The 57391-nt window shown below is 56.9% G+C and carries 55 protein-coding genes, 1 tRNA gene and 1 riboswitch (1 of these 57 cut by a window edge); of the genes, 35 read left to right on the top strand and 21 right to left on the bottom strand.

Translation table 11 applies throughout. The annotated features are described in order from the left end of the window. Positions 1–13 carry the 5' portion of a tetratricopeptide repeat protein gene (locus ACZCED_RS00280; protein ID WP_462971279.1) on the bottom strand. It extends 611 nt beyond the left edge of the window, so the window shows 13 of its 624 coding nt (coding positions 1–13); the start codon lies at positions 11–13; its stop codon lies beyond the left edge, outside the window. Positions 14–399: 386 nt separating this feature from the next. Here ACZCED_RS00280 and dapA point away from each other — a divergent pair, with 386 nt between their 5' ends. Further along, complete coding sequence (gene dapA / locus ACZCED_RS00275; RefSeq protein WP_464859959.1) at positions 400–1434, top strand: 4-hydroxy-tetrahydrodipicolinate synthase; 1035 nt, start codon at positions 400–402, stop codon at positions 1432–1434. Positions 1435–1544: 110 nt separating this feature from the next. On the opposite strand, the gene ACZCED_RS00270 is transcribed toward dapA, so the two are convergent. The 8 genes from ACZCED_RS00270 to ACZCED_RS00235 form a co-directional block, all read right to left on the bottom strand. Continuing rightward, positions 1545–2348, bottom strand: coding sequence for a YkgJ family cysteine cluster protein (locus ACZCED_RS00270; protein WP_464859958.1), 804 nt, complete (start codon positions 2346–2348; stop codon positions 1545–1547). Positions 2349–2588: 240 nt separating this feature from the next. Next, entirely contained in the window at positions 2589–4322 is a 1734-nt protein-coding gene (locus ACZCED_RS00265) for an ABC transporter substrate-binding protein (protein WP_462971282.1), read from the bottom strand. A gap of 143 nt (positions 4323–4465) precedes the next feature. Next, the gene (locus ACZCED_RS00260; RefSeq protein WP_462971283.1) at positions 4466–4744 is read right to left on the bottom strand and encodes a DUF2160 domain-containing protein; all 279 of its coding nucleotides are present in this window, start codon (positions 4742–4744) and stop codon (positions 4466–4468) included. 12 nt (positions 4745–4756) lie between these two features. Continuing rightward, complete coding sequence (locus ACZCED_RS00255) at positions 4757–5560, bottom strand: carbohydrate ABC transporter permease (protein ID WP_462971284.1); 804 nt, start codon at positions 5558–5560, stop codon at positions 4757–4759. After that, complete coding sequence (locus tag ACZCED_RS00250; protein ID WP_462971285.1) at positions 5557–6441, bottom strand: carbohydrate ABC transporter permease; 885 nt, start codon at positions 6439–6441, stop codon at positions 5557–5559. Before ACZCED_RS00250 ends, ACZCED_RS00255 begins: the two co-directional genes overlap by 4 nt. A gap of 12 nt (positions 6442–6453) precedes the next feature. After that, on the bottom strand, positions 6454–7539 hold the full coding sequence (locus ACZCED_RS00245; protein WP_464859957.1) for an ABC transporter ATP-binding protein: 1086 nt from the start codon (positions 7537–7539) through the stop codon (positions 6454–6456). Positions 7540–7558: 19 nt separating this feature from the next. Continuing rightward, positions 7559–8653 carry an ABC transporter ATP-binding protein gene (locus ACZCED_RS00240; RefSeq protein ID WP_464859956.1) on the bottom strand — a complete coding sequence of 365 codons (1095 nt, stop codon included), beginning with the start codon at positions 8651–8653 and terminating at the stop codon, positions 7559–7561. 227 nt (positions 8654–8880) lie between these two features. Continuing rightward, the gene (locus ACZCED_RS00235; protein WP_464859955.1) at positions 8881–9699 is read right to left on the bottom strand and encodes a DeoR/GlpR family transcriptional regulator; all 819 of its coding nucleotides are present in this window, start codon (positions 9697–9699) and stop codon (positions 8881–8883) included. 242 nt (positions 9700–9941) lie between these two features. Here ACZCED_RS00235 and glpA point away from each other — a divergent pair, with 242 nt between their 5' ends. The 6 genes from glpA to ACZCED_RS00205 all read left to right on the top strand — a co-directional run bounded on the left by glpA (position 9942) and on the right by ACZCED_RS00205 (position 18768). Continuing rightward, positions 9942–11501, top strand: coding sequence for an anaerobic glycerol-3-phosphate dehydrogenase subunit GlpA (glpA, locus tag ACZCED_RS00230; RefSeq protein WP_464859954.1), 1560 nt, complete (start codon positions 9942–9944; stop codon positions 11499–11501). A gap of 47 nt (positions 11502–11548) precedes the next feature. Continuing rightward, on the top strand, positions 11549–12847 hold the full coding sequence (gene glpB, locus ACZCED_RS00225) for a glycerol-3-phosphate dehydrogenase subunit GlpB (RefSeq protein ID WP_462971289.1): 1299 nt from the start codon (positions 11549–11551) through the stop codon (positions 12845–12847). 125 nt (positions 12848–12972) lie between these two features. Further along, positions 12973–14655, top strand: coding sequence for a 4Fe-4S dicluster domain-containing protein (locus ACZCED_RS00220; protein WP_462971290.1), 1683 nt, complete (start codon positions 12973–12975; stop codon positions 14653–14655). Further along, the gene (locus ACZCED_RS00215; protein ID WP_462971291.1) at positions 14652–15524 is read left to right on the top strand and encodes a CoB--CoM heterodisulfide reductase iron-sulfur subunit B family protein; all 873 of its coding nucleotides are present in this window, start codon (positions 14652–14654) and stop codon (positions 15522–15524) included. Before ACZCED_RS00220 ends, ACZCED_RS00215 begins: the two co-directional genes overlap by 4 nt. Before the next feature lie 146 nt (positions 15525–15670). Then, positions 15671–17182: a glycerol kinase GlpK gene (gene glpK / locus ACZCED_RS00210; protein ID WP_462971292.1), complete on the top strand. Its 1512-nt coding sequence runs from the start codon at positions 15671–15673 to the stop codon at positions 17180–17182. 287 nt (positions 17183–17469) lie between these two features. Next, positions 17470–18768, top strand: a complete 1299-nt coding sequence (locus tag ACZCED_RS00205; RefSeq protein WP_464859953.1) for a TMEM143 family protein — start codon at positions 17470–17472, stop codon at positions 18766–18768. Between the two features lie 71 nt (positions 18769–18839). Here the strand turns inward: ACZCED_RS00205 and ubiE are convergent, their stop codons facing one another. Then, entirely contained in the window at positions 18840–19547 is a 708-nt protein-coding gene (gene ubiE, locus ACZCED_RS00200; protein WP_462971294.1) for a bifunctional demethylmenaquinone methyltransferase/2-methoxy-6-polyprenyl-1,4-benzoquinol methylase UbiE, read from the bottom strand. A gap of 107 nt (positions 19548–19654) precedes the next feature. Here ubiE and dnaJ point away from each other — a divergent pair, with 107 nt between their 5' ends. After that, complete coding sequence (gene dnaJ / locus ACZCED_RS00195) at positions 19655–20770, top strand: molecular chaperone DnaJ (protein ID WP_462971295.1); 1116 nt, start codon at positions 19655–19657, stop codon at positions 20768–20770. 44 nt (positions 20771–20814) lie between these two features. Beyond that, complete coding sequence (queD, locus tag ACZCED_RS00190) at positions 20815–21186, top strand: 6-carboxytetrahydropterin synthase QueD (RefSeq protein WP_462971296.1); 372 nt, start codon at positions 20815–20817, stop codon at positions 21184–21186. Positions 21187–21425: 239 nt separating this feature from the next. Here the strand turns inward: queD and pyrE are convergent, their stop codons facing one another. After that, on the bottom strand, positions 21426–21989 hold the full coding sequence (gene pyrE, locus ACZCED_RS00185; protein ID WP_462971297.1) for an orotate phosphoribosyltransferase: 564 nt from the start codon (positions 21987–21989) through the stop codon (positions 21426–21428). Between the two features lie 218 nt (positions 21990–22207). On the opposite strand from pyrE, the gene ACZCED_RS00180 reads away from it, so the two are divergent. From ACZCED_RS00180 to ACZCED_RS00150, 7 genes are all read left to right on the top strand, one after another. Continuing rightward, positions 22208–23569, top strand: a complete 1362-nt coding sequence (locus ACZCED_RS00180; protein ID WP_462971298.1) for a TolC family protein — start codon at positions 22208–22210, stop codon at positions 23567–23569. Next, complete coding sequence (gene ftsE, locus ACZCED_RS00175) at positions 23566–24255, top strand: cell division ATP-binding protein FtsE (protein WP_462971299.1); 690 nt, start codon at positions 23566–23568, stop codon at positions 24253–24255. Before ACZCED_RS00180 ends, ftsE begins: the two co-directional genes overlap by 4 nt. Positions 24256–24292: 37 nt before the next feature. Further along, positions 24293–25171 carry a permease-like cell division protein FtsX gene (gene ftsX / locus ACZCED_RS00170; RefSeq protein ID WP_462971300.1) on the top strand — a complete coding sequence of 293 codons (879 nt, stop codon included), beginning with the start codon at positions 24293–24295 and terminating at the stop codon, positions 25169–25171. Positions 25172–25266: 95 nt separating this feature from the next. Further along, a complete protein-coding gene (locus ACZCED_RS00165; RefSeq protein ID WP_462971333.1) occupies positions 25267–26619 on the top strand; it encodes a peptidoglycan DD-metalloendopeptidase family protein in 1353 nt (450 codons plus the stop codon). A gap of 11 nt (positions 26620–26630) precedes the next feature. Continuing rightward, positions 26631–28004, top strand: coding sequence for a S41 family peptidase (locus tag ACZCED_RS00160; protein ID WP_462971301.1), 1374 nt, complete (start codon positions 26631–26633; stop codon positions 28002–28004). Beyond that, positions 27997–28980 carry a divergent polysaccharide deacetylase family protein gene (locus ACZCED_RS00155; protein WP_464859952.1) on the top strand — a complete coding sequence of 328 codons (984 nt, stop codon included), beginning with the start codon at positions 27997–27999 and terminating at the stop codon, positions 28978–28980. The genes ACZCED_RS00160 and ACZCED_RS00155 overlap by 8 nt, the downstream gene beginning before the upstream one ends. A 49-nt stretch (positions 28981–29029) precedes the next feature. After that, on the top strand, positions 29030–29767 hold the full coding sequence (locus ACZCED_RS00150) for an EI24 domain-containing protein (protein WP_462971303.1): 738 nt from the start codon (positions 29030–29032) through the stop codon (positions 29765–29767). A gap of 108 nt (positions 29768–29875) precedes the next feature. Here the strand turns inward: ACZCED_RS00150 and ACZCED_RS00145 are convergent, their stop codons facing one another. The 4 genes from ACZCED_RS00145 to ACZCED_RS00130 all read right to left on the bottom strand — a co-directional run bounded on the left by ACZCED_RS00145 (position 29876) and on the right by ACZCED_RS00130 (position 34697). Continuing rightward, positions 29876–30217 (bottom strand): hypothetical protein, encoded by a 342-nt coding sequence (locus ACZCED_RS00145; protein WP_462971304.1) that lies wholly within the window; start codon positions 30215–30217, stop codon positions 29876–29878. A gap of 739 nt (positions 30218–30956) precedes the next feature. Continuing rightward, a complete protein-coding gene (prmA, locus tag ACZCED_RS00140; RefSeq protein WP_462971305.1) occupies positions 30957–31880 on the bottom strand; it encodes a 50S ribosomal protein L11 methyltransferase in 924 nt (307 codons plus the stop codon). A gap of 88 nt (positions 31881–31968) precedes the next feature. After that, complete coding sequence (locus ACZCED_RS00135; protein ID WP_462971306.1) at positions 31969–33378, bottom strand: radical SAM protein; 1410 nt, start codon at positions 33376–33378, stop codon at positions 31969–31971. Beyond that, positions 33375–34697, bottom strand: coding sequence for a TIGR04283 family arsenosugar biosynthesis glycosyltransferase (locus ACZCED_RS00130; protein WP_462971307.1), 1323 nt, complete (start codon positions 34695–34697; stop codon positions 33375–33377). The genes ACZCED_RS00135 and ACZCED_RS00130 overlap by 4 nt, the downstream gene beginning before the upstream one ends. Before the next feature lie 451 nt (positions 34698–35148). Between ACZCED_RS00130 and ACZCED_RS00125 the strand changes: the two genes are divergently transcribed. The 7 genes from ACZCED_RS00125 (at position 35149) to ACZCED_RS00095 (ending at position 40754) form a co-directional block, all read left to right on the top strand. After that, a complete protein-coding gene (locus ACZCED_RS00125) occupies positions 35149–36309 on the top strand; it encodes an LbtU family siderophore porin (protein ID WP_464859951.1) in 1161 nt (386 codons plus the stop codon). A gap of 100 nt (positions 36310–36409) precedes the next feature. Beyond that, positions 36410–37186, top strand: a complete 777-nt coding sequence (locus tag ACZCED_RS00120) for a DUF4198 domain-containing protein (protein ID WP_464859950.1) — start codon at positions 36410–36412, stop codon at positions 37184–37186. A gap of 6 nt (positions 37187–37192) precedes the next feature. After that, positions 37193–37822 carry a cobalt transporter CbiM gene (gene cbiM / locus ACZCED_RS00115; protein ID WP_464859949.1) on the top strand — a complete coding sequence of 210 codons (630 nt, stop codon included), beginning with the start codon at positions 37193–37195 and terminating at the stop codon, positions 37820–37822. Between the two features lie 16 nt (positions 37823–37838). Beyond that, positions 37839–38456 carry a hypothetical protein gene (locus ACZCED_RS00110; protein ID WP_464859948.1) on the top strand — a complete coding sequence of 206 codons (618 nt, stop codon included), beginning with the start codon at positions 37839–37841 and terminating at the stop codon, positions 38454–38456. Further along, entirely contained in the window at positions 38453–39205 is a 753-nt protein-coding gene (gene cbiQ / locus ACZCED_RS00105) for a cobalt ECF transporter T component CbiQ (RefSeq protein ID WP_462971312.1), read from the top strand. The genes ACZCED_RS00110 and cbiQ overlap by 4 nt, the downstream gene beginning before the upstream one ends. Positions 39206–39290: 85 nt before the next feature. Beyond that, positions 39291–40013: an energy-coupling factor ABC transporter ATP-binding protein gene (locus ACZCED_RS00100; protein ID WP_462971313.1), complete on the top strand. Its 723-nt coding sequence runs from the start codon at positions 39291–39293 to the stop codon at positions 40011–40013. Between the two features lie 138 nt (positions 40014–40151). Beyond that, on the top strand, positions 40152–40754 hold the full coding sequence (locus ACZCED_RS00095) for a PilZ domain-containing protein (RefSeq protein ID WP_464859947.1): 603 nt from the start codon (positions 40152–40154) through the stop codon (positions 40752–40754). Positions 40755–40882: 128 nt separating this feature from the next. On the opposite strand, the gene ACZCED_RS00090 is transcribed toward ACZCED_RS00095, so the two are convergent. The 3 genes from ACZCED_RS00090 to ACZCED_RS00080 all read right to left on the bottom strand — a co-directional run bounded on the left by ACZCED_RS00090 (position 40883) and on the right by ACZCED_RS00080 (position 44072). Further along, positions 40883–42181, bottom strand: a complete 1299-nt coding sequence (locus ACZCED_RS00090) for an O-acetylhomoserine aminocarboxypropyltransferase/cysteine synthase family protein (RefSeq protein WP_464859946.1) — start codon at positions 42179–42181, stop codon at positions 40883–40885. A gap of 104 nt (positions 42182–42285) precedes the next feature. Continuing rightward, positions 42286–42380, bottom strand: a riboswitch (SAM riboswitch). Positions 42381–42428: 48 nt separating this feature from the next. Beyond that, the gene (locus tag ACZCED_RS00085; protein WP_464859945.1) at positions 42429–43223 is read right to left on the bottom strand and encodes an HDOD domain-containing protein; all 795 of its coding nucleotides are present in this window, start codon (positions 43221–43223) and stop codon (positions 42429–42431) included. 168 nt (positions 43224–43391) lie between these two features. Further along, on the bottom strand, positions 43392–44072 hold the full coding sequence (locus ACZCED_RS00080; RefSeq protein ID WP_462971317.1) for a stage II sporulation protein M: 681 nt from the start codon (positions 44070–44072) through the stop codon (positions 43392–43394). Between the two features lie 122 nt (positions 44073–44194). Here ACZCED_RS00080 and uvsE point away from each other — a divergent pair, with 122 nt between their 5' ends. After that, a complete protein-coding gene (gene uvsE, locus ACZCED_RS00075; RefSeq protein ID WP_462971318.1) occupies positions 44195–45094 on the top strand; it encodes a UV DNA damage repair endonuclease UvsE in 900 nt (299 codons plus the stop codon). A gap of 76 nt (positions 45095–45170) precedes the next feature. Here uvsE and ACZCED_RS00070 read toward each other — a convergent pair whose 3' ends face one another. The 3 genes from ACZCED_RS00070 to ACZCED_RS00060 all read right to left on the bottom strand — a co-directional run bounded on the left by ACZCED_RS00070 (position 45171) and on the right by ACZCED_RS00060 (position 47455). Continuing rightward, positions 45171–45866: a GntR family transcriptional regulator gene (locus ACZCED_RS00070; RefSeq protein WP_464859944.1), complete on the bottom strand. Its 696-nt coding sequence runs from the start codon at positions 45864–45866 to the stop codon at positions 45171–45173. Between the two features lie 205 nt (positions 45867–46071). Continuing rightward, positions 46072–46815 carry a DUF6125 family protein gene (locus tag ACZCED_RS00065; RefSeq protein WP_464859943.1) on the bottom strand — a complete coding sequence of 248 codons (744 nt, stop codon included), beginning with the start codon at positions 46813–46815 and terminating at the stop codon, positions 46072–46074. A gap of 166 nt (positions 46816–46981) precedes the next feature. After that, entirely contained in the window at positions 46982–47455 is a 474-nt protein-coding gene (locus ACZCED_RS00060; protein WP_464859942.1) for a GIY-YIG nuclease family protein, read from the bottom strand. A gap of 228 nt (positions 47456–47683) precedes the next feature. On the opposite strand from ACZCED_RS00060, the gene ACZCED_RS00055 reads away from it, so the two are divergent. From ACZCED_RS00055 to ACZCED_RS00005, 11 genes are all read left to right on the top strand, one after another. Continuing rightward, on the top strand, positions 47684–48487 hold the full coding sequence (locus ACZCED_RS00055; RefSeq protein WP_462971322.1) for an MlaE family ABC transporter permease: 804 nt from the start codon (positions 47684–47686) through the stop codon (positions 48485–48487). A gap of 7 nt (positions 48488–48494) precedes the next feature. After that, positions 48495–49265 carry an ABC transporter ATP-binding protein gene (locus ACZCED_RS00050; RefSeq protein WP_462971323.1) on the top strand — a complete coding sequence of 257 codons (771 nt, stop codon included), beginning with the start codon at positions 48495–48497 and terminating at the stop codon, positions 49263–49265. Between the two features lie 42 nt (positions 49266–49307). Beyond that, on the top strand, positions 49308–49760 hold the full coding sequence (gene mlaD, locus ACZCED_RS00045) for an outer membrane lipid asymmetry maintenance protein MlaD (RefSeq protein ID WP_462971324.1): 453 nt from the start codon (positions 49308–49310) through the stop codon (positions 49758–49760). Between the two features lie 102 nt (positions 49761–49862). Then, on the top strand, positions 49863–50492 hold the full coding sequence (locus ACZCED_RS00040; RefSeq protein ID WP_464859941.1) for an MlaC/ttg2D family ABC transporter substrate-binding protein: 630 nt from the start codon (positions 49863–49865) through the stop codon (positions 50490–50492). A 79-nt stretch (positions 50493–50571) separates the two neighbouring features. Next, positions 50572–51378, top strand: coding sequence for an MlaA family lipoprotein (locus ACZCED_RS00035; RefSeq protein ID WP_462971326.1), 807 nt, complete (start codon positions 50572–50574; stop codon positions 51376–51378). 36 nt (positions 51379–51414) lie between these two features. Beyond that, on the top strand, positions 51415–52251 hold the full coding sequence (locus ACZCED_RS00030; RefSeq protein ID WP_462971327.1) for an MBL fold metallo-hydrolase: 837 nt from the start codon (positions 51415–51417) through the stop codon (positions 52249–52251). A 13-nt stretch (positions 52252–52264) separates the two neighbouring features. Beyond that, on the top strand, positions 52265–54067 hold the full coding sequence (locus tag ACZCED_RS00025) for an ExeA family protein (RefSeq protein ID WP_464859940.1): 1803 nt from the start codon (positions 52265–52267) through the stop codon (positions 54065–54067). A gap of 24 nt (positions 54068–54091) precedes the next feature. After that, positions 54092–54853: a general secretion pathway protein GspB gene (locus tag ACZCED_RS00020; protein WP_464859939.1), complete on the top strand. Its 762-nt coding sequence runs from the start codon at positions 54092–54094 to the stop codon at positions 54851–54853. Positions 54854–55568: 715 nt separating this feature from the next. After that, a complete protein-coding gene (locus ACZCED_RS00015) occupies positions 55569–56813 on the top strand; it encodes a peptidoglycan DD-metalloendopeptidase family protein (RefSeq protein ID WP_462971330.1) in 1245 nt (414 codons plus the stop codon). A 70-nt stretch (positions 56814–56883) separates the two neighbouring features. Further along, positions 56884–56959, top strand: a tRNA-Ala gene (locus ACZCED_RS00010). 195 nt (positions 56960–57154) lie between these two features. Beyond that, positions 57155–57274, top strand: coding sequence for a DUF6538 domain-containing protein (locus tag ACZCED_RS00005; RefSeq protein ID WP_464860029.1), 120 nt, complete (start codon positions 57155–57157; stop codon positions 57272–57274). Positions 57275–57391 lie beyond the last annotated feature (117 nt).

The raw sequence follows: 57391 nt of genomic DNA, 5'->3' as shown, positions 1-57391 counted from the left end.
CTGCTTTTTCCATGGTTACATCCTTTTCCGGTGGCGTCACCGATTGTAATTTCTTTTGAAATCAAATTGGGTAACGTGACTGCCCGTCCGTGTCAAGGAAAATAATCGCGGCCACTCTGCTTTTCCCTTGACATAAAATCCCAACTTCCTTAGTGTTTTCGATAATGTTGCATGTGCCGCCCAACCGGCACCATCGGCTGCTGCTTTCAGCCGGTTCTCGAATCTACAGGAAACCATTGCCATGACACCGGAGATCTTCGGGGATTTTGCCAGAACACGCGGAGCGGCAGCGCACGCGGTCGATGTCAAACCCCCGTGTCGTAAGCGCCGCTTCCGGTCGTAACGGGCATCTCGCACGCTTCTTTTTTCCAACACAACATGACATTTTCAGGAGGTAGCATGAATTCAGGATGTTATACCGCCATGGTGACGCCTTTCGACGGCGCGGCAGTCGATGAAACGGGGCTTACCCGCCTCGCCGATTTTCAGATTCAAAACGGGATCACCGGCCTTCTGGCCGTGGGGACCACCGGTGAAAGCCCCACCCTGGCCTGGCAGGAGCATCATCAGGTAGTGCAGATCATTGCGCGACATGCCAAAGGCAAATGCCTCTGCATCGCCGGGGCGGGCAGCAACAATACCAAAGAGGCGCTGTCCGCCACGCGGCATGCTGCCGAAGCGGGAGTCGATGCGGTGCTTTTGGTGGACCCTTACTATAACGGCCCCAGTTCGCAGGAAATCAGAAAAGAATATTTGTCGCCGGTGGCTGCGGCTTTTCCCGATTTATCCATTATTCCCTATGTTATCCCGGGGCGCACCGGCGCCCAGATGCTTCCCGAAGACCTGGCCCTGCTGTTCAAGGACCATCCCAACGTGAACACGGTGAAGGAGGCCACGGGGGATACAGACAACATGCGTCGGACCCGCCGATGCTGCGGGCCCGATTTCACCATTTTATCCGGTGACGACGGGATGACCGTTGAAATGATGACCGACCCGGCTATTGCCGCGGCAGGTGTGATTTCGGTGGTGTCCAATATTGTCCCTAAAGCCATGAGCGATCTGGTGCGACTGCTGGCACAAAAAGAGCTCGACCAGGCAAATGCGCTGGCCGACGCCCTTGCGCCGCTGTTCGGGCTGGTGACGGTGAAAACCGTGGAAAAGTCTGCATACGGCGACGTGGTGTGCCGGGCGCGCAATCCGCTGGCCCTGAAAACGCTGATGCAGCTGCTGGGCGTGCCTTCGGGTCCCTGTCGCCCGCCGCTCGGTAGAATGAGCCGGGCCGGCCTGGAGACGGTAGTCAATATCGCCAAGACCGTCCAATCGAAAAATCCGGAGCTATTTGTGCCGCTGGCAGAATGCTTCGATGTGGATATCGATGCGCGCCTCAACGATGAAAGCGTGTTGGAGGGGTTGTACTACCCGACGTATTGATACCTTTGCCGACGTTATCGATTGGCTGTCCACAAATCAAAACAAACCGCCCCTCCCGGTATATCCGGGAGGGGCGGTATCGTTTTCACGATTGTATGGTGTCCGTTTTATCAGACCGGTTTTTGTTTATCCGCAAAGTTGGCCGCTTGCTGCTCAGGGTCGGTCACTTTGAAGAGCACCCCCTTTAGCCATTCCAGCCCGAACTTGAGCAGTTCGATTTCATCTTTTTTTATTTTTTCCACGGTGGCTTCGTCTACGTCGACGCGCTTCAAAAAGGAGCTCTCGAAGACAAACTCCTTGAATTTATCGATATCGTAACTTACCATGAAAAACATCTGTTTGGCTTTATCCGTCAGTTTGATGTTCGGTGGAAAAGAGCGCTTGCGCACCACCAAGTCCGTCCACTCACGGTTGATTTCGTCGCGCAGGTCCACGCCCTGGTCTTCCCGCCACTCGGCTACCGTCCAGTCGCCGTCCTCCTCGAAGCCCTTGCAGTGCGGCTCGTTGATGAAAAAGAAAAAACCCTCGTCATCGGCGCCCTCCTTGTGCTGAAGGGTTGCCGTGCCCAGTGGATAATAGCGGCAGGAAGTGGGGCGATCTTTATATATGATGCACCCCTCCTTGTCCTTGACAAAGGGACAGGATTCCCGTTCGTCGTCGAGCAGCTTGAGGGTGACCATGGGCAGATCGGTCTTTTCCAGCAGGTGCGGTTCGGTGTAGATGGCCAGAAACTCCCGGGAGGAAAGCCCCAAGCGGTTTTTCATCTGGAGAATGTCGTAGGGCGTGAGGATGATGTTGATGCCCCGGCAGCACATGGTAAAGCACGACACCCCCGGGTGGCATTTAAATTTGAACTGGCTGCGGTATCCCAGACGAATCGGCGATATACAAGCGGTTTTATCTGCATCGTTCATGAGTTGTCCTTTCCTGATCGTTCATTGGTTGGGCCGTATTTAACCAAGGCGGTGTTCAAAGTCAAACGCTAATCCCGGCACCAAAATGGATCTGATCGGATCGTCGCAGCCCGATTGCCCAACTGCGGCACGGCGGACGGTCCAATCGATGATGGAATCGGACAGGAGGGTTTAAAATAAATGGGGCCGGCTCATAAAAAGAGCCGGCCCCGGTTGTGTCGTCTCAGGTTTGGCGTCGGGTTATTTCACCTTTCCTGCGCGCCAGGCCTCGATGAGTTTGTCATAATCCACCGTTTCCCCTTTTGGTTTTTCGTTGGCCAGCTTGGCCTTGGGGGATCCGGGCTGGCTCAGCCAGTAGGCTTCATCCTTCTCCGGATTCAGTTGGGGGCCGCACTCACCCTGGGTCTTGGAGCGGGCGATGCGTTCCAGAACCCTGTCCATCTCTTTGGCCAGATTGTCCATGGCCGTGTCCACGGTCACTTCACCGGAAACCGCTTCACCGATATTCTGCCACCACAGCTGGGCCAGTTTCGGATAATCGGGTACGTTGACGCCGGTCGGCGTCCAGGCCACGCGGGCCGGACTGCGGTAGAATTCCACCAGACCACCCAGTTTGGGTGCCCGTTCGGTGAAGGATTCATGATTGATGTCGCTGTCCCGGATGGGGGTCAATCCCACGTGGGCTTTTTTGAGAGAGGTGGTCTTGGCCACGCAGAACTGGGCAAACAGCCAGGCGGCCTTGCGGCGTTCGAGCGGCGTGCTTTTCATGAATGTCCAGGATCCGCAGTCCTGATAGCCCAGCTTCATGCCCTCTTCCCAATAAGGGCCATGGGGCGAGGGAGCCATGCGCCATTTGGGGGTACCATCCTCATTCACCGTGGGCCCCGGGGCGACCATGCTGGGTACGAAGGCTGTGTACCAGAAAATCTGCTGGGCCACGCTGCCGTTCGCCAGAAAGGGCAGATAGGTGTAAAAATCCATGCCCAGGCTGCCCGGAGGCGCGTATTTTCTCAGCCAATCCATGTATTTTTGAAGGGCGTACTTGGCCGCCGGACCATTGGCGGCTCCACCGCGGGCAACGGTTGCACCGACTGGCCGGCATCCTTCCATGCGGATGCCCCATTCATCCACCGGCTTGCCATTGGGAATCCCCTTGTCACCGGCACCGGCCATGGAGAGCCACGCATCAGTAAAGCGCCAGCCCAGATCAGGCGCCTTTTTACCATAGTCGTTATGTCCGAAGACAGCCTTGCCGTCGATTTCACGGACATGCTCGGTGAAAAACTCGGCAATATCCTCGTAGGCCGACCAGTTGACCGGAACACCGAGTTCATAGCCGTAGATCTCCTTGAACTGCTTCTGGAAGTCCGGGCGTTTGAACCAGTCGTAGCGGAACCAATACAAGTTGGCAAACTGTTGATCAGGCAACTGGTAGAGCTTTCCGTCCGGACCCGTGGTGAAAGACTTGCCCATGAAGTCATCGACATCCAGGGTCGGCAGGGTCACGTCTTTGCCTTCACCGGCCATGAAGTCTGACAGGGGTACCACATAGCCATAACGGGCGTGGGTGCCGATCAGGTCTGAATCGTTGATCCAGGCGTCGTAAATATTCTGGCCCGACGCCCACTGGGTCTGCAGCTTTTCAATGACGTCGCCCTCTTGAATCAGGTCGAACGAGACTTTGATGCCGGTGATCTCCTCGAAGGCCTTGGCCAGCGTTTTGGCCTCATACTCATGCGTGGGAATGGTTTCGGAGACGACCTTGATGTTCATGCCGACAAACGGTTGGGCCGCCTTGATGAACCACTCCATTTCCTTGAGCTGTTCCTTTTTGGACAGGGTCGAGGGTTGGAACTCCTCGTCAACCCACTTCTTTGCGGCTGCCATGTCCGCCATGGCCGGACCTGCCGCCATGGCTACCATGACCGCCAATGCAACACCCAGGAGCATCGTCTTTCTCATTTTTACTTTCATGGGACTCCTCCTTTAAGCCTTCATGGGTAGGGTTGGGACTGTCGGACGGAATCGCGGGCGTGAAGGCTGAGATCGCCCATCGACGGAGACACGTCCTCTTTTGATACGCGGTGCTGGATTGCTGGTGGTCTTAAGACAACGGTTTATCCCCAGCGCATCATGATAACCACCCAGACCGCTGAAATGGGAAGTGCAAACCATAAATTCAGATCCGTGAACCCTAGCCAGGCCAGGTGGATATAGGCGGTGCCCAACAAACCGACAAAAAATCGCGTTCCCCTTGTCGTCGGGATCTTCAAGAATCCGCGACGCTCAACGGTTGGCGACACCAGCTCCCAGACGAGCATGCCGGCGATCATCAGGAAGATGGTGGTAAAGAAAATCGCTGTCGGGACGGTCCAATACATCCATTCGAAACGCATGCTGATTCCCCCTTAGACGCGACCCAATGCAAATCCTTTGGCCAGATGATTGCGTACGAACCAGATGACCAGGGCACCCGGAACGATGGTGAGGATGCCATTGGCTGCCAGCAGGCCCCAGTCCAGGCCGGTTGCACTAATGGTTCGGGTCATGGTGGCGACAATCGGTTTTGCCTCGGTAACCGTGAGCGTCCGGGCAAACAAGAGCTCGACCCAGCTGAACATGAAGCAGAAAAAAGCGGTCACACCCACACCCGCCCGGATCAGCGGAATAAAGATCGTGAAAAAAAACCGCGGGAAGGAGTACCCGTCGATAAAGGCGGTTTCGTCGATCTCTTTGGGGATGCCGGACATGAACCCCTCTAAGATCCAAACCGCCAGCGGGACATTGAACAGGCAGTGCGCCAAGGCCACGGCGATATGGGTGTCGATCAGGTTGACGGTCGAGTAAAGCTGAAAATAGGGCAACAGAAAAACCGCCGGCGGAGCCATTCGGTTGGTCAGCAGCCAAAAAAACATCTGCCCATCGCCGAGGAATTTAAACCGGGAAAAGGCGTAGGCCGCGGGCAGGGCAAAAGCCAGGGACATGACGGTGTTCAGACTGACGTAGATCATGGCGTTGATATAGCCCGAATACCAGGTTTGATCCGTGAAGATCTTGATGTAGTTTTCAAAAGTGATGTCGGCCGGGTAGAGGGAAAACGTGCTCAGTATGTCTGCATTGCTTCGCAAAGACATGTTGAGCATCCAGTATATGGGCACAACGAGGATGATGAAATAGAAGAGTAAAGCAAAGGTTCTCTTTTTGATTTTCATGAGACTTTTTCTCCTTTCCCGACATTCAGCAGCGCTTGGTAGAAGATAAAGCTGAACAGCAGAACGATGAGAAAATAAATCAGGGAAAAGGCCGCTGCAGGACCGAGGTCAAACTGGCCGGTTGCCAGTTTGACCAGGTAGATGGACAGGAAGGTGGTTGAGTTTCCAGGGCCGCCGCCAGTCAGTGCAAAGGGTTCGGCGTAGATGAGAAAGCTGTCCATCCATCTCAGCAGCACGGCGATGGTCAATACGCCGCGCATCTTTGGCAATTGGATATAGCGAAAGACCGCCCAGGCCGAGGCGCCGTCAATTTTAGCGGCCTGGTAATAGGCTTCCGGGATGGCTCGCAGACCCGCATAACAGAGCAACGCCACCAGCGGCGTCCAGTGCCAGACCTCCATGGCCATCAGGGTGACCCATGCGTAAGACGGTCTGGCGGTATGGTCAAAGGGGACGCTGAGAAGATCCAGGCTGTTGATCCCTACGCCGAACAAACCGATATCCGGCCGGGTGAAGATGATCCAAATGGTGCCGATTACATTCCATGGAATCAACAGAGGGATGGCCAGCGTTACCAGGCTGGCTGAGACGCCCCAGCCCTTTTTGGGCATGGCCAGCGCGATCAGTATGCCTAACGGTATTTCGATAAGCAGTACCAGCCCGGAGAACAGAAATTGCCGCCACAAGGCGTCGTGCAGGCGATAGTCGGTCAACATCTGCTTGAACCATTCGGTCCCCACGAAGACAGCATTGCCCGGGCCGAAGATGTCTTGGATCGAATAGTTGACCACAGTCATCAGCGGGATGATGGCGCTGAAGGCCACGACGACGAAAACCGGCAGCACCAGGAACCACGCTTTGTTGTCCGCCCATTTTTCCATGGGGTCCTCCCTTTATCTGACCAGCCGTTCGTCGGCAAAAAGTTTGGTCCGCTGCGGCGGAAACCTCAGCCAAACCTGATTTTGCGGAACCGGATATCCTTCGGGTACGCGGGCTCTCACGGTGTGTCCATTCAGGAGAGCCGTCAGAATCTTGAAGCTGCCCTGGTCTTCCACCGCCTTCATGGTCGCCGGCACTCCGCCGTCGACGGGCGATCCGTGTACCTCTAAGTGCATGGGACGGATGCCCAGCTCCAGCGCCCCTCTGGCCTTAACCCCCAACGCGGCCGTTTCCGGTTCCAATGCGATGGATATCCCGTCGACCTTGGCCTCATGGCCCTCAAGGACACAGGGCAGAAAATTCATTCCGGGGCTTCCGATAAAATAACCGACGAATTTGTGCCGCGGATTTTCGAAAAGCTCCTCCGGTGTGCCGACCTGAACGATTTCGCCTTCGTACATGAGAATCACCTGATCCGCAAAGGTCAGCGCCTCCACCTGGTCGTGCGTGACATAGATCAGCGTAAGTTTCAGCTGCTCGTGGATCTCCTTGAGCTTGCGCCGAAGGTGCCATTTCAAATGGGGATCGATGACCGTGAGAGGTTCATCGAAGAGTACCGCCGCCACATCGCTTCTTACCAGGCCGCGGCCCAGGGATATTTTCTGCTTGGCATCGGCACTCAGGCCGGCTGCTTTTTTCTCAAGATCCGGTGTCAAGTCGAGGATTTCGGCCACTTCCTGCACCCGCCGAACGGTGTCCGCCCTATTGAAGCCCCGGTTTTTTAACGGAAACGCCAGATTGTCGAAAACGCTCATGGTGTCGTAAAGCACCGGAAACTGGAACACCTGGGCGATGTTGCGCTTTTCCGGGGGGCGGTCGGTCACATCGATGCCGTCGTAAAGCACCCGGCCCTTGCTGGGTTTCAGCAGTCCGGAAATCACATTGAGCAACGTGGTCTTGCCGCAGCCGGAAGGGCCGAGGAGTGCGTAGGCCCCTCCGTCTTCCCACACGGCATTGATTTCCTTGAGTGCATAATCCGATAACGCTGTGGGGTTCGGGTAATAGGCGTGGGCGATGTGGTCGAATTCTATGCGCGCCATGGCGTTCTCCTGGCTATCGCTATGACGAATAACCGGCGGCGGCTGGGGGAGCGGCCACCAGCCGGCCGGCTGTGTCGTAGACAAAAAGGTGCATGGGGTTGATGAACACGGTGACATTGTTGCCCATGGAAAAGGGGTGCACCCCATCCTGCTGTACCACAAAAGCGCTTTTCCCACGATGGACATAAATAAAGGTTTCCGAACCATTGATTTCGGCCAACTCTACCTTGCCGGTAATGGCGATGTCTCCGTCTCTTTGGCTGCAAAGCCACAGGTGGTTGGATCGGAAGGCAAAGCGGTATGCTCCGGATGCAAGATCGGCAAGGTGCCCGGTCAGGGGGATCGGGATGTCGTCTCCCATGACGGCTTCACCGTCTTTCACCACACTGTCGAGGGCGTTGATGGGTGGGTCGCTGAAAACTTCTGCAACTCTCAGGGTTTCCGGACACTGATACACGCCGGTCGTCGCGCCGGTCTGCAGAATCCTCCCCTCGTCAAGGACCACGACATTGCCGCCCAGCATCAGCGCCTCGGAAGGCTCGGTCGTGGTATACACCACGATGGCGGATCGTTTACGGAAAATCTCCTGAAGCTCCACGCGAAGCTCTTCCCGAAGCTTGTAGTCAAGGTTGACCAGAGGCTCGTCCAAAAGCAGCAACTGGGCATCTTTAACCAGTGCGCGGGCGATGGCCGTGCGCTGCTGCTGGCCGCCGGACAGCTCCGCGGGAATCCGGTCCAACATGTCCTCCAGGTGGAGCATTTCCGCTGTCTCGCGCACCCGTCGGTCCAGCTCCTTTTTCGGGATGCCGCTAATCTTAAGGGGAGAGGCGATGTTGTTGTAGACAGTCAAGGAAGGGTAGTTGATGAACTGCTGATAGACCATGGCGATGCTTCGTTTTCTCACGGAAACACCGGTAACGTCCTGGCCGTCTATGATAATTTTGCCGCTGGTAGGCCGGTCCAGTCCGGCCATGACACGCAACAGGGAGGTCTTGCCGGAAAGGGTTCGGCCCAGCAGTACGTTTCGGGATCCCTCCTCAAACGCAAGATCTATCTTTCGGAGATGTGTTTCTCCACCCACCACTTTGCTGACATTCTGGAGCATCAAGCGCATCGTTCTGACTCCGATTCTGCAGATATTGCGCTATGGTTCGGATATGAAAAGAGAAGAGGGTCGATCACAATTAAATTAACATCCCACTTTTGTTTTCGCAAGTGAAAATTCATAGAGACTATACGCGTATTAAGTAAAAAGCCGCTTTCGTAAGCGAAAAGACAGGCTTGCCGGTAACTCCTGCCGTTAAACCCGGTTGGTCTTGCGTTCGGCCGCAGGCATACCCGTCAGACGACGTGGAGTTCGACTTCCGATGCGGCGATGATTTCTGCCAGCCCGGAAGGCGGCCGACGGTCCGTAAACAGGCTGTCGATTTCGGCGATGTTTCCCAGACGGACCATGGCATTTCTGCCGAACTTGGTATGATCGGCGGCTAGAAACACACTTCGCGAGTTGTCGATAATGGCCCTTGCCGCCCGCACTTCGCGATAGTCGAAATCCAGAAGGGTTCCGTCGATATCGATACCGCTGATGCCTATAATGCCGTAATCTACCTTGAATTGACTGATAAAATCGATGGTGGCGACGCCGATGATGCCCTTATCCCGTTGGCGTACCATGCCGCCAGTGACGATCACCTCGAAGTTTTCATTTGTACTCATGATGGCGGCGACGTTGAGGTTGTTGGTAATTACTCGCAGGCGTTTGTGGTTGCACAGGGCGTGGGCGACGGCCTCGGTGGTGGTGCCGATATTGATGAACAAGGAGACGTTGTCTGGTATATGTTGGGCGAGCAGTTGGGCAATTTTCTGCTTTTCGCGGAAGCAGAGCACTTTTCGTTCGTTATAAGCCACATTTTCGGTGGAGGTGGGAATGGCGGCTCCGCCATGGTATCGACACAATTGGCCCTTTTCGCTTAGCGAATTGATGTCCCTACGGATGGTCTGTGGCGTCACCGAAAAGGCCTGGGCCAAGGCTTCAATGGTTACAAATCCCTGAGACCGGACCATCTTTGTTATTTTATCGTGCCTTTTGCGAACCGGGGCCACTTTTCCGGTCGTCATTGTTTGGGATGGTGGGCCGGTCGGCGCTTTTTTGCCTGTCATGTTACACGACTTCCGATAGGAGGAGATAAAATGTTTTCGTTTTAGAAATAATGCGGCCATGATTGGTCTAAAACGAACAATTATTGGTGACAAACAACATCTTGTATGGTACTTTTTATTAAGTTTGTTGTAATGACATTTGAAATGTGTTCGTTAGTGTACCATTCGAGCGTGTTTTTCACAAGTGAAACCTTTTGTCATTGCGTTCAGGCATCGACCATGACCGCAATTGCGGGAACGAAATGGACCAGTCCTCTGAAACACAGGTGTTGATCATCGGTGGCGGCGCCACCGGTACTGGGCTGGCCCGGGATCTCGCCCTTCGCGGCGTTGGCTGCCTTCTGGTTGAAAAACAGGACATCAATGCCGGTGCTTCAGGAGGCAACCACGGGCTATTGCACAGCGGTGCCCGCTACATCGCATCCGACCCAGCCTCGGCAAAGGAGTGTCGCGAGGAAAGCGAACTGATCAAACGGCTGGCACCCCACTGTGTTGAGACAACCGGTGGCCTGTTCGTGGCCGTTGCCGGCGATGACGAGGCTTACATAGCCGACTTTGCCGATCGCTGCGGCCAGTGCGGAATTGACGCACGGGCGATAGAGATCAAAGACGCCCTCGAATTGGAGCCGGTCCTTTCACCGGAAACCATCGCGGTCTACAGCGTACCGGATGCATGCGTGGATCCGTTCAAGCTGTCGCTGGACAATCTGGCCGACGCCCAGGCCCACGGCGCGACGGTCCTGCGCAATACCAAGATTGTGAGCTTCGAAAAAACAGGTGCACGTATCAATCGCGCCCATTTGGTAAACTGCCGCACGGGCGAACGCATCACCATCACTGCCGATGTGATCGTCAACGCCACCGGCGCCTGGGCCGGTAAAGTGGCCGCTATGGCTGGCCCCAGGATCAACATGCTCTACTCCCAGGGCAGCCTTATAATTACCCAGAACCGCCTGTCCCACCGGGTCATCAATCGCTTGCGCAAGGCCACCGACGGAGATATCCTGGTTCCGGGCGGTACGGTGTCCATCTTTGGGACCACGTCTGTGCGCATCGACGATCCTGAAAAAAAACGCCCGACAGTGGCGGAGATCGACGCGATGCTACCGGACGGCATCGCCCTGATTCCTAAACTGGCCGAAACACGCTTTATCCGAGCGTATGCCGGTGTGCGGCCTCTGGTCCAGTTAGCACCCACCACCGATGATCGAGCGGTCAGCCGGGGGTTTGCCCTCATCGATCACAGCGAAGACGGGATCAGCAACTTCCTGACCATCACCGGGGGTAAACTGACCACCTATCGATTGATGGCCGAGAAAACAGCTGATCGGGTCTGCGCGCTCCTGGGGGTTGGCGAAGCCTGCCAGACCCGCACCAAGCCGCTTCCGGCAACCAACTCGGGCAGGTGGACAGAAGCTGGGCTGACCCCCAAGATGTGGTTTCAGAAAAAAAATCCATCGGACCTGCTTCTTTGCGAATGCGAAATGGTACCGACCAGCGTTGTCGACGAGATTTCCGCCAAAATTCAGGAAGAGGGCGAACGACCAAGCCTGCGTGAGCTGGGCCAGCGCAGCCGTGTGGGCAAAGGCCCTTGCCAGGGGGCGTTCTGCAGCTTGCGGATGACAGCTCACCTATACAACGAAGGACTGTTGACCGCCGATCAGGGGATTGACGAGTTGCGCGATTTTCTCAACGAGCGATGGCGAGGGATACAACCCATACTGTGGGGGCAGGCCGTGTCCCAGGCGGAATTGCAAGAGGCGCTGCATTGCGGTCTCTATGGGTTAGAGCTTACTGAATAGAATTGCCCGCAAGGCAGCCCGTCCCGCCTGTTGAGGTATATCTCCTTATGCAGATGTCATCCGACAATACCAAATGCCAGCTGATGGTCATCGGCGCAGGAATGGCAGGAATGGCCGCCACGCTTTTTGCCGCCAAACAGGGCCTCCGCGTCGTTCAGGCAGGCCTCACCGGAGAGGTGATCTATGCCAGCGGAGTCTTTGACCTGCTAGGGGTCTATCCCCCAGAAGCACGCCTCGAGCGAGACGATCCATGGGACGCCTTGAACGAATTGGTGACCGCTGAACCCCAGCACCCATATGCGCGACTGGCGCCCGACGCGATCCGCGCAGCCATGGATACCCTGACCGGTTACCTGGCGGAGATCGGGCTGCCCTACAAAGGGCACCTGGATCGCAACACCACCTTGTTGACCCCTGTAGGTACTGTCAAACGAACCTATCGCGTACCGGAAAGCATGTGGGCAGGCAGCCAGGCCCTGGCCGCCAAGGCTCCCTGCCTGATCGTCGATCTGGTTGGCTTGAGGGGTTTCAGCGCCCGCCAGATGGTCGAGACGCTGGGCCAGGCCTGGCCCGGCCTGAGAACCGCCACCATCGACGTTCCTGGCACCAGCGTGCATGGACCCAAATACCCCGAACATGTTGCCCGAATGCTCGAAGTAGAAGCTGAACGTAAGCGGTTTGCAGCCGCCATCGCACCTCATGTCAAAGGGGTCGGCTTTGTGGGCTTGCCCGCCGTCCTGGGCATCTATAAAACATCTGAAATCTTGGCCGACATTGAGAAATGCCTCAATGCAAGGGTGTTTGAGATCCCGACCATGCCGCCAGCCATTACTGGTCTGCGCCTCAAGGAGGCTTTCGAGCAGCACTTGCCGGCGCTGACCGTCGAGGCGCATTATCATCTCCGCGTGCTCGACGCCCGGTCTGTAGCAGGCGGCGGCTTTGAACTACAGATCGGCAATAGCACAGCCGAGCACGGCGTCCTGGCCGATCGGGTATTGCTGGCCACGGGCCGCTTCATTGGCAAAGGCCTGACTCCAGAACGGGATGGCATTCACGAAGCCCTGTTCAATCTGCCTGTGCATCAGCCAAGGCATCGGAACGAGTGGTACGCGGAAACGTTCCTGGCGCCCCAAGGGCATGCCGTCAGCCGGGCCGGTATCGAAACCGATGCCCATTTCCAACCCGTTGACGCCAATGGCCAGGTCGTGCATGAGCGTCTCTATGCAGCGGGCTCCATTCTGGCCCACCAGGACTGGATGCGGACCAAATCGGGCGTCGGGCTGGCGGTGGCCAGCGCCTGGGGGGCGGTTCAGGCCATCGCGCAGCAGGTCGCAAAGTCGTCCTAATCCCTGCCGGTTTGGCGATGATGGCAGCCATGGGGGTTTCAATGAATCGGGTTGGCCGCCAAGTGGGCATCCGGTTGAACGGTGCCGACCGTGGACAGGTACGATCTTAATGGTAAAGGGACCTCATGCTGTTTGAAACAACGCTGTATCTGTCGCTCCTGATCTGCTTCGCCGGGTTGCTTTGGCGGCTGAAGCAATGGTTCACCATCGACATTGGTCCCGAGGCTCCGGGCTCGGTTGGTCAACGCACCGTTGCAGCTCTGCGGGGATTGGCCGTGGCTATCTTCAACCGCCGCCTGCCGATGGTCTTGATGGCCGTATTGCGCGACGTTCTGTTTCAGGTCGACCTGTTTAAGAGGCACCGCCTACGCTGGCTGATGCACATGCTCATCTTCTGGGGCTTCGGGCTCCTGCTGGTATTTCACGCTTTGGAAGACATGGTCACCCTGCGCCTCTTCTCCGATTACGCCTCTACCTTAAACCCATATTTCTTCCTGCGCAATTTTTTTGGGGTCATCGTCCTTGCGGGGGTGAGCATCGCCCTGGTACGCCGCCTCAAGATCCCCGCCCAGAAAAAGATCACCGGCCGAAACGATTTGCTGCCTTTGCTGCTCCTGTTGTTGATGATCCTCTCCGGCTTTCTGCTCGAAGCGACTCAGATCGTCTCCCAGCCGATTTTCGATGAGATGGTCGACGATTACCTGCGCAGCGATGATGCCGAAGAAGTGGTACCGCTGAGGGCCGTGTGGGCCAGGGACTATCATGTGGTCTTCGATCCAGCGCCGGAGATCTCGCCTGAACTGCTCGAAGTGGGGCGAGAGATCAACGAGGAGAACTGTGCGGTCTGCCACAGCCGCCCCACGGCGGCCTTCGCCTCCCTGCCCGTCGCCATCCTGATCAAACCGGCCGCCGCCGCACTCAACCGAATGCGGGCGGATGAACTGCTTCGGCACCTGCACTACTTGGTTTGCTTCGCCACCCTGGCACTGCTGCCCTTTACCAAATTCAGACACCTGTTGACGACACCGCTGACGCTGGCACTGCGGGCCGTGGGCCCTGCGGAGGCATCGCTCCCCCTAAACCTCAAAACCCGGCGTGTGCTGTCTCTGGACGGCTGTACGCATTGCGGGGCCTGCAGCCGGGTCTGCAGCGTGGCGCCCAGCGCCCAGATCATCGGCAACCGTGAAATCCTACCTTCTGAAAAGCTGATTGCCCTGGCCAAGATATCCTTCCGCGACCTGCCGGCGGTGCGCTTGGAAACCTTCTCCGAGGGCAGCTTCATCTGTACCGAATGCTACCGATGCACTCAGGTTTGTCCATCGGGGTTGGACCTTCAAGACCTATGGCGAGCGTCCAAAGCGAGCCTGGCCGACCAGGGTTTTCCCGATTTGCACGCCCGGGCGGTGCGGACCCCCTCCGGGGCGCTGCTGCTGGCAATGACCGCGGAGGGTTCGTCTGCAGCCAAAGAAGACACAATGGAGTTGTGCGACGACCCGTCCACCTTCCAGGCCTGCGTCCAATGTGCGGTCTGCACCAGCGTCTGCCCCGTGGTGGCCGCCGCCACCGAACCCGACCTGGATCCCGAGATCGGCCCTCATCTGGTCACCAATCTGCTGCGCATGCAGCAGAAGGAACTGGCATTGGCTTCCCGCATGGTCTGGGCCTGCGTTACCTGTTATCAGTGCCAGGAGCACTGCCCTCAGCATATCCGTGTGGCCGACGTGCTTTATGAACTGCGCAATCGCGGCTGGTCACGAATGAAAGCCGCACGGCGATCCCGTGTCAACACCGAGGGGGAGCCGTCATGAAGCTGCTTTATTTTCCTGGCTGTAAAATCCCTTTTCATTTGCCCGCCTATGATCGCTCAACCCGATCGGTCCTGTCTGCTCTGGAGGTCGAGCTGATCGATATGGATCTGAACTGCTGCGGCTATCCGGTCCGCCATCAGGATTTCAGCGCCTTCCTTCTATCGGCCGCCCGTGATCTGGCATTGGCGGAAGCGCAGGGGGTGGATATTCTGACGCCCTGCAAATGCTGTTTCGGCAGCTTCAAGCATGCCCTCTATTGGCTGCGTCGCAAACCTGCCCTGAGGGATCGCATCAATAGTCACCTATCCGCTGAACACCTGCATTGGAGCGATCGCAGTGATGTTACCCACCTCCTGTCGTTCCTCTATAGCAAGGTGGGCACGAGACGCTTGCAGGATTACGTTCGCGCACCGCTCGAACGCCTCAAGGTGGCCGCCCATTATGGCTGCCACGCTTTGCGACCGGCCGAGGTCACCGGATTCGACAACCCCACGGCTCCCCATCTTTTTGAAGCGTTGGTCGCTGTAACCGGAGCAACCCCGGTCTTCTGGACACGGCGGACCGAGTGCTGCGGCAACCCGCTCTGGGGCAACAACCAAAAACTCGCCCTGGCCTTGATGGAAAAAAAACTGGCATCGGCCCAGGAAGCCGGTGCGGAGATGCTCTGTTCGGCATGCACCTATTGCCAGCTGCAATTCGACGAAACCCGTCGCCAGCACCCTCATGCGGACCCGACCCAGGGAAGGCTCAAGGCCATTCTCTTCCCTCAACTGCTTGGCATGTCCATGGATCTGCCGGCAGAAAACCTGGGCCTTGATCCAATGACATCAACCGGTGCTTCTACCTTTACAGCGAAAGCCGGGAAGTGATACTGAAATAGGCCGAGTCCGGCGAAATAGTCAGCCGCAGTTACGGTATCCATTTTCAACCCTCGACCCGTTCAAACTTCGGCAAAAATAGAGCCAAACACCGCGATCCTAAAAGGTCACCTCACACCCAAGAAGGAGATTTTATCATGGCCGCATACATCGGAGCCATCGACCTGGGGACCACCAGCAACCGTTTTGTCATTTTCAATCATGACGGGCAGATCGTAGCCATGGACCAGATGGAGCACAGGCAGATCTTTCCCCAGCCCGGGTGGGTGGAACACGACCCCATGGAAATCTGGAACAACACCGGAAAAGTGATCCGCGGCGCGATGAATAAAGCGGGGCTAAAAGGAGACGATCTGGCCGCCATTGGCATCACCAACCAGCGTGAAACCGCGGTGGTTTGGGACAGGAAAACAGGCCAGCCGTTCTTTAATGCCATTGTCTGGCAGTGTACGAGAACCGATGAAATATGTGACTCCCTGGCAAAAGACGGCGGTCAGGACCGCTTCCGTAAAAAGACCGGGCTGCCCATCGCCACCTATTTTGCGGGGCCCAAGGTCAAATGGATTCTGGACAACCTCCCTGAGGCACGGGTGGCGGCGGAAAGGGGCCGGGCCCTTTTCGGCACAATTGAAACTTGGATTATCTGGCAGCTCACCGGCGGTGCATCCGGCGGCGCCCATGTCACCGATGTGTCCAATGCCTCACGCACCCTGCTCATGGACCTGGAGACCCTGGCCTGGGATGATGAGATCCTCAAGATCATGGGTATTCCTCGGCAGATGATGCCGCATATCGTGCCTTCAATCGACAGGAACACCTGGGGCCATACCCTCAAGGACGGTCCTCTGCAGGCGACAGTACCGGTGTGCGGTGCCCTGGGCGACCAACAGGCCGCCCTGGTGGGCCAGACCTGTTTTGAGGTCGGCGAGGCAAAAAACACCTATGGTACCGGCTGTTTCATGTTGCTCAATACCGGCACCGAGCCGGTCCAATCCACCCATGGCCTGTTGACTACCGTGGGATACCAGATCCGTGGAGAAAAGCCGGTGTATTGCCTGGAGGGGTCGGTGGCCATTGCGGGTGCCCTGGTGCAGTGGCTGCGCGACAACCTGGGGCTGATCGCGTCGGCACCGGAGGTGGAAACGCTGGCTCGAACGGTGGACGACAACGGCGGCACCTACATCGTTCCGGCCTTTTCCGGCCTTTTTGCCCCCTACTGGCGCGCCGACGCCCGCGGGGTCATTGTCGGCCTCACCCGCTATGTCAACAAAGGCCACATCGCCCGCGCTGCACTGGAGGCCAATGCCTACCAGACCCTGGACATCATGGAGGCCATGAAAAAGGATTCGGGCGTTGAGCTCAACAGCCTCAAGGTCGATGGGGGGATGGTGGCCAACGAACTGCTCATGCAGTTTCAGTCTGACCTGCTCAACGTGCCGGTGATCCGGCCGTCCATTACCGAGACCACGGCATTGGGCGCCGCCTATGCCGCGGGCCTGGCTGTGGGATATTGGACCTCCATGGAGGATCTGAAACAATACTGGTCGACAGACAAGATCTGGCAGCCGCAGATGGATGACCGTAGGCGCCAGGCCGGTATCCGCGGTTGGAAAAAGGCGGTCCAACGAACCCTGGATTGGGCGGATTGATTTCGGGATGCCGAAATACAATATGACTTGAGGGGTTCCGGTGTTCGGTTCCGACAAAAGGCACGATAATGGTTTCAGGCGGGTTGTACGAAGCCAGGATGCAACGCCGTCGCCCTCATCACCCATGCAAATGGTCTTCCGGTCCCAAGCCCACCGCTTTTGCCCGGAGGGCCATTATGTATTGCAGGCATCGAATCGGTTGGCGTTGGTTTAGATGCGCGACGCTTTAAAACATCCTCCGGGGGCATTATGGTATATGTTAAAAGGAAACGATAAGGATATCGCCCATGGCAGACCCTCCAGGTAGAGAACGATTCATTCCCGTCTGCAAAGCGGACCTCATAGACGATTTATCCAACCGCGAGACGGTCACACCCATAGACCGGGAAGCCTTTCTTCGTTTCAGCCGCATTCTTGACAGCCTCTTCCATTTTGAATTTCATACGCAAACAGAAAGCCTCAAAGAAAACTATCAGCCGTTCAACCCTGACAGCGATACGATAACGGTCCGCCGTTTTTCCCGCGAGGACCGCAGCGACCATGAAGCCCGACTCATGGCGGCATTTAAAGAGGTCTTGAACCAGGCCAACTATCGGCAAATCACCGCCACCGATCTGACATTCGCCATGAACCGGGAATCGCTCTTCAAGATCAACCTCTTCGTGGATTTCGAGGATTTTGAGAACCAATTGATTTTCAGGCGGGGAGTCCAATCCCGTCGGATCAGGCGCAAAAAATGGCTCTTCAAAGAAGAACTCGTCGACGTCACCGTCTACGACAGAGTGGCGCTGATCATCAAATACAAGGATGAGTCCTACTTCAAGGTGCAAAAGCGTAAAGATCTGAACTTTAGCCCGGGATCCATGATCGTAAAGCTCTTCAAGAACATTCCCAAAGGGGATCTGGAAATGCTTTTTCCCAACGCCCAGGTGCGCATGAAACTCAAAGACAAACTGCTCATGGGCGGTTTTGCCGTCGGTGGCGGGATATCGGTCATTTTAAAGGCCGGTGCGGGCCTGGTCGCCATGGCGAGCATCCTGTGGTTGATGTCCCGCGCCGTTTTCGTCGGCAGCGGTGAGATCCCGACGTTGGGCCCTGTGGAGATTTCCGGCATGGTGGGCGGCGTGACGGCCCTGGCGGCGATCGGAGCGTTTCTTTTCAAACAGTGGAACAGTTACAAAAACCGCAAAATAAAATTTATGAAAACCTTGGGTGACAATCTTTATTTCAAGAATCTGGACAACAATGCCGGCGTATTCTACCACATCATCGCCGATGCGGAGGAAGAGGAGTTCAAAGAGGCGCTGCTGGGATATATTTTTCTGGTTGAATCCGAAACGGGATTGACCGCGAAGGCCCTGGACGAGGCCATTGAAGGCTGGTTTAAAGCGACTTACGGGGCCCCCATTGATTTCGAAATCGAAGATGCCCTGGGAAAACTGAAACGCCTGAAGCTATGTGACTCCGCCGAAATCGATGAAACCGGTCAGCCCGTGTGGACGGCCGTCTCGTTGACGCAGGCCTGTGAACGGCTGGATTTCATCTGGGACCATTTTTTTCAGATGAATGCACCCCAGAACGGGTAAGAAGGCGTGTGTCACGCCTTGATGGTCGGTCTATTGGTCTTTAACGTGCGCTACCTACCGAGACATCGATTTCATTGCGGCTTAACCCCCACAAACAGGTTGGCGATTCCCAGTGTCATGCGCCGGCAGGTGACATGGGAAAAGCCCGCTTGCTGCACGATCGTCATGAAGACCTCGGCTGCCGGAAACCGGGAAACCGAATCCGGCAGGTATGAATAGGCGAAGCTGTGTTTGGAAAAGAGGCGGCCGACAGCTGGCAGCACTTTTTGAAAATAAGCCAGGTAGGCATCGCGCAGACGGGTTCTTTTCGGCGTGGCCAGTTCCAGCACCAGCAGCATCCCGCCAGGCAGGAGGCTTTCATAGAAGGCCCTGAGGGCGCCTGCTTTGTCCTGTATATTGCGGATGCCGAAGGCGATGGTCACTGCGTGAAAGGATGCTTCGCCAAAGGGCATCGCCAGGGCGTCCCCGGCCAGCAGGGAAATGGCCGTGTTTCGATTCCGGCGGATCTTCTCCCGGGCCAGGCGAAGCATCCCCGGTGAAAAATCTAGACCGGTCACCTTCACCCGCGGTCCCTTCTGCCTGCAGATCTCAATGGCGACGTCACCGGTGCCGCAGGCCACGTCCAGAACTCGTCCGCTGTCGGGAAGGGCTATGGCCGACACCATCTTTTTACGCCAGACAACATCCTGGCGGAGGCTGAGCAGGCGGTTGAGCAGATCATAACGTGGGGCGATGCTGTCGAACATCTCCCGGACGAAGGGAAGCTCCCGACTTTGCATTGACAACCTTTCATCTTGCATTAAGTTTATGCATCATTTAAACGACGAAAAATTAACACATCACCGCGCCCGTGACAACATGAAGGGGTAACGTTCCAGGACAATCCATGGCAGCCAAACGTGACTATTACGAAGTGCTCGGCGTCGATCGAAACGCCGGCGATGCGGACCTGAAAAAGGCCTACCGAAAGCTGGCCTTAAACTTTCATCCGGACAGGAATCCCGGGGACCGGGAAGCCGAAGAAAAGTTCAAGGAGGCTGCCGAGGCCTATGAGGTCTTAAGGGACGCCAACAAACGCCAGATTTACGACCAGTATGGCCATCAGGGGCTGGAGGGATCGGGCTTTTCCGGTTTCGGCGGCTTCGAAGACATATTTTCCAGTTTCGGAGATATTTTCGAGGACTTCTTCGGTTTTGGCGGCGGTCGCCGGTCCAGGAGCCGGGCGAATAAAGGTGCCGACCTCCGCTATGACATGCAACTTTCCTTCATGGAAGCGGCCTTCGGCACGGAAAAAGAGATCGATGTGGAAAAGGCGGAAGCCTGCAGTACCTGCGGGGGTAGCGGCGCGGCACCCGGAACCGGTGTGGAAAACTGTACCCAATGCGGCGGCAGCGGCCAGGTAGGCCGCAGCCAGGGTTTTTTTACTGTCCGCACCACCTGCGGACAATGCCGGGGCCAGGGCCAGGTCATCTCCACGCCCTGTAAAACCTGCCGGGGCCATGGCAAAGTGCTTGCCCGCAAGAAGGTTTCTGTCAGAATTCCCGCCGGCGTGGACAACGGTTCGCGTCTCCGCCTCACCGGCGAAGGCGAAGCCGGCGCCTACGGCGGGCCGCATGGAGATCTGTATGTCTTCATTCACGCGGAAGGCCACGATTTTTTCAAGCGGGACGACACCAACGTGTTGTGCCAGATTCCCATTTCCTTTGTTCAGGCGACCTTGGGCGATACCATCTCCATACCCACCCTCAACGGTGAGAGTGATCTGACGATTCCCAAGGGAACCCAACCCGGCGACATCTTCCGGCTGCGGGGCGAAGGGATTCCCTCACTTAGAAACGGTCACCGTGGCGACCAGATCGTTCAGGTCAACGTTAAAACTCCCACCAACCTCAGTAAAAAACAGGTGGCCCTCCTCAAGGAATTTGCCGCTCTTGAAGAGCGCAAGTTTACCAGTAAATTGAAAACCATTCTAAAAAGCGGTCCATCCAGAGTGGCCAACTGAATCACCGGCATCGATCCGGCAAGATCATGGGAGCGGATAGATCTATGTTCGAACTAAAAATTGTCAGCCATTTCGCTGCCGCCCACCAACTGACCATGGTGGCCAAAAAATGCGAAAACCTTCACGGGCACAACTGGAAGGTGGAGGTATGCGTAAAGGGAGAACGACTCAACGACGCCAGCGTACTGGTCGATTTCGGTATTCTCAAGGGATATGTGAAAGAGATCATGAAGCGGCTGGACCATAAGTTCTTAAATGAACTGCCCTATTTTGAAAATGTCGCGCCATCCTCGGAAAGCATTGCCGTATATATCGCCAACAGCCTGCAGGAGATGATCAAGGAGCCCGGGATGGCCGTAAGCCGGGTGACGACGTGGGAGTCGGAAGATGCCTGCGCCACTTATTTTCCAAAATAAGTTTCCATCCACAAGCGGCATCTTTAGGCCCACGCCGGTGTTCTCGTTGGGCTGAGCACGTATTGAAGATTCAGCGCTATCCTCAACGCGGCGCTGCCACGCCTGCGGTTTCAACCTCGCGGTGGCCTTAGCCGATATACCAAAAGCTGCCATTAGTGGACGGAAACAGTACGATCATTTGAGAGACAATAACAAATACCTGGGGAGCTCGAAATAACGTTTTGAGCTCCCCAGGTATTTTATTTACCCCTCTTTTTCCAGCAGGTCACCAATTCATCCCGGGTGATGATGGCGGTTGCGTCGGAAACGTGGGTACGGATGTTGTCCATGCCCCCCTCCTGCCGGTCCACCAGGATCACCGCCCGAACGACATCCAATCCTTCGCTGCGGGCGCGCTCGATGGCTTTGATGGTAGATCCGCCAGTGGTGGCCACATCGTCGATCACCACCACCTTGGCGCCTGGCTGAATGTCCCCTTCCACCCATTTGACAATGCCGTGGTCCTTCTGGCTTTTACGGATGGAAAAGGCGTTAACCGGTTGGCCCTTGAGCTCCGAGGCAAATGCAGTGGCCATGGCGATGGGGTCGGCGCCGAAGGTGAGGCCGCCCACGGCCGACGCCCCGCTGTCTTGAATGGCCGCGAACATTAAATGGCCGGTGAGAAACATCCCACGGGGACTCATGGTGGTGGGTTTGCAGTTTACATAAAACCGGCTCATGCGGCCCGATACCAGCTTGAATGCGGGTGTTTCACTGTATTTGAAGGATTTTTGACACAACAGGTGGATCAGTTCATTTTTCATGGGGCGCCTTTCAGACGGCCGGATTTACAAGAAATACTTGATTTTAAGGGATTTTTCGTATAAAAAAGCCTCCACCGAACTGGAAGAAGCCCGTCATTGGGATTCAGTGGAGGCTTCGGCAAGGAAAACTGGGAACAGCACTCCTTGAGCTTAGGAGCGATTCATAACAGCTGTGAGGTTGCCGGTCAATGCCAAACCCCGGAAGGATATCAGCCATATTGCCGCAGTCATCGAACCGCTGTCGATGCCTGTTGGCATCCGTTGCCTTCTTTTGCATGTGGCTGAACGCAGCGATGCCGGCCGGCGGTGACGAGACGGCGGCTTCGCCTGTAATGGATCTGGACAGAACCGTGGCCCTGGCTCTCCAAGCCAACATCTCCGCCCGCATTTCCAGTGAGCGGACGCGTGCCGCCGATGCCGTGCTCAAATCCAGGCGGTCGGCGTTTCTGCCTACCTTCAGCGCCGAGTACAACTATACCCGCAACGACGAGCCCCGCTTCGGGGTGATTCCCACGTTAGGGGTCGTGCAGCCCGAAGAGGAATATGCCTTCGTGACCAGCATCACCCAACCCCTGTTTACCGGCTTTGCCCTGACCAATCAGCATCGACTGGCCGAGATGGGACTGGACGCTGCCCGCCTTAACGAGGCGCTGGTGCGGCGGGACATCGTCTTCGAGGCCAAGCGGGTTTATTTCCTCCTGCTCAAGGCCCAGAAGCTCAAGGCTGTGGCCGAAGAGGCCGTGACCATGCTGGAGGCCCAGACGGAAGTGGCGGTCAATTACCACGAGGTGGGGATGACGCCGCTCAACGACCTTCTTAAAACGAAGGTCGAGCTGGCCAATGCTCGCCAGGATTTAGTGGCGGCCCAAAACCATCTGGAGATATCGCGGGCTGACGTCAACCTGCTGCTGCGCCAACCCATCGGCACTGCCGTGACGCTATCGGACATCCTGGACTATGCACCTTTGTCCCGATCTCTTGCCGAGTGCCTGGACACGGCGGAAAAGGAACGTGTGGAGGTCGCCGTGGCCGGTCTGGAAATACAGATCCGCGAAAAGGAGGTCAGCCTGGCCAAAAAGGATTATTATCCGACTGTTCAGCTTCAAGGCAATTACTACAAATTGGGCACCGACTGGCAGGTGGACGGTGGCGAAGGTATCTCAGACAGCAGCTTCTGGGACATTCAGGCCCAGGCCCGCTGGGATTTCTGGCAGTGGGGAAAGACCGGATACGGTGTTGCGGAAAAGAAAAGCAAACTGACCGAAGCGCGTCTCAACCGCACCGATCTGCTGGACAAGATCCAGCGGGAGGTCAAGCAGGCCTGGCTCAAGGCCGATGAGTTTGAGAAGAACATCGTCACGGTTCAATCCGCCATCGATCAGGCCAGGGAGGGATTTCGTATCAGTGAGGAGCTGTTCAAAGAGCAGATGGCTACATCCACGGATGTCCTCGATGCTCGGACCCAGCTTTCCGAAACCATGACCCGGTACTACAATGCCCTCTACGATTTTCAGATTGCGGCGGCGGCGCTTGACCGGGCCATGGGAAAACCCAGCATCGACATTGCCGAGGTCCAATGACCAACATGGCTGAAAAGAGCGCGGTCATCCGGATGTTTCACGTTCACAAGCGCTACGGCGCCAAGCAGGCTCTGGTGGATGCCACCCTGGATATCGCCAAAAACGAATTTTTGTTCATCAGCGGTCCCAGCGGAGCGGGCAAATCCACCCTGCTCAAGCTCCTCTACCTGGCCGAACCGGTATCGGAAGGCCAGATCCTGGTGGACGGCATGAACCTTTCCCGGATTCCCCGTCGCCGAATCCCCATGCTCCGGCGAAAATTCGGCATTATTTTCCAGGATTACAAGCTCATCCCCACCCGAACCGTATATGAAAACGTGGCCTTGGTGCTGGAGGTGCGGGGGAAGAAGCGCAGCCTCATCGAAAAGAAGGTGAAAAGCGTGCTTCGCGTGGTGGGTATGGAAGATCGCATGACCGCTTACCCGCCCAGCCTGTCCGGCGGTGAGCAGCAGCGGGTCGCCGTCGCTCGGGCCGTGGCCGGCGACCCCAAGATCATCCTGGCCGACGAACCCACCGGCAGCCTCGATGACGAATCGGCAGCCATTATTTTTCAGCTGCTCCACATGTTCTATAACCGCGGGGCAACGGTCGTGGTGGCCACCCATGACAAAGCCCTCATCGAAAATGCCACCGGACGGGTACTGCAGATCCGACAAGGACGGCTGGATACGCCACCGGACATCTGATCCTGCACCGAGCGTTCCAAATTGAAAAGGCGAAGCGATGATCTTCTACACCCGACGCGCCATCAAGGATATTTTGGAAAACCGGTTTCTCAATTTGGTGACCATCATCACCATTGCCCTGTCCATCCTGATCGTCAGCGCCTTCGGCCTCTTTTTCCTTAATGCGCAGGACATGTTCAACGCCTGGAAAAAGGGGGTCCGGATCATGGTTTACCTGGCACCGGAGACTTCCGAGGCCCAGCGTTTGGACACCCGCTACCGGCTTCAGACGATCGCCGGCATCCAAAGCATTCGCTTCATTTCAAAAGAGGATGCCCTAAAGCTGATGAAAGAGCGGATGCAGCGGCAGACGTCGTTGCTTGACAACATGCGTGAAAATCCGCTGCCCGACGCCTTTGAAGTGACCTTGGTCACCGAATCCAACTCGCCGGAAAAAATTGAATTTCTGGCCCAACGCCTCGAAAGCCTGCCGTCGGTGTCCGAAGTGGAGTACGGCCGGCAATGGATCGACCGTTTTGCCAACTTTTTCAATTTGTTCAAGCTGGTCGGATACGGTATGGGCGCCATGTTCTTCATGGCCACGGTATTCATTGCGGCCAACACCATCCGTCTGGTACTCTACGCCAGGCGGGAAGAGATCCATATCATGCGCCTGGTCGGAGCTACGGATAACTTCATCAAGTTTCCGTTCTACTTGGAGGGACTGATCCAGGGCCTTTCCGGAGGACTGCTCGGCCTGGGGTTGCTCTTTTCCGCCTTTTCGGCCATCGGGCTGCAGTTTGAACAGACGCTGAGTGCCGAGATGGTTGCCATTCGGTTTTTTTCCATGGGCACGTGTGCGGCTATTCTCGGCGGTGGCATGCTGACGGGCCTGTTGGGGTGCTTTTTTTCCCTTAAACAGTTCGTGAAGGAATGATGGATCGCTCGGACAAGAAGATCATGTCACCGGTCAAGCTTATTTCCCGTTACGGGACGTGTTGCCTGGTTTCCTTGGCTGGACTGATCTTGAGCGTGTACCCTCAGCCGCTTTTGGGTGCCGGGGATCCCAAACCGGCGACGGTCCTTGTTTCGGAACTCAACATGCGCTCCGGACCCGGCAGCCATAACCCGCCTATCAACACCTTGCGAAAAGGGGCCCGGGTGCTGGTACTCTCATACGAAGGCGAGTGGGTCCGGATTCTTTTCGAGGACCAGACCGGGTTTATCATGAACCGGGAAAGCTACCTGCGCATCGACGAGCCCGGTACGGCGCCGGCAGGTGACGCGTTACCTGCCGGTTTGCCGAACGATGCGACCGACAACCTGAACCGGAAGCTGGAGCGTTCAAGAGAAAAGGTGGATTCGTTTGCGAAAGCGGAGACTGCCATCATCAACGACCTGGACGACACCGAAAGAGCGCTCGACAGCGCCCGGAAAAAAGTGGCCCGACTATCTACGGAGCTCAAGGCCGTGGAGTTGCGCATTCGGGAGCTCGAAGCGCAATACCGGGAAATTGAGCAGCGGGCCAACCTCAACGAGAAGTATGTGGCTGGCCGGCTGGCAGCCCTCTACAAGCTCAGCTGGCTGGGTAAGTTCCATATCCTGGCATCGGCGGATTCCATGTTCGATTTCTTTTCCAGCAAACGTGCCATGGAGCAGATCCTGGCGCATGACGATGCCGTGCTGACCCAAATGTCCCGGGACAAGGCAGAGATGCAGGCGCTGCTGGCAAAGCTGGTCGCCAGGAAAAACGACAAGCAGGCGACTACGGCAGATCTGAGCGACCGCATCGACAGCATGAACAGCGAACAGGCCCGGCGGGAAGGGCTGCTCACGGAGATCCGGGAAAAAAAGTCGCTGCAGCTGGCGGTCATTGAATCCTTGAAGGCATCCGCCCGGGCCCTGGACCAGACGGTTGAATCCTTAAACGCCGAACCGCTTGCAGCGGACCCGTCACAAGCCATGGTTGCCGAAAAACCCTTTGCGGCGCTTAAAGGCTTGCTTATGATGCCGGTGAAAGGTAAAATAGTCTCCTTTTTCGGCCATTACAAAGACAGCAAATTAAAGGTGAGCCATTTTCAAAGCGGTATCAACATCAAAGCGGACAGGGGCGAACCGATCCGGGCCGTATACAGCGGTCAGACACTGTTTTCTTCCTGGTTCAAAGGCTTTGGTAACATGCTCATCATCGATCACGGCGACCACTACTACAGCGTGTACGCCCATCTGGAGGAGCAGTTCAAGTCAAAGGGAGATCCGGTTGAGGCCGGTGAAGTGATCGCCACCGTGGGCGATACCGGCTCAATGACCGGCGCCGGGCTGCATTTTGAGATACGCCACCACGGAAAACCGATGAATCCATTGGGTTGGATCAAGAAAGGCTAGAGGAGATACGAATGACAGCCAGAAAAACCCGACACCTGAAGATGTGGGTGGCAATGGTGCTCGTGTCAGCCGTGCTGATACTGGGTCACGGCTTTTACCGGGATTTGTCCGCCAACAGCGAAGAGACCTACAAAGGCTTGAAGCTTTTTTCCGATGTGATCGAGCTCATTCAGCGAAACTATGTGGATGAGGTCGAAACCCAGAAAATGATCGAAGCGGCCATTCAGGGAATGGTCCGAAGCTTGGACCCCCATTCCTCCCTGCTTCCACCCGATGCGCTCAAAGAGCTTCAGATCGACACCCACGGCGAGTTTACCGGCATCGGTATCCACGTGACCATGCGCAACAACCTGGTGACCGTCATCGCTCCCATCGAAGGCACGCCGGCCTACCGCGCCGGTATCAAGGCCGGGGACAAGATTATCAAGGTTGACGGCACGCCCAGTGAAGACCTGCGGGATGCGGTCAAGCGCATGCGCGGCCCCAAAGGCACCAGCGTGGTGATTACCGTCATCCGGCAAGGCGCACCCGAACCGATTGATTTCAGTCTGGTACGTGACGTGATTCCCATCTATAGCGTCAAGGCGGAGCTGCTCGAGCCGGGTTACGGATACATCTGGATCACCAACTTCAGGGAAAACACAACCGGCGACCTGATCGAGGCCCTGCAGGCGATGGAAACCGCCGAGACACCCATGAAGGGACTAATTTTAGACCTGCGGGACAACCCGGGGGGCATCCTGAACCAGGCCATCGAGGTGTCCGACCTGTTTCTGGACGAAGGTGAAATCCTCAGCATCAAGGGCCGAGAAGGACAAAACACCAAGGTGTTTCGGGCTCATGCCGACGACGTAAAACGCAATTATCCCATTGTGGTTCTGATCAACGGCGGAAGCGCCAGCGCTTCCGAGATCGTGGCCGGAGCGCTCCAGGACCACAAGCGGGCCCTGATTCTGGGGACCACCTCTTTCGGAAAGGGATCCGTGCAGACGGTGGAAACCTTGCGGGACGGCTACGGCCTCAAATTCACCATCGCCCGCTATTACACGCCCTCGGGCCGTTCCATCCAGGCCAAAGGGGTGGAGCCCGATGTGGAGGTCAAGCACCGCATCATCTCCGACACCGACACCACCGGCGAGCGGATGCTGAAGGAAAAAGACCTGAAAAATCATCTGGATGCCGATCCGGACGACGCTTTCGAAGAGCCCCGGACCGCGCCGGAAGCGACCAAGAAAGAAGTGCCCCCGGATCCCCCGGCGCTACAGCGCTTCAAGTCCAAACACAGTCCTCTGGACCGGGAGGCGCTCTTTTCCGACAACCAGGTTTTGCGTGCGCTGGACATCCTGATCAGCTACGATATCTTTAAAGACCTGAAAAATGGCTAAGAAAGTTTCCGCAAAACCCAGGGCACGGAAAAAAAAGAAAAATAAAGGCTTCAACCCCAAGCTTCAGTTGATGAAGGTCATTGCCGGAGTGACGTTGCTGGTGTGCCTCGTGGTCACGGCCGGACTTCTGGCCAATCGGTTTCTCATGCGGCCTGTGCCACCGGTGGCCTCCAAGACCAAGCCCATTCCCGTGACCCGGCCCGACACCGGCCCGGTCCATCACAGCGTCCCTGATTACGAAGCGTTCAACCGTGAAGCGGTGCCGCCACCACCTCCCATCACCCGGATCAAGCCGATTACCAACGGCATTCCCGTGGCTATCATCATCGATGATATCGGCTACGACCGAAAAATGGCCGAAGAGTTTCTGGAGTTGGATGTGCCGCTCACCTTCTCCGTGCTCCCCGAAGGCACCTTCAACCACAGCATCATCGACCAGGCCCTGAAAAAAGATGTTGAGATCATGCTTCATCTGCCCATGGAGCCGGGCAACTACCCCAGCGTCAACCCCGGGCCCGGCGCGCTTTTGTCCACCATGAAGCCCGATGAACTCATCGCCCAGCTCAATGCGAACCTCGACCGCGTCCCCAGTGTCAAGGGGGTCAACAACCACATGGGGTCCAAGCTGACGGCATCATCCGCGCAGATGCGCCAGATCTTCACCATTCTGAAAAAGCGGGACCTATTCTTTATAGACAGCCGCACATCTGCAGACACTCTGTGCCGGCCGTCGGCGGAACTGCTCCACCTGCCCTTTGCCGAGCGGGATGTGTTCATCGACCACGAGCAGACCCGAGCGTTTGTGAGAAAACAGCTCAACCTGCTGATAAAAAGAGCCAAGCGCCAGGGCTACGCCATCGGAATCGCCCATCCCCACCCGGTCACTCTCGAGGTGCTGAAGGAAATGCTCCCCGATCTGAAAAAGGCTGTTTTTCTTACCCATGCGTCCCGGGTGGTTGCCTTTCAGCAGGGGTGACCGAACGGGCGGATTGTGGATTGAATCCTTGTGATACCGAGGTGTGAAGATGAACCTATTTTCTGGAATATTATACAATTTCAAGGGTTTGTGGCTTGGGGTCCGAACACCCCGGTTGTTGCTGCTGGGGTTTTTGCGTTTTGCCGTGGTGGCCGTCTTGACGGTGGCTGTCTCCGGGTTGATTCTGGCCAAGCACGCGGACATCCTGGCCCTGTTGTGGCAGCAGCCCGAAAGCCCGTGGATCGTCTGGCTCTGGCACCTGGCCTCCTGGTTGCTCTCGCTTTTGCTGATGGGCATATCGGCAGTGGCTGCCTATCTGTTGGCACAGGTACTGTTTGCCGTGTTTATCATGGATTTGATGTCCCGCATTACCGAACGCCTGGTCACCGGAAAGGCGACGGCGCTGCCCCATGTGTCGATCCTGAACCAAATGGGATTTCTGGTTCGCCAGGAACTGCCCCGTAACGTCATCCCGGTTTTGCTGACGCTGTTCATCATGGTCCTGGCCTGGTTTACGCCTCTGGGGCCCTTGCTGACTGTCATTGGTCCCATGGTGGCGGCCATCTTCCTGGCCTGGGACAACACGGACCTCATCCCCGCCCGCAACCTCCAGCCTTTTGGTCAACGATTCAAAGCCCTGGGAAAAACGCCTCTCTTCCATCTGGGCTTCGGATTGCCCTTTCTCATCCCCGTGCTGAACCTGATCTTCCTGAGCTTTGCACCGGTGGGGGCCACTTTGTATCATTTGGATCGGGAGAGAAAAGCGGCGCCACCATCGGCGGCCTAAGGGCGTATCTTTTCACCTCCATTTCAGTGAATCGTGCATCAATCACCGATTGACCAACCCAAAGCTGCCCGGGATGGTCAATGGCTATCGATGGCGCACACGGCCCGCCTATTCAAAGCTGGCCGGTATCGTAATCCAGGCGCCTACCAACAGGCCGACCACGGCAAAAGAAAACAGAAAAAAGTTGGCAATCAATGTCGCCACATAGACAAGCCCGGCATTCACCAGAAACACCGTTCCGCCGATGAGGCCCTCGACGGCCGTGATGGCGTTGGCCTTTAGGGTCGTCGCCTTGAGTCGGTTGAGGATGCGATGAACGATGCGCCGGTTAAAAAGAATCCACACGGCAAACCCGGTAACCATGCCCACGGCCAACAACAGCCATTGTTCCGGAGAAATGGCCAGCAGCCGGCTGCGCAGGTCAAGGATATGACGGCTCGAATAGATCATGCTGCACCTCCTTGTGGGAAAAGAGGTCTTAAGACCAAGCGGGTATTTTCCCATTTTATCCCGGTGGGTTGGCGGTTGTCAAAAAAAAGACGCATCCGCCGGGCTGGTTCGGCCTGCGGGCCAGTGCAGGACGGTGGCAGTGGAATTGGCCGCAGCCGTGGTCGGTTGCCATAAGGAGAATTCGGATGGACGTTGCGATTCTTGCAGCACGGATACGAAGGATGCGTTTTACGCGCAAGACAGTTGCACCCGCCTGGACGTGAAACAATCTATTCGTTGGTTTTTTCTGGTTCGACTGTTCTTAAATTTAAAATTTCATCTGAACTTTAAAACACATCACTTTTTTTAATCAATAGCCCATCTTGTGTTAATGGTCCAGAAAAATGGCATCAAACAGGTAACTATCTATAAATATAATAAATCAAGTTGTTGCCTGGGCGGGTGATCCCATAAAAAGAGACAAGGCCCTAAAAAGGGCCTTGTCAAAGGGGGAGGAGGAAGGAGGAGCGTGTCAACCTTGCTGACTTGAAATGCAAGGCCCTTGCCATTATTACAAGATTTTAATTTTGACCGGTATTCCGGACAGGTTGTCGGCCTGATTGAACGGAAGGCAACCCCGTGCGATGATCACCATCTTGTCGAGGGCCGCAAGCCAATCCAGATTACTTAACGCCCACCTGTCTCCTGTCCGCATGGTTTTCCGGGAATCTGTTCAGAACCATCCGCTTCGGGCTGCCGCTCATCCGGTCCCGGTGTTTCGGGCTGCGATAGCCACCCAACCCTCTTTTTCCATCACCTCGACGACCGCATAACCCTTTTCCTTCAATCCTGAAAGCACGATCTCCTTTTTGTCCGTGATAATCCCGGAACAGATCAACAGCCCGTTTTCCTTCAGCACGGATTTCACCTCCGGCAGCAGGTCCAGGATAACCTCGGCAAGGATGTTTGCCGCCATTATATCGAACGTTCGGTGCACCTCGTCCACAAGGTTGCCCGTGGAGAGACCGAAACTATCGATGTGGTTAACCTGCAGGTTTTTCCCGGCCACGCTCACTGCCACCTCGTCGTTATCCACGCCGCAGACGGTTCCTGCACCCAGTTTGGCGGCGGCGATCATCAGGATGCCCGATCCGGTGCCCACGTCCAGAAAGGCGTCGCCGGGTTTGAGATGGGTCTGGAGCATCCGGATGCACAGGCTTGTGGTGGCATGCGTGCCGGTGCCAAAGGCCATTCCCGGGTCGATCTCAAGAATGATCTCTTGCGGTCGGGCCGGGTACTCCCGCCAGGAGGGCTTGACTACGATCGTGTCGGTGATCCGCTCCGGCCAGAAATACTCCTTCCACGCCTCGGCCCAGTCCTGCTCGTCGATGCGAGTGTATTCGACATGGGTGTTGATGCCGGAGACACGCGCCAGTCGCTGCAGTGCCGCTTCAAGGGCTTCGCACTTGCCGGCCGAACGGTGTGTGTCTGCAAAATAGCCTGTGACACCGGGCGCTTTTGCAGGGGGGATGGCGTCGTCGCTCCAATCCTGCCCCGGATCCGTTTCCGGGTCATCGACGACGACGCCCTTCAGGTCGAGATCGTAGAAGATATCGGCCACGAGGTCGGTTGCCAGAGCCCGGTCGGGGCCGTCAAAGGTCACTTTTGCGGCAATCCATTTCATGACGAGTCCCTATAAAAAGGCAAGAGATGGGTTTCACGTTACGTTCAGTCTCTGCGTCGATTTACACCAGATCCCATTTCCCCAGGGTTTACGGGCCTTCATGCCGACCTTTCGGTGAAATCGATTGACTTGTGCTACTTTTTTTCGTTGCATCCTGGCCGGTTTGAAAATGCGCCTTCGGCGGGTTGAAATAACCGTATTGCAGATCGGGAAAGCGCTTGCGGATCAGTTGCAGCAGCCGGCCCATTCCGACGGGCGGGCCAAGCGGGGTGACAGCGCTCATCGTCTTGAGATAGCGCTGGGGGTCGAAATTGAGGTTGCGCCACTGAATCTGGTGAACGGGGTGCTTTTCCAGAAAGACAAACAAGGCGGCCGCTTCTTCGGGACTGTCGGTAAAGCCCGGGCAGTTCAGATAGTTAATGGATACGTGCTTGCCTCGGGCGATGGCCAGGTCGATGCTTTCCACGACGTGGGCAAAGCGATATCCCTTGGGCCGGAAGTAGGCGGTGTAGCAGGCTTCCCGAACCGAATTCATGCTCACACGCAGGCTGTCCAGTCCGGCATCGAGAAGCGGCGCCAGTACATGCGGCAGGCTGGCGTTGGTGTTCAGGTTGATGGTGCCCTGCGCGGTTTTTTCACGGATCAGGGCGATCGCCGGGCCGATGGTCCGGGCGGCCATGAGCGGGTCGCCTTCGCATCCCTGACCGAAGCTGACCACGCTGTTCTCCACCCGCCCAATGTGGGCCAGGGCGACACCGGCGATCTCTTCAGCCGACGGGGTAAAGGCGATGCGGTTCTGACTGCTGGTCAACCGATCGTTATGTTGGAGGGAAATGCATCCCAGGCAACGGGCATTGCAGGTGCGCGAGGTGGGCAGGGGCGCCTCGTAACGGCCCAAGAAAAAATTCTTACCCGCCGGACATCCGTATGTCAACGCGCAGTGCTCCAAGTGTCGGGCCAGACGATTGTCCGGCAACAGCTTTCTCATCTGTTCGACGCCGGCCACAATGTTCTCCCTGGGCATGCGGCGCAGATCCTGGCGGGGTTCTGTATCCACCACGATACCCGCCGATCTGAAGCCGTGAACATGCCAGCCCACCGCACCATAAGAAAACAGAGGCAGAATGGCTGCCTCGGGAAGCTCTTGGTAGGCGCAGGTTTGGGCCAGCACTACGCCGGGAGAGTTGAAGGCCGCCACCGGAAAAATGCGTTCGCCTGGTGAATAGGGGTTTCGGTCGACGGGTCTCACCTGTCCGTTTTCCAGATCCATGAGCACAGGCACCCGGTCCGGCAGGAACATCAATTCACTGCCGTAAGGCAATTCGATGGTGTTTCCCGAGGTGATGGGTGACAACAGGTCACCGTCGGCACCCACGGCGGCAAAGCCTTCCAGGTCGACGATCTCACCTTTTTCATTGGCCACCACGGCAACGAGCAGGTCAGGCTTCTGATGCGTCTTGGATTTGCTTTTTCTGGGTGGTCGTCGCGATTTATTCATGGCTTGGCCTTTTGGGCCGGCAATCGGTACAGCGGTGCCAAACGCCCTGGTGTGACACCGGACAGAATGCCGATGGCAATAATCGTATTGATCATCGTGGTTCGCATCGGCCCCAGGCGCCGCCACCTTCGACCGGAGGTGACAACGGCGGCCGGAGCGATGGCGATGCGGCCCTTGCGGGCCATCCGGCGAACCAGATAGAGGTCTTCGGCGATGGGTACATCGGCAAATCCGCCAACCTCGGCGAAATCACGTTGGCGCAGGAACAACCCTTGATCGCCGTAAGGCAGGTTGAGCCAACCGGCACGCAGATTGGTGCAAAAGGCAATGAATCGCATGCTCGGCGTATGGAGGTCGGTTGCAAAGCGGAATGCCCCCAGCCGGGTGCGGCGGTCCATCAGGGCATCGAAAATATGATGAACATAATTGCGGGGCAGCCGGGTGTCCGCGTGGAGAAAAAGCAGCACCTCGCCTCGCGCGGCGGCTGCACCCCGGTTTTGCTGGCCGGCCCGTCCCCGTCGGCCGGAGACGATGCGTGCGCCCAAAGAGCCGGCAATTTGCACGGTGCGGTCCGCACTGCCGCCGTCCGAGACGATGATTTCCGCATCGGGAGATGCGGCTGCGGCGAGGGTTCGGGGCAGTTGCCGGGCTTCGTCGATCGCGGGGATGATCACCGACAGGTAGGGTGGTGGCACATGGTCAGCGCCTTTCTCCCGGACCAGATCGTCCGGCGTGTCCAGATCGTTCAGCGGTGCCAGCATATGGGGCGTCATGCCATTTTTCCTGGCCAGCGCCAGGGATTTTTCCAATACGTCCGGCCGGCCCCACACGATGCCGTCAAAGATGGTCTCGGGCCTTGTCATGCCCACCAGCCAGTAGCCGCCATCGAGACTAGGCCCGAACACCAGGTCTTTTTCGTGCAGCGCGCTGAAGGCCTCCTCCAACATTTCAGTGGTCAGCCCGGGAATGTCCGTTCCAACCAGCACCACCCGGCGGGCACCAGCGTCAAAAGCGTCTTTAATAGCCAGGTGCATGCGACGGCCCAGGTCCCCGGTTGCCTGGGCCAGATAACGGATTGACCCGCCGCCCAACCATCGGCAAAGCAGCTTGGCACTGCCGCCGTCATGACAGAACACCAGTCGGGCCCCGATCCGCTGTGCAGCTTGGCGTGCGGTGGCCACGCTTTTCTCGGCAAGTCGCTTCTGAAGTGCCGCAGCACCGGTCGGCCCTAAGGCAGGAATCAGCCGGGTTTTTGTCATTCCGACCCTTGGGTATCGGCCGAAAACAATCAGATGGGCGGAAGCGTCTGGGATTAACACAGTTCTCCTGAAAGGCGTTAGCTTGGTAAACGGTTGCCTGTTAAGGCGATACGTCTTTTTTGCCTATCATATCCTACGGTCAAAGTACATCCGAGACCCGGACGTGATTGGTCCTTGGCCACCACAACCGGATCTCCAAAAAATGGCTTGACCGTGGCGATCCTTTGGGATATGGCTCATATTCAGCGGACAGGCTGAAGCTTGTCTTTTGCGTTTCAAAAAGCAACCCATCCATAAAATCAGGCCACGAAGGTTTCCGTCCAGAAGGACGGATGGCATCGTGGCCTTTTTGTTTTTAGAAAAAGCCACGGATGGATTCGCTATGGTTTGATGGCCCGGCTGCAGCCCTTTTCGAATGACGTTTTCAACGACAAACAGCGATTCCCCTGTCCGCAAGGTTACGGTGGTGCCCCGTGCTCCGGTGGGTCGATTCGCAAGGAGCGATGGATTGATGAGACGAGGACGGTTCAAGGCGTGTATGGTTGTTTTAGCGGCATCGATGACCATCGGCATTTGCAGTCCGGCACTGTCGGCCGAGGTTGCCTACGAAGAAGATCCGGCTCAAAAGACAGGCGGAGTCAAGAGCCTGGAGAAGCGGATCGAGCAGTTGGAAAACGCTGTGAGCAGGCCGATTGAGGGACAAAAGTGGTATGACCGTATTGAAATCGGCGGCCTGATCGAGGCCGAGGCGCATTACCAGCAAATCGATTATCAGGATGCCGCCGTGGCGGATACGGATGAAAGCGACGTGGACCTGGCCACGGTCGAGCTGGCCGTGGATGCCAGAATCGTCGGGCACGTGGATGGCCACGTCCTGTTCAAGTACGAAGACGATGATGTCTTCGTCGACGAGGGGTTCATTGCCCTGAGCGGCACAGAGTCCTTTCCGGCCTACCTGATCGCCGGGCGCCAATATGTTCCTTTTGGCAATTTTACCAGCTACTTCGTTACCGACCCGACCACCTTGATTCTGGGTGAGACCAACGGGGGTGCCGTGGTGGCCGGATACCGCTTCGGCGATGAGAGGGTCGATTTTTCCGCAGGTCTCTTCAACGGCAAAATCGACCAAGCCGGTGATGACGACACCATCGACAGCTTCGTGCTATCCGTGACTGCAAAACCCCTGGACGTTCTCACGGCTGGCGTTTCCTACACCTCCAACCTGGCTTCGGCCGATGCCTTTTTCGAGGATGCCATCGATGGCGTCGGCGTCACTGAATTACAGGATCTTGTCGGCGGCTGGTCGGCGTTTGTGAACGTCGACGTTCTCGACCGCTTCATGATCATCGGTGAATACATGGGGGCCCTGGATGACTTCCAGGCCGGCGAACTTTATGATACGACGGACACCACGCAACGGAAACCGACCGCCTGGAACATCGAACTCGGTGCTGGTATCACCGAGGACCTGGAAGTGGCCGTGCGTTACGGCGGGTCCGACGACGGGGCGGACGTTTTGCCTGAAACCCAGTACGGCGTCGTGTTGAACTGGGGCTTTTTCGAAAAAACCAACCTTGCGCTGGAATACCTGCACGCCAAATTTGAAGACACCTCTCTGGCCGTGGACCAGGAGGCCGACACCTATACCGCCCAGCTGGCTGTGGAATTTTAAATTGCCCAGGTGCATGCGCCACTGGCCGATCCTGGCAATGAACCATTCCATTTGAGCCTTTATCCAACATGTGCGATATGAAAATGCCTGGAGGAAAACGATGCACACAAACAGAATTAAAATTTGTACGGTTGTCATGGCTGCCTTAATTCTCATTTCCAGTACCGCGCTGGCCCATTTCGGCATGGTGATTCCGTCCGACACCATGGTGATGCAGGAAGACAGTCGCACGATCACGCTATCCCTCTCTTTTTCCCATCCCATGGAGATGGTCGGCATGGAGCTGGATAAACCCAACGTCTTCGCTGTGTCGGCCAATGGTAAAAACCAGGCGCTGCTCGACCAACTGAAACCGACCAGGGTCATGGAGCATGCGGCCTGGACGATCGATTACCCCATCAAACGCCCCGGCGTCTACATGTTCCACATGGAGCCGCAGCCCTATTGGGAACCGGCCGAGGACTGTTTCATCATTCACATTACCAAAACCGTGGTTACCGCTTTCGGTGATGACGAGGGCTGGGATGCCGAACTGGGGTTGAAAACCGAGATTGTGCCCCTATCCAAACCATACGGCCTCTATGCCGGCAACGTGTTCCAGGGGATTGTGAAGATGAACGGCAAAGCCGTTCCATATGCCGAAGTGGAAGTGGAGCATTACAACCAGAACAAGACCGCGCACGCGCCGACCGACTACATGGTGACCCAGACCATCAAGGCCGACGGCAACGGTGTCTTCACCTACGCAACGCCCAATGCGGGATGGTGGGGATTTGCAGCCTTGAACACGGCGGACTACACGATCAAGCATGACGGTGAGGACAAAGAGGTTGAGATGGGGGCTGTGATCTGGGTATACTTTCACGACTGGAAATAAACGACTATGCATATTTCAGAAGGGGTCTTGAGCGGGCCGGTGCTCGTCGCCGGGGCGGCCGTTGCCCTGGCCGGCACGGCCGCCGGCCTGAAAAAGCTGGAATTGGACCGGGTGGCCCAGGCCGGGATGCTTTCGGCGGCATTTTTCGTGGCATCGCTGATCCATGTGCCGGTGGGGCCGTCCAGCGTTCATCTGATCCTGAATGGCATCGTGGGGCTGTTGCTGGGGTGGGCGGCCTTCCCGGCCATTCTGACGGCCCTATCGCTTCAGGCCATGATGTTTCAATACGGGGGAATCACCACCCTGGGCGTCAACACGGTGATCATGGCCCTGCCGGCGTTGATATGTTACCATCTATTCGGCCCGTTTGTCCTGAAGCCATCCCGGATAGCCGTGCCAGCGGCGTTTGCCTGCGGTGCCGGGTCCGTTTTTCTGGGGGCGGTTCTGGCCGGTGTCAGCCTGATGTTTACAGAAGGCAGTTTCCTCGAAGTGGCCGGCCTGATCGTTACCGCTCACCTGCCGGTGATGGCTATCGAAGGGCTCGTCACTGTCTTTTGTGTGGCATTTTTAAAGAAAGTCAAGCCTGAAATGCTGCCTGGATATGATGCCGCGGTTTTTCAACAACCGAAGAAATGATTCAGCGGACATGTTTATGAAACGATTACTTGCCGGATTGGTCTCGACAGCATTCTGCAGTCTTCTGATCCTTGCTCCAGCATATGCCCACAAAGTGACGGTCTTCGCCTGGGCCGATGGGGAGCAGGTCTTTACCGAAAGCAAGTTCAGCGGTGGTAAAATGGTGAAAGAAGGCAAGGTGGAGGTGTTTGACAGCAGTGGAAACCTGCTGTTGGAGGGCCGGACCGACGACAACGGGGCGTTTGCCTTCAAGGCTCCGGTAATTGCCGATTTGAAGATCGTGCTCACCGCCGGTATGGGCCACCAAAATTCGTGGCTGCTCACCGCCGCTGAACTCGGGATGGGAGAATCCGCTGGGAATGCAATACCTGCCTCTTCGCCCGAACCGGCCGGGGTGGACCAACGACACGAAATGGACCCACCATCGGCGGAAGCCGGATTGACGGCCCGGGAAATAGAGACCATCGTGGCCCGCCAGCTCGAAGAAAAGATCAAGCCCCTGGCCCGAATGGTAGCCGCATCCCAGGAAAAAGGCCCCACGATAGGTGAGATTCTCGGCGGTATCGGCTACATTCTCGGCCTGGTGGGCCTGGGCGCCTATGTGCGCTACCGAAAGGAGCGCAGGCGCCCATGATCAGCGAATCTTTTGCCGAGGGCAGTTCGTGGATACATGGCATCGACCCCCGGTTGCGCGCAACCGGCGCCGTGGCGTATGCCGTCGTGGTGGCCGTTTCCTACGATTTTAAGGCACTTTTCGTCGCCCTGGTCCTATCGCTGTTCCTGGCATTGTCGGCCCGGCTCGATTGGCGGGCGGTTGGGCGACGCCTCATGGCACCGGCGGTCTTTCTGCTGCTGCTGTGGGCGGTGCTGCCCTGGTCCTACGAGGGGGATGCGCTGGCCGCGCTCGGACCACTGACCGTCACCCGCCAGGGCGTGACCCTGTGTGCCCAGATCAGTTTGAAGACCGTCTGCCTGATGCTGGCCTTTATGGCCCTGGTGGCCACCATGACCGTGGACACCCTCGGCCACGCCTTGAACCGGCTGCGGCTGCCGGACAAGATGGTTCACCTGTTGTTGATCACCTATCGCTACCTCTTCGTGATCGAGCAGGAATACCAGCGCCTGGTGCGGGCCATGAAGATCCGCAACTTCCATCCCAAGACCAACCTGCACAGCTACCGGACCTATGCCTACCTGGTAGGCATGCTTTTTGTCCGGGCCTCGGAGCGCGCCCGGCGGGTTCACAACGCCATGATCTGCCGGGGCTTTAACGGCCGGTTTGTCAGCCTTCGCGAGTTTCCGCCAAATCCCCGCAACCAATTATTTGCCATTGGATTCAGTTTTTTCCTGGTCCTTTTGGCAACCCTGGAGTGGATGAAATAAGTTGATGCGGTCAGTGTGCCCATGCTACACAGGCGGCGGTCATTTCCGTTGCAGGCCGGTTTCCGTCCAATGAAGGCGCCAATCCATGAGTCCCGTTATTTTCAACCTGTCGAAAATTTGCTACGCCTACCCCGGCGGTCGGCTGATCCTCAACAATCTCGATTTCCACCTGCACGCCGGCGACCGAATAGGGCTGGTGGCGCCCAACGGCAGCGGCAAGACCACGTTGTTTCACATCATCATGGGGTTGATCAAACCCCTTTCCGGAAGGGTCGAGGCGTTTGGCGAAGCGCGGGAAACGGAGGCCGATTTCATTGAGGTGCGCCGGCGCATCGGTCTTTTATTTCAGGACGCCGACGATCAGCTCTTTTCTCCCACAGTGCTCGAGGATGTGGCCTTCGGACCGCTGAACCTGGGAAAGCCCCGCGACGAAGCAGTGGCCGTGGCCAGAAAAACGCTCGATTTTCTGGGCCTGAACGGTTTCGAGGATCGGGTCACCTACAAGCTGTCCGGTGGGGAGAAGCGACTGGTTTCCCTGGCAACGGTGCTGGCCATGGAGCCGGAGGTATTGCTGTTGGACGAACCTTCCACCGGCTTGGACGCATCCACCAAGGATAAGCTCATCGACATTCTCAACGGGCTGGATCTCTCCCTGGTGCTCATTTCCCACGAATTCGATTTTCTATCCAAAACCGCAGGGCACATCTACACCATGGATGGCGGACGGGTCTGCTTTGACCAGGAGCTTCACATCCACACCCACGAGCACGCCCATCTGATGGGCAAGCAGCCCCACCGGCACGTGTAACTCGGTCATCTCATCCCGAAAGCCTTATTAGATCGTAACTTATTGATGAAAAAAGATATTCGCTTTACAGCCATATGAATATGTATTATTTCATGGTGGGTGGTGAATCATAATCCAGTATGCAGTAAAGGATGGATCATGGGCATGGAAAAAAGTGATTTGAAGCTGAAACGGGGCGCCGTGATAAGATTTGTTGACGAAGAGAAGGGTGAAATGACCGAAGGCCTGTTTATCGGCCCCGAAGACCACAGCGACTTTATCGTCGTTCCCTTGTCTGCATCGATGCAGCAGAAAAAACAAGGCGCACCCCTGCACGCCAGATGCAGGGCCCGGGGCGGTATGGTTGAATTCAGGTCTGCGATCGTGGAAATAATCCACCACCCGGTCCGCCTTTGGCGAATCAAGGTGCCGACGGAAGTGAGCACCTTCGATTTACGCGACCACAAGCGAATTCAATGCTCGGTGTCCGCGGACATGGAAGCCGTTGACAAGGGTCAGTTCGTCACCGGAATTATTCGGGATATCAGCAAAAGCGGCGCACGCTGCATGTTTCCGCGCACGGAAGCGGCGGACAACGTTTTTGAACTGGATCAGGCCATTACGCTGCGCTGCACATTCCCGGGCATTCCGGGAGTACAGTCTAGCGTGGGCACGATTACCGAAATCCTAAAATCGGATGCGGAGCTGTCCATCGGCATTCAGTTCACCGAAGCGGTGTGGTGGGTGCCACCTTATCACTGATTTTCCGCTGCCCCGCCATTATGAACGGTTGGCCGGGTGGCCCCCCACGTTCGGGGGCGCCGGCTCATCGAGGCGCCTTTCCCTGCCTGACGTTTCCTCGCGTTTCCCGGTTCATGTCGGGCCTCGACCTACCCCTGGCAAGCCACACCGGTCGTCAGGGCGTTGTCCAGATCATCCAGAATATCCTGGATGTCTTCGATACCCACGCTCAAGCGGATGAAGTCCGGGGTGACGCCGGCGGCCTGCTGTTCGACTTCGGTGAGTTGCTCGTGGGTGGTGGAGGCCGGGTGGATAACCAGGCTTTTCGCATCGCCGATATTGGCCAGATGGCTGAAGAGCTGAAGGCTTTCAATGAATTTGACGGCCGATGCCTGACCCCCCTTGATCCCGAAACCCACCAGCGCCCCCTGACCCTTGGCAAGATACTTGTCTACCAGGTGGTAGGTTGGGGATGACGCCAGACCGGGATAGCGGACCCAGGACACACAGCTATGGTTTTCCAGGAAGCGGGCAACGGCCAACCCGTTTTCGGAGTGGCGCTGCATTCTCAAGTGCAGGGTTTCCAGTCCCTGGAGGAACATCCAGGCATTGAAGGGGCTCATGGCTGCGCCCATGTCCCGCAGGCCCAACACCCGGGCCCGCAGGATAAAGGCCAGGTTGCCGAAGGTCTCCACGAATTTCAATCCGTGGTAGGCGGGGTCGGGTTCGACGAAATCGGGGAACCGGCCCGAAGCAGCCCAGTCGAATTTACCCGAATCCACGATGATGCCGCCGATGGAGGTGCCGTGGCCGCCGATGAACTTGGTGGCCGAATGGATCACGATGGCCGCCCCGTGGTCCAAAGGCCGGGTGAGGTAGGGGGTCGTGACCGTGCTGTCCACCACCAGAGGGATCCCGTGGCGACTGCCAATGGCGGCAATGGGCTCAAGGTCGATGATGTCAAGCTTGGGATTGCCGATGGTTTCCACGAAAAAGGCTTTGGTACGGTCCGTGACGGCACCTTCCCAGGCGTTCAGGTCGTTCGGGGAAACGAAGCGTACGGTGATGCCCAGCTTTTTGAGGGTGTGGGAAAACAGGCTCACCGTGCCGCCGTAGAGCTCCGACGAGGCGACGATCTCGTCGCCGGCTTGGGCCAGGGTCAAAATGGTCAACGTCTCCGCCGCCTGGCCGGATGCAACCGCCAGAGCGCCCACCCCGCCTTCCAACTCCGCCACCCGCTTTTCAAGCACCTCTGTGGTGGGGTTCATGATGCGGGTGTAGATGTTGCCGAACTGACGAAGGCCGAAAAGATCGGCGGCGTGCTGCGAGCTGTCGAAAGTAAACGAGGATGTCTGGTACAGCGGCACCGCCCGGGAATGGGTGGTGGGGTCCGGCGTGTGACCGGCGTGCACCGCTTTGGATGCAAAACCTCTCATGAATTCTGTCATTATCGGTTCTCCTTGGTTTGGCGGAGTTTTTATTAAAGGCAAACAAAAAAACCGCCTCCTTACAGGGGAAGGCGGCGGCTGTATCGTTGCCACGCAGAAGGGGCCGCATGTTTCCCGTTAGGGCTGGAATTGGCACCTTGTCTATTCAGGTTGCCGGGCGATCAACGGGCCAGGTCCCTCTCGCCACTCTTCATGATCGTTTCAGGAGAAGCTAATTTGCAGAGGAGGTGTTGTCAAGGGGGCGGGGTCAGGCAGCCTCCATGAAACCCTCGATTTCACGATGAAAGGCCTTGTAGGTGACCATCAGTCTTTTAATCTGTTGTTTGTCGGGGAAAAAGTCATTGAAGACATCCTGATATACATGGTAGGCCAGCCGGTCCACGCCGATGCCCGTATCCACCATCATGGCCACCATGTCGGCCAGGTAGAGGGTCGCGGTGGCCGGGTCGTTGCGCGATGCGGGATTGGGCAGGTGGTGATTTTCGATCATATAGATCATGTGGGGGCTGAAATGCCATTGTTTGGCGATGATGCCCCCCAGCGTGGTGTGATCCATCCCCAGCACCTCTTTTTCGGCTTCGACAAAACTCATGCCTTCTGCGGCAACTAATTTCTGGATCGCCGATAGCTGGTCGGCCACAAACTCGTGGAGAATGACCTTGCCGATATCCTTGAGCAGGGCGGCGGTATAGATGGCCGGCAGACTCATCAGATCCCGCCGGCCGGCAAGGGTTCTGGCGACCATGGCCACGGCCAGGCTCTGGCGCCACAGGTCTCCCTTGGCCAGGCCATATCCCTTCTGGGCGCGTTTCAGGTTGCCGGACAGGTTCTGCGACAGCACCATCTCCACGACCTGCTGCAATCCCAGCATGGAGACGGCCTGCCTGACGGAATCGACTTTGACCGGCAACCCCATGTGGGCGGAGTTGACCGTTTTCAACAGGTTGGCGGTGATGGCCGGGTCCCGCTCGACCACCTCCACCAGGTCCTTCAGCGACGATTCCGGGTCGTCGGCGAGATCCAAAACCTTGTGAATAACCATGGGAATTGGTTCCAGTCGGTTTACTTTTTTTATTATCTGGGTCAGGCTGTCCATCGTTGAAGGATCCTTATCTTCCGTTGTAGGGTATCGCGACTGCCATCGCACGTTCTACAATTAATCATCGGTCTTTTCAGAGCAGGCATTAGGATTTTTTGTCATTGCGTTGGATTATCCTGGAAGCCAGCCCGCAAGGTGCCCGCGGCCCTCGACGATGGCGGCCAGCAGAAGCAGGGGGAGAACGATCAGAAAAAAAACCTGGTTTGACCGCATCCAGCGTTGAACGTAGGTTCCGGGGTCGGCGATAAACCGGTACCCGGCGCCGCGCCAAAGACCAACGCCCCAGGCGATCATCATCGCCGGCCATTCGAACATGCCGTGGGGCACCAGCATGACGGCGGCATCAACGGGGGATGGACCGCCTGCGGTCGCCACAATCCAGCCCAGAATCAGGCCGTTGGAAATGGCGGTGATCATTGGCAACAAACCCCACAGGGTGAGCAGGCACATGGTTGTATAAGTGGCCACCAGATTGTGGGCAAACAATGAAAGGATGAATGCGGCGCCGCTTTTTCCGGCGAACTTGCCGGCCAAGCTGCCGGCCGCCTGCTGGAAGAAGCCCAGGGTGTCGGCATATATCCACCCGGCCAGACAACTGGCAGCATAGACGAACAGGGCAATCAAGATGCTGTAGCGGGCCTGGTACAGGGTTGACAAGGCAGCGGCATAGTGACGATTATACACCTTTGCCTCCAATCCGGCGGTTTGCGGGTTGATGGGATGCTGCACGAGCCCATCTAATTCTTTTTCTTGCTTCGGGTTGCCGGCCGGGCGCAAGCGTATCGGTTTCATGCGGAAGCCGCTTGCGGTGGCAATCCCCGATTGCATTCGCAAGATGCCACGAATACGCTAAGATTGAAAGAACATACCCCATCAGAAGCTGACGCAGAAACACGAAAGGGTGAGGTGGCGCCATGCTCCGTCTGGGTCTTTGCTGCATTTTTCGAAAGGCGCCCATCAAATTCCGGCGCACCACGGCCAGTTACCTGCTGTCGCTGTCGGGATCGGTCAGGGCGGCGCACCTGGCGTCGATTTGTCTGCACAACGCCGATGCGCTCTACCTTGCATTGAACTATTGTGCGGACAACGGTATCGGCGCCTTTCGGATCAACAGCCAGATCCTTCCTGTAAAAACCCATCCCGATGTTGGATATGACTTGCATGAATTGCCGGAGGGAGATCGGATCATTGCGCGGTTCGAGCAATGCGGACGCTTCAGCCTTGAGCATGGCATCCGGACCTCCTTTCACCCGGATCAGTTCCTGGTTCTTTCCTCGCCGGACGCCGGTGTGGTCAGACGCTCGGTGGCGGATCTGGAATACCACGCCCAGGTGGCCGAATGGGTGGCCGCCGACGTGATCAACATCCACGGCGGCGGGGCATACGGCGATAAGGTAACGGCGCTGAAGCGATTGGTATCGGTGGTCAACCGATTATCCCCTGAGGTGAAAAGCCGGTTGACCCTGGAAAACGATGACCGGGTGTACACGCCGTCGGATCTGCTACCCGTGTGTACGGCAACCGGCCTTCCCCTCGTTTATGATATTCATCACCACCGCTGCCTGCCCGACGGAAAAAGTGTCGAGGATATTACGAAAGCGGCGATGTCCACCTGGCGTCGTGAACCGCTTTTTCATCTCTCCAGTCCGTTGAACGGGTGGGGGACGGGACCGTGCCGGCCCCATCACGACTTCATCGATCCGGCCGATTTCCCCGATTGCTGGCGGGGTCTTGACCTGACGGTGGATGTGGAGGCCAAAGCCAAAGAGCTGGCGGTGCTGAAACTAAAAACGGATTTGGCCGGCAGAGGATGAACCCTCCCTGCGGCCCCGATGGCGGGATCGTTGCTTCGCTTGGACAAACGGCGGGGAGTGCGCTCGCTATTGCGGTTTAAAAGCCGGCTTTGTCTTTTTCCTTCATCAGACGCTCAAGTCCGCTGAGGACGTGATTTTTAACGCTGTTGATGTGCCGGGAGAGTACGGTTCTGGCATCATCCAACCGGTTGCCGCGAATGTGGCCGAACAATTCTTTGTGGGCGGTGTCGGCTTTTTCCATCGAGGTGGAAAAAAGGATGTTGCCCCCGTATTTAAGATATAGCAGATCGAACAGCAGTCGCAGGGTCTGATGCTGAACCCGGTTGCCCGACAAGTCCGCCAGCGTCAGGTGAAACTCCATGTCCTTGAGCAGCCGGCCATACAGGTAGATCTCCCGCGAGGCCTTCAGGTGGGCATTTAATGCGTCCTCAAGCCTTATTATTGACGTGTTGTCCATGCGGGCCAGGGTTCGAGGCAGCAGGGCCAGCTCGATCTGTTCACGAAAGTCGTAGATCTCCTCCACTTCCTGAATGCTGACCGGCTCGGTGTAATATCCGCGATGGCGTTCATGTCGAACCAGACCTTGAAATTCGAGCCACTTCAGGGCCTGGATCACCGGTGTCTGGCTCATGCCCAGCCGTTCGGCCAGGTCCCGGTAGGCGATTTTCTGCCCGGGTACGATTTCGTTGTGAAACAGCATTTGCCGGATGCCCTGGTAGGCTTTGCGCGTGTGGCCGGCATCCGGCGCCGGTTTTGTTTTTGAAGGGGCCATCTAATCGTCCTTGGCTGAAGACAGGGTTGTCGCATGCGCCTGACATGCGACGATGTTAAATTTGATCAAGTATTTGATTAAATAAAAGCGGTGCGGATGTCAATAGATGCCAGGTTGACCGATCCATCGCTTCGGGGGGCGTCCACCCTTGACGATCGAGGCAATCCAGGAACCGGACAGGCAAGCCAATTGCCTGATGTTGCATCTACTTAATCGAGAACCGCCAGGCGCAATACCAATCGTCCGGATGGTCGTCCGGGGGACAGGCGATGCATTCGGTGTGAATGCGCGGGTCGATGGCACGGGCAAAATAGGTGTACTCCACCAGGCCGGCTGATTTGCAGGGGTAGTCGGGCAGCTTCTTACTGTTGCGGGCCATCTGGACCCGGCATTCGTTCATGCGGAAAATGAAGGCGCCGGGTCCGTCGTCGGTAAAGGATTGCACGTTGATCCGGGCGTAGACACGAAAACTCAGGGCTTTTTTTAACCCGTCCAGGCCGGACTGGTCGCCGAGTCCCAGGAACCGTTTGACGGCCCAGGCCTCGAAGGGGGAAAAGTGGGCCCAACAGGAGTCGTTGCAGCGCTTGGCGTCGTTCATGCCGCTGGTGAACTCCACGGATTGAAACCATACGCCGTCGTTGGCCAGCCAGTTGATGGCCGCGCCGTCAAGGAGCGCCAGCAGGTCGCTTTTCGGCAGGTCCAGCAGTGGTCCGGGGATGCCGTTTTTCATCTCGAACCCTAAAAGATTGGAGAGCCGGTTGAGTTGAATCCCCACGCTTTTTTGCGAGGCGACGGACAGGGCTTCAAGGGCCTTGTCCATGCCCATCTGGTGGCGGATCTCGGTGAACCAGAGCGCATAGTGGACGATGGTCCGATGCATGACATCCATGATCAGGCGAGCGGTCTGCTCCTGGTTCAGATCGGCAATGGTGTCAACGGTGTCGGTCATGGGGCGTCTCCTCTCGTGGATCGGGAAAGTACCGGACGGGTCGGTGGGTGAACGGCGGTCGTTAAGCACTGTAGGCAAAGGCCGGTGGGAAGTCAAGGGATGCGAACATTAGCCCAAAAGTGAGGGCTGTCGTCAGCCCCGCATGCGTGCACCGGTGCCGATCGTTTCAGGCAATGAACGGGCCTTGGGTCAGATCGTACCTGAACAGTGGACCATGTGCCGGTATAACCCTGCGGGCCTGCTTTTTAAAACCGCTAAAACCCGGCAACCGGGTCATTTGAATCAGGTGTGAACGGCAGCTGCAGTCCGTAGCACCAAACCCCGCAATGGGGCAAGAGGCCCCTTTGAGGGCTGAAACAAGCCTCGACCAGTCATGCTCGCGTTTGACCGGATCGGTGGTGGTCCAGGCTTCAACCGGTCGCAGGGCGTGCTTGACATAGTCCAGATGCCAGTGGGGTCGGCGCGATGGCTTCAGATGGTGGGACAATCGAGACCGCAGGCCGCCGGGTCCGAACGCGCTGCCCACGTAGATCCAGTATCCGCTGGACAGACAAATCGGTCCGAGTTTTCCGGCGATCGCATTAACGGATGCCGGACAGCTGAACACCAGGGCATAGGTGCCATGGCGGTTAAGATCCATTTAGCAAATCCTTTCCGGCCGGTATGATCGTGTGGATGTGCCTACTGGTTATCCGAAATCGGCCAGCGGGTCAAAGGCCCGGGCCAAAAGCTGTCCAGACAGGGCCATTGCCTTCTTTTCTTTACATTACCGGCGATTTCAGTTATTTTTACAAGCTTATCAGTCGTTCATCGCTCCAACTCGACTTACCACCATGTCCATTGAGGAACCCATAGCGGTATTGATGTGATGGCGCAATCCTACACAATCTCCAATACGCTGGCCGCTCTCGGACGCATGGCCATTTCTCCAGTTCAGGAACTGGGGCGGGTGGCGATCTTTTTTTTCCGCGGCGTCATCCATCTTTTTTCGTTTCCCCTCCAGGCGGACAAGATTATCGACCAGATCTACTTTATCGGCACGAAGTCGGTGTTCGTGATCTGCCTTACCGGTGCGTTTACGGGGATGGTATTGGGTCTGCAAGGTTACTACACGCTGGTGAAGTTCGGTTCAGAGGGGCTGTTGGGTGCGGCGGTGGCCTTGAGCCTGATCAGGGAAATGGGCCCGGTGTTGGCCGCCATCATGGTCGTGGCCCGGGCCGGTTCGGCCATGGCCGCCGAGATCGGCATTATGCGCATTTCCGAACAGATCGATGCCTTAGAGACCATGGACATCAACCCTGTTCGGTTTCTGTTCAGTCCCCGGTTGGGGGCTGCGCTGATCAGCTTTCCCTTTCTCACGGCCATTTTCGATGTGGTGGGGATTATCGGGGGCTATGTGACCGGCTCACTGCTGCTGGGGATCAATTCGGGGCTCTATTTCAGCCGGGTGGAATCAAGTGTGCTGATGGCGGACATCAACGGCGGGTTTGCCAAATCATTCTGCTTTGCCGCCATCGTGGTTACGATTTGCTGTTTCCAAGGATACAATACCCACCTGCGCAAGGAAGGGTTTGGCGCCAAGGGCGTGAGCCTGTCCACCACGTCGGCGGTGGTCTTGTCCTGTGTGATGATCCTGGTGGCCGACTACGTGTTGACTTCGTTCCTGCTGTGAGACAATCATGACCGAGCCGTTGATCGAGTTCAATCAGGTGTTCAAGCGCTTCGGCGACAATGCCGTGCTCAAGGGGGTGGACCTGTCCATCTACCAGGGCCAGGTCACGGCCATTATCGGCAAGAGCGGCATCGGCAAGAGTGTCCTGCTCAAGCACATCATCGGCCTGTTGGAACCCGACAAGGGGGAAATCCGGTTCCAGGGCCAGGCGCTCACGGCCATGCCCGCCGCCGCGCGCCGGGCGGTGAAGATGAAGTTCAGCTATATGTTTCAGGGAACGGCCCTGTTTGATTCCATGACCGTTTATGAGAATGTGGCCCTGCCGCTGAAAGAGAAGGGCCGGGTTCCGTTCCGTGAAATTCAGCGCCGTGTGCGTGACAAGCTGGCCCAGCTGGACCTGGCCGGAATCGATGACAAATACCCGTCCCAGCTTTCCGGCGGCATGAAAAAGCGGGTGGCCATGGCGCGGGCCCTGGTGACCGATCCTGAGATCGTGCTTTTTGACGAACCGACGACCGGCCTGGATCCCATCCGCAAGAACGCGGCCCACGCCATGATCGCCCAGTACCAGAAGACCTTCGGCTTTACCGGGGTCATGGTCACCCATGAAATTCCCGATGTGTTTTACATCAGCCAGCGTATCGCCATGCTGGATCAGGGCCGGATCATCTTCCAGGGAAGCCCGGCGGAGATCCAGGACAGCGATGAGCCGGTGATCCGGCAGTTTATACGCGGCCAGGACACGGGGGCGATCCAAGCGTCGCCAAGCGGGCGCTGACAATCACGGCCGCATCGGTTCTATAGCGGCTGCGGAGGAAATATGAAAAAAACATCTGTCGAAACTGCGGTGGGCGTGTTCGTTCTGATCGGCCTGATCAGCGTGGCTTACCTAACCATCAAGCTGGGAAAAATGGAGTGGTTCGGCGACGATTACTATACGCTCGATGCGCGCTTCAATTCGGTTTCGGGCCTTAAGGCCGGCGCGGTTGTGGACATGGCGGGGGTAGAGATCGGTCAGGTGGGCGGTATCCGCCTTGACAATCAACGACAGGTGGCCATTGTCAGTCTGAAAATCAAAAAAGGAGTGATGCTCACCGATGACGTCATTGCCTCGGTAAAGACCTCTGGGCTGATCGGCGATAAATACATCCGCTTGACGCCGGGCGGTTCGGACAGGATACTCAAAAGTGGAGACATGATCATCGAAACCGAGTCGGCCCTGGACATTGAGGAACTGGTCAGCAAATACGTTTTCGGAGATGCCGAAAAATAATGCCGCCCGTTATCGACCCGTGCCAGTGCGGCTAAAGACATCACCTCGCCGGCACAGGCAGAACGTGATTGCAGCATGAAATGAGAGACTGCGGAGGATGAGATGATCCTTAAACATATGATCGGCGTACTTGCTTTTTTACTGTTGGCGACAAACCCGTCGGCAGCGGCATCCATGGAACCCATGGAGACCATCAAAGCCCCGGTCGATACCGTCATCGTTATTCTCAACGATCCCCAATACCAGGTGGCCGGCGCCAAATCCGCCCAGCGGGACGAAATCTGGAAGGTCGTCAAGCCGATGTTCGACTTCGATGAGATCGCCAAACGGGCCGTGGCTCGCAACTGGAACGATTTCAACGCTGCGGAAAAGGCTGCATTCACCGATGTGTTCGCCCAGTTTCTGGGCAACACCTACATCGATAAAATCCAGGGCGAGTACCACAACGAGCAGATCGTCTACCTCGGGCAGGATTTTTACTCGGATACCTACGCCGAGGTCAAAACCCAGATCGTGCGGGAAACATTATCGATTCCGGTCAATTATCGGATGATCAAGGGCGGTGACGGGCGGTGGATGGTCTACGACATCATTGTCGAGGGCGTCAGTCTGGTTAAAAATTACCGCACCCAGTTTGCAAGCATCCTGAGCAAGGAAAAACCGGCCCAACTGATCCAGCGGCTCAACGAAAAGTTGGCCGAACAAAATAAACGCCTGGCTGAAAACGGATAAGATGAACGTGGGTGTTGCATAGGCAGCGGCTGGCCCGATTCGGGCATGCGACTTTCAAACGGCGAAGCAATCGATGGCGATGAAATCCAGACTGTCGTTCATGATCCTGATGGCGGTTGTGCTGATGGGCGGTATCGCATGGGCCGATGCCCCGACCGGTGGTGATGCCGAGGCGTCGGCGGATTCGATTCCCTTCGATCCCTTCGACAGCCCCAGTGGCAACAGTTACGGCGATCAAGACCTGATGCTGCAGGCGGTTGCCGACCCCATTGCCGGATTCAACCGGGCCATGTTCGTCTTCAACGACAAATTGTACTTCTGGGTGCTCAAACCAGTGGCTTCTGGATATCGGGTGGTCGTTCCCACGCCGGTCCGGGTTAGCGTAAAAGATTTCTTTTTCAATCTCTTGGCGCCGGTCCGCTTTGTCAATTGCCTCTTTCAAGGGAAATGGAGATCCGCGGAAGGTGAGTTTTGCCGGTTCGTGGTCAACAGCACGGCAGGCTGTCTGGGATTCTTCAACCTGGTAAGAGACAAACCACAGTTCAATCCTCCTGAAGAGGATTTCGGCCAGACGCTAGGATACTATGCCGTTGGCAACGGGTTTTACATCATCTGGCCCCTGTTCGGCCCCTCGACCCTGCGTGACACAGTGGGCAGTATCGGGGATTGGGCCTTGAACCCGGTTTCGTTCATGCAGCTGGTCAATGTGGATGCCGGTGAATTGACTTCCGGCACCACCAACGTGATCGCCTACGGTGTCAGGACGATCAACGAGACCTCTTTTCGCATCGGCGATTACGAGACCCTGAAAAACGCTTCCCTGGATCCTTATGAGGCCTTTCGCAACGCTTACATCCAGAACCGGCTCAGCAAGATCGCCCAATAGGGTGGCGGTCAACCACCGTATTTCCAAAAGCGCCTTATGCCTACGAAACTGACCATCCTATGCGAAAATTCCGTGTGCCATCCCTTCGGCGTCGTGGGCGAGCACGGGTTTGCCTGCTTTATTGAAACCGAGGCCGGCAACGTGCTCTTCGACACCGGCCAGGGCATCGGTATCTGCGGAAATGCCGCGGCCCTGGGCAAAAACCTGGCATCCGTCCGGGCCATCGCCATCAGTCACGGCCACTACGATCACACCGGTGGACTGCCGCAGGTGCTCAAACAGACCGGTCCGGTAACTGTCTACGGCCACCCGGATATCTTCGCTTCACGCACCTGGTCCGACGGCAAGGTCACCCGGTACATCGGTATGCGCCACCGGCGCGAATACCTCGAATCCTTAGGCGCCCAATTTCATCTGGTTCGACATCCGGTTGAACTCAGCGATCGAGTCCATCTGACCGGTGAAATTGCCAGAAGCAACGACTTTGAAAAGCCGGATCCCAACATGACCCTTCATCCCGAAGGCGCCATGGCCGTGCGCCCGGACCCCATTGCCGACGACCTGTCCCTGGTGGTCGATTCGGAAAAAGGACTCATCCTCGTGCTGGGCTGTGCCCATGCCGGCATGATCAACATCTTCGACCACGTCCTGGAGATGTTTCACAGGGATCGAATTTATGCGGTCGTCGGAGGGACGCATCTTGGTTTTGCCAAGCCCGCCCAGTTCGACGAGACGCTCAAGGCCATCGACCGCTACGGCATCGAACGGTTGGGCGTGTCTCACTGCACGGGGCTGGAAAAGGCAGCCAACCTCCGCGCGCACTTGGGTGAGCGGTTTTTTTTCGGCTGCGTGGGTGCTGAGCTGGAAGGCTGAGAGATGAGTCGTCATGTATAATCGATTTTTTGGCTTCAAAGAGAGACCGTTCAAACTGGTCCCCAACCCGGAGTACCTTTACCTGTCCCGGATTCATGAGGAGGTGTTGGCCCACCTGAACTATGCCGTGGGCTATGGCGAGGGGTTCGTTGAAATCACCGGCGAAGTGGGTACCGGCAAGACCACCCTTTGTCGCATGTTTCTGGAGAGCCTGGACGAAAAAACCGAAGCGGCCTACATATTCAACCCCAAGCTCGACTCCCTTCAACTGCTCAAAGCCATCAACGATGAATTCGGCATCCCCTCGGACACCGAGTCGGTAAAAACCCTCATCGACCGGCTCAACGCCTTTCTCCTGGAGAAAAAAGCCCAAGGTAAAAACGTGATCCTGCTCGTGGATGAAGCCCAGAACTTGAGCGTAGATGTGCTGGAACAGCTACGGCTGCTCTCCAATATGGAAACCACCACCAGCAAACTGCTTCAGATTATCCTGGTGGGACAGCCGGAACTGGCAGAGCTGCTGGAAACCGACGCACTCCGACAGTTAAACCAGCGCATCACCCTGAGCTGCCACCTGATTCCCCTGACCACATCCGAAATGCGGGAGTATATCCGTCATCGCATCCACATTGCCTCCCGAAAACCGGGGTTGGCGTTTACCGCGGGAGCATACCGGTCCATCTTCTACTATTCCAACGGCGTTCCCCGGCTCATCAACATCGTCTGCGACCGGACCCTGCTGACCGCCTTTGCCATGGGCAAACACCGCATCACCCAAGCCATCGTGAAGCGGGCCATCCGTGAACTGGAGGGCAAAAGAAAACGTTCCGGCAAGCCGATGTTTTTTCGTGAAAAAATAGTCATCGGTCTGCTGGTGGTGTTGGTGATTCTGGTGGCCGGGCTGGTTCTCGGTCAGATGATGCTGAACCGCACCCGCCGGATGGCCGTTGCGCCGGTCGCTCACCATAAGATTGAAACCACGCGTTCAGACGCAGCGGCGGTCCGCATACCGGAGGCTGCCGAAGAAACAGCCCCGGAGGCCGTTGCGCCATCGCCACAATCCGGAGCGCTGTCGGCATCGGCAGAACCGGTGACGGTGCCGGCCGCACCGCCGGCCGAAACGACCGCCAGCGCTGATCCGGCACCGTCACCTCCGGTCCCCGACCTTCAACAGGTGCTCGCGTCCACGGCGGTCCTGCACTCACGCATGGGCGCGTTGACGGCCATCCTGGAGCAATGGCGTGTGCAGCCCCCCTTGGACGCCAAGCCGATGGATGGGGTGGACAGCGACACTTTTTTTCGTCTTTCCGCCCGGCACAGCGATATGGAAGTCCTTCGCCTCAAAGGTAATCTGGCCCTGATTAAAAAGCTGAACCTGCCGGCCATATTGGAATTTGCCCCACCGGACGGCAGCGATGCCCGGTTCCTGGCCCTGGTGGGCGTTGAAGAGGATGAACTTCGGCTGGCTGACGGCGATGGCACTTTTTCCGTCGCCCCCGCTTCGCTGACGGGACTGTGGAACGGGGAGGCCTATATCTTTTGGAAAAACTATTTCAACTACACGGGGATCATTCCGATCTCGTCACCCGGAGACGTTATCTTGTCCCTTAAGGTGTACCTGAAAGCCAAGGGGTTCCCCATCCAAGAGATGACCGCGGCCTATGATACCACCACGCGGATGGCCGTCGAGACGATTCAGGCCCGCAACGGCCTGGATGTTGACGGGATGGTGGGCCCCATGACGAAAATCGCCCTTTACAACGAAGATCCGTCTCTGAACGGACCCCGTCTGACCGGCGGCAGTCCGGGGCAATAAAGACGGTTAGAGGAGCGGCAAGCGTTGAGTTACATCCTGGAAGCACTGAAAAAGGCAGAGCAGGAATCCACTGTGGATCGTGCCGCGGGCACCCCCTGGCCGGCCCCGCGTCCCATGCCGTCACCCTACCGTAAGCGCAGTCGCCGCTGGTGGGTGCCGCTGGGTATCGTTGTGGGGTTGTGTGTCACCGGTGGGGTCCTCTGGCAAGTGTGGCGGCCGTATACCCCACCGCCGGCGGGTCCTTTGTCGACGCCGCCGTCATCCGAAACCACCCAAACGACCCCGCCTCTGGTTGCCGGGGCACCGACGCCTATCGTGCCGGTTGTCGAACAACCGCAAAGACCGCCAGTCAAGACCCCGATGGAAGCGTCCTCGAAACAAGCCACTGCCAATGCTCCCGCTTCAGACGATCGCGTGTCCGATTCCATGGCAGCGGCACTGCCGACTCAGACCGGTGACCCGTCCATTCCCGGTAACGTCCCGGCTGCCGATCCGGTGATTGCACCGGCCCAAGACCCGGCGCCCCGCCCGGCGGATTCAGCGATGGCCGGCCAGCCGGTGGCAGCGTCTCGCGATGCCGGGAAATTTTTCAAAAGTGACCCGCGCATCGACCTGCAGGCCCTGGTGTGGGCTCCGGAATCCGCCGCGCGGTTTGTCGTCATCAACAACCGCCTCATCAAGGAAGGCGGATCCGTGGATAATATCGTGGTAGTGCGGATCAATCCGGACGATGTGCTGCTGGCCGAAGGGTCCGACCGGTGGCACGAAGCGTTTAAAATCCGTTAGGAACCGGTTTGGCGGTTCTTCACACCATCCGATCTGCTTTAGGTGAATCACTTTCGGCGTTGCGCCTCACCCCTTGCCATCGAGCGTACCTATTGCTTGCCTCAATCATTAACAGTAAAAACACCTTTCGCTCATGCGCAGTTGGGTGCCCATGGTCATTCGAACTGAAAATTGACGTTTATCCTTACGGTGCTGCGCAGCACCGCCGTTAGAGGCGGAACATTCCCCGCGGCTTGCCGCGGGGAATGTTCCCTTAACCGGAAAAAATATAGCATGATTTCATTAAGTTAATAAATATTATCCAATGGATCATATACTCCCCGGATCAGGCCCGGTGCTGATGCAAAAAGGCCTGATGGTCTTGCGGACGGATAACACCGGTTTCCCGGTGAAATCGATATTGATTGCCCCTGTCGATGCCCGCCAGCCGTGACATTGAATCGCTCTTCCGTGGCAAAAACGGTCAACTGGATCATGCCTTGGCGGCCTTCCAGGCAGTGCGCCCCTGAGGCGTTTTACTACCCCTCAACGGTTAAATAAAGGCAATCAAAATATTTTGAGTCAATAAAATGCTTTAAAAAACGGTTGATTACCAGAAACGCTTTTGTTAAATAGGCAATCATGCAAGCTAAAGTTATATATGGAACCGACCGAAACCATCCTGAGAATAGCAGAACGCTCGAAAGGAAAATCGAACATGCGTTGGAAATGTAATATGCTTGCAGTGGTGTATTTCGTGGCCTTGATGGGGGGGCTTTTTCTTTTGCTTCCCCTGCCGGCTGCGGCCACCGGTCTCCAGGCTGAAACCGATGTGAATCAGACTTTTGCAATAGAGACGGCACCGGCGTCGTCAGTCAATGTGGTGGAAGGGCTCATCCGCAACCGCACCCTTTACGATGCCCTGACCGCCTGCGACATACCGCCGTCGGAGATTCTCTCCCTTTCCAGATCCTTCAAGCCGGTTTTCGACTTTCGCTGTTCCCGGCCGAAAGACTACTATGCGGTCAGCGTAGACGACCAGAACCTGATCCAGAAGTTTGTCTACAAAACCAGTCCGCTGGACGAATACGAGGCCGTCAAGGAAGACAATGGCGACTATACCGTTCGCAAGCGGAAAATCGTGCTTGACCGACAGGTGATCGCCAAGGTCTTCACCATCGAATCCTCGCTCTACCAGGCCGTGGCCGACAGCGGGGAGAACATGCAGGTGGCCGGTCTGATTGCGGAAATTTTTGCCTGGGACATCGATTTTTATCTTTACCCGCGAAAAGGCGACCAGATTGCCGTGGTCTATGAGCGCTGCTATAAGGATGGCGAATTTGTGCAATACGGAGATATCCTGGCTGCCCGTTACGTGGGCAAGCAGAAGACCTTTTCGGCCTTTTTATTCAACGACGGCCAGTTTGACGGATACTATGATGAAACCGGCCAGCCCTTGAAAAAGATGTTCTTGCGAACCCCGTTGAAGTTCGGCAAGATGACATCCTCTTATTCCATCCGGCGCTTCCACCCGGTCTCCAAACGCTACAAACCGCATACCGGCATCGACTACGGTGCCCCTACCGGTACGCCCATCATGGCCACGGCCAATGGCAAGGTCATTTTTTCGGGGCGCAAGGCCGGATACGGCAAGCTGATGATTGTCAAGCACCCCAACGGCTATCAGACGTACTACGGCCATTGCAGCCGGCTGCTGATGAAACGCGGGCAGCTGGTGGAGCAGGGCCAGGTCATCGCCCGTGTCGGGCAGACCGGCGTGGCCACCGGTCCCCACGTGCACTACGAGGTGCGCGTGGGCGGCAAGCCCATCGATCCCAACAAGGTCAAGAAAAGCCGGGGCAAGCCGCTGAAAACGGATTTGCTGGCCAGTTTCACCGAGGTGGTCAATGAGCGGTTGATGCTGGTGGATGACCTGTTGAAGGAAAAAACCAGCCTGGTGATGCTGACCAGCGACAATTAACCTTCTTGACTCGATCGTTAAAAAAATCTACACAAGCCATGTCGGTGATAGGTAAAGGCCAACGTTTCATGGGGGTGTAGCTCAGCTGGGAGAGCGCAGCGTTCGCAACGCTGAGGTCAGGGGTTCGATCCCCCTCATCTCCACCATTCATACCACTCTTAATGCCCGTTATTGCGGGCATTTTTATTTTTTTCGGCCTGCTTTGGACAACGACAACGGAACTTTTGTCCGAACCCGTTGTCTGATCCAAGGAGGCTGATATGCCAGCTTGCACCGCAGGAACCCACCGCGCACATTCCTATCTTAAAAACCATCCATCCGGCTATATCTTCAGGTACTGAATCCCTAAAGACGTCCAAGCGGTTGTTAAACGGACGGAACTAAGGTATTCCCTGCGGACTGGAAAACTGGGTTTAGCTAAGTCCAGGGCCAGGACCATGGCTACGGCTGTCACACCTTAAAAAGAGCCATTTCGTGATCAATTAGCCCCAGCCAAAAAGTTGATAAAAAAATATGGCGGAAGTGTGCCTGTCCAACCCCATGCGACAGCCCAGGTGGTCGGCCGTGAGGAACCGGCC

It is taken from the genome of Desulfosarcina sp. (assembly GCF_055467485.1).
Note: the sequence above shows the minus strand (reverse complement) of the source record. Positions and strands in the feature narration are given on the sequence as shown.

Coding starts and splice junctions, on each gene's coding strand:
- dnaJ (WP_462971295.1), top strand. CDS start 19,655: ATGGCAGCCAAACGTGACTATTACGAAGTGCTCGGCGTCGATCGAAAC.
- ACZCED_RS00025 (WP_464859940.1), top strand. CDS start 52,265: ATGTATAATCGATTTTTTGGCTTCAAAGAGAGACCGTTCAAACTGGTC.
- ACZCED_RS00055 (WP_462971322.1), top strand. CDS start 47,684: ATGGCGCAATCCTACACAATCTCCAATACGCTGGCCGCTCTCGGACGC.
- ACZCED_RS00135 (WP_462971306.1), bottom strand. CDS start 33,378: ATGAATAAATCGCGACGACCACCCAGAAAAAGCAAATCCAAGACGCAT.
- ACZCED_RS00085 (WP_464859945.1), bottom strand. CDS start 43,223: ATGGTTATTCACAAGGTTTTGGATCTCGCCGACGACCCGGAATCGTCG.
- ACZCED_RS00110 (WP_464859948.1), top strand. CDS start 37,839: ATGAAACGATTACTTGCCGGATTGGTCTCGACAGCATTCTGCAGTCTT.
- ftsX (WP_462971300.1), top strand. CDS start 24,293: ATGATCTTCTACACCCGACGCGCCATCAAGGATATTTTGGAAAACCGG.
- glpK (WP_462971292.1), top strand. CDS start 15,671: ATGGCCGCATACATCGGAGCCATCGACCTGGGGACCACCAGCAACCGT.
- ACZCED_RS00070 (WP_464859944.1), bottom strand. CDS start 45,866: ATGGCCCCTTCAAAAACAAAACCGGCGCCGGATGCCGGCCACACGCGC.
- glpA (WP_464859954.1), top strand. CDS start 9,942: ATGGACCAGTCCTCTGAAACACAGGTGTTGATCATCGGTGGCGGCGCC.
- ACZCED_RS00265 (WP_462971282.1), bottom strand. CDS start 4,322: ATGAAAGTAAAAATGAGAAAGACGATGCTCCTGGGTGTTGCATTGGCG.
- ACZCED_RS00160 (WP_462971301.1), top strand. CDS start 26,631: ATGACAGCCAGAAAAACCCGACACCTGAAGATGTGGGTGGCAATGGTG.
- ACZCED_RS00220 (WP_462971290.1), top strand. CDS start 12,973: ATGCTGTTTGAAACAACGCTGTATCTGTCGCTCCTGATCTGCTTCGCC.
- ACZCED_RS00095 (WP_464859947.1), top strand. CDS start 40,152: ATGGGCATGGAAAAAAGTGATTTGAAGCTGAAACGGGGCGCCGTGATA.
- ACZCED_RS00215 (WP_462971291.1), top strand. CDS start 14,652: ATGAAGCTGCTTTATTTTCCTGGCTGTAAAATCCCTTTTCATTTGCCC.
- ACZCED_RS00145 (WP_462971304.1), bottom strand. CDS start 30,217: ATGATCTATTCGAGCCGTCATATCCTTGACCTGCGCAGCCGGCTGCTG.
- ACZCED_RS00255 (WP_462971284.1), bottom strand. CDS start 5,560: ATGAAAATCAAAAAGAGAACCTTTGCTTTACTCTTCTATTTCATCATC.
- ACZCED_RS00205 (WP_464859953.1), top strand. CDS start 17,470: ATGGCAGACCCTCCAGGTAGAGAACGATTCATTCCCGTCTGCAAAGCG.
- uvsE (WP_462971318.1), top strand. CDS start 44,195: ATGCTCCGTCTGGGTCTTTGCTGCATTTTTCGAAAGGCGCCCATCAAA.
- dapA (WP_464859959.1), top strand. CDS start 400: ATGAATTCAGGATGTTATACCGCCATGGTGACGCCTTTCGACGGCGCG.
- ACZCED_RS00125 (WP_464859951.1), top strand. CDS start 35,149: ATGAGACGAGGACGGTTCAAGGCGTGTATGGTTGTTTTAGCGGCATCG.
- ftsE (WP_462971299.1), top strand. CDS start 23,566: ATGACCAACATGGCTGAAAAGAGCGCGGTCATCCGGATGTTTCACGTT.
- cbiQ (WP_462971312.1), top strand. CDS start 38,453: ATGATCAGCGAATCTTTTGCCGAGGGCAGTTCGTGGATACATGGCATC.
- ACZCED_RS00060 (WP_464859942.1), bottom strand. CDS start 47,455: ATGGATCTTAACCGCCATGGCACCTATGCCCTGGTGTTCAGCTGTCCG.
- ACZCED_RS00040 (WP_464859941.1), top strand. CDS start 49,863: ATGATCCTTAAACATATGATCGGCGTACTTGCTTTTTTACTGTTGGCG.
- queD (WP_462971296.1), top strand. CDS start 20,815: ATGTTCGAACTAAAAATTGTCAGCCATTTCGCTGCCGCCCACCAACTG.
- ACZCED_RS00050 (WP_462971323.1), top strand. CDS start 48,495: ATGACCGAGCCGTTGATCGAGTTCAATCAGGTGTTCAAGCGCTTCGGC.
- ACZCED_RS00270 (WP_464859958.1), bottom strand. CDS start 2,348: ATGAACGATGCAGATAAAACCGCTTGTATATCGCCGATTCGTCTGGGA.
- ACZCED_RS00090 (WP_464859946.1), bottom strand. CDS start 42,181: ATGACAGAATTCATGAGAGGTTTTGCATCCAAAGCGGTGCACGCCGGT.
- ACZCED_RS00150 (WP_462971303.1), top strand. CDS start 29,030: ATGAACCTATTTTCTGGAATATTATACAATTTCAAGGGTTTGTGGCTT.
- ACZCED_RS00080 (WP_462971317.1), bottom strand. CDS start 44,072: ATGAAACCGATACGCTTGCGCCCGGCCGGCAACCCGAAGCAAGAAAAA.
- glpB (WP_462971289.1), top strand. CDS start 11,549: ATGCAGATGTCATCCGACAATACCAAATGCCAGCTGATGGTCATCGGC.
- prmA (WP_462971305.1), bottom strand. CDS start 31,880: ATGAAATGGATTGCCGCAAAAGTGACCTTTGACGGCCCCGACCGGGCT.
- ACZCED_RS00030 (WP_462971327.1), top strand. CDS start 51,415: ATGCCTACGAAACTGACCATCCTATGCGAAAATTCCGTGTGCCATCCC.
- ubiE (WP_462971294.1), bottom strand. CDS start 19,547: ATGCAAAGTCGGGAGCTTCCCTTCGTCCGGGAGATGTTCGACAGCATC.
- ACZCED_RS00245 (WP_464859957.1), bottom strand. CDS start 7,539: ATGGCGCGCATAGAATTCGACCACATCGCCCACGCCTATTACCCGAAC.
- ACZCED_RS00240 (WP_464859956.1), bottom strand. CDS start 8,653: ATGCGCTTGATGCTCCAGAATGTCAGCAAAGTGGTGGGTGGAGAAACA.
- cbiM (WP_464859949.1), top strand. CDS start 37,193: ATGCATATTTCAGAAGGGGTCTTGAGCGGGCCGGTGCTCGTCGCCGGG.
- ACZCED_RS00250 (WP_462971285.1), bottom strand. CDS start 6,441: ATGGAAAAATGGGCGGACAACAAAGCGTGGTTCCTGGTGCTGCCGGTT.
- ACZCED_RS00235 (WP_464859955.1), bottom strand. CDS start 9,699: ATGACAGGCAAAAAAGCGCCGACCGGCCCACCATCCCAAACAATGACG.
- pyrE (WP_462971297.1), bottom strand. CDS start 21,989: ATGAAAAATGAACTGATCCACCTGTTGTGTCAAAAATCCTTCAAATAC.
- ACZCED_RS00100 (WP_462971313.1), top strand. CDS start 39,291: ATGAGTCCCGTTATTTTCAACCTGTCGAAAATTTGCTACGCCTACCCC.
- ACZCED_RS00015 (WP_462971330.1), top strand. CDS start 55,569: ATGCTTGCAGTGGTGTATTTCGTGGCCTTGATGGGGGGGCTTTTTCTT.
- ACZCED_RS00155 (WP_464859952.1), top strand. CDS start 27,997: ATGGCTAAGAAAGTTTCCGCAAAACCCAGGGCACGGAAAAAAAAGAAA.
- ACZCED_RS00035 (WP_462971326.1), top strand. CDS start 50,572: ATGAAATCCAGACTGTCGTTCATGATCCTGATGGCGGTTGTGCTGATG.
- ACZCED_RS00260 (WP_462971283.1), bottom strand. CDS start 4,744: ATGCGTTTCGAATGGATGTATTGGACCGTCCCGACAGCGATTTTCTTT.
- mlaD (WP_462971324.1), top strand. CDS start 49,308: ATGAAAAAAACATCTGTCGAAACTGCGGTGGGCGTGTTCGTTCTGATC.
- ACZCED_RS00120 (WP_464859950.1), top strand. CDS start 36,410: ATGCACACAAACAGAATTAAAATTTGTACGGTTGTCATGGCTGCCTTA.
- ACZCED_RS00065 (WP_464859943.1), bottom strand. CDS start 46,815: ATGACCGACACCGTTGACACCATTGCCGATCTGAACCAGGAGCAGACC.